A 56,333-nucleotide genomic window follows, 5' to 3' on the forward strand; every position below is an offset into this window, starting at 1 on the left:
AGAAAGCTGCACCGGCCAAAAAAGCCGTCGTGAAAAAGGCAGCCCCAGCGAAGAAGGCCGCTCCGGCCAAGAAAGCTGCACCGGCCAAAAAAGCCGTCGTGAAAAAGGCAGCCCCAGCGAAGAAGGCAGCCCCAGCGAAGAAGGCCGCTCCGGCCAAGAAAGCTGCACCGGCCAAAAAAGCCGTCGTGAAAAAGGCAGCCCCAGCGAAGAAGGCCGCTCCGGCCAAGAAAGCTGCACCGGCCAAAAAAGCCGTCGTGAAAAAGGCAGCCCCAGCAAAAAAAGCTGAGCCGGCCAAGAAGCCGGCAGCCCCTGCGGCACCAGCAGCTCAAACCAAGCTGAACCCTCAGGCTGCCTGGCCGTTCCCGACGTCCAGCAAGCCCTGAAGTCGTCCCTGCGATGACTTGACAAGCCCGGCGTGAAAGCGCCGGGCTTTTTCATTTGTGGTGCGCGGCGATCAGTCCACCAGCGTGTAGTTCTGTCCACCGCGGCTGGCGATCTTGGCTGCGCCGATGCGGTTGCCCAGCTCGGCACAGCGCGGCAGCGCCCAGCCTAGTGCCAGACCGTGCAGCAAGGCCGCACGGAAGGCGTCACCACACCCCGTGGGATCGAGCACCTCGGTCGCTTTCACACCGGGCACCAGGGTCTTGCCGCCCTGCTCCCAGACCTCGCACCCGTGCTCGCCGAGGGTGACGATCAATCCCTTGACCCGTGCCGCGATGGCCTCAAAGCTCAGACCGGTGCGGTCGCTGAGCATCTTGCCCTCGTAATCGTTCACGGTGACCCAGGTCGCGAGCTCGATGAACTGCGCCAGCTCTTCGCCATTGAACATGGGCAGACCCTGACCCGGATCGAACACAAACGGGATACCCGCGGCGTGCAGTTGCCGCGCGTGCTGCAACATGGCGTCGCGGCCATCGGGCGAGACGATGGCCAGCCGAATGCCCGCATCGGTCGGCACCGCGTTCGCATGGGCCTCGGACATCGCGCCCGGGTGAAAGGCCGTGATCTGGTTGTTGTCACGGTCGGTCATGATCATCGCCTGGGCGGTGTAGTTGTCCGAGGTCGTGCCGATGAAACGCGTGTCCACGCCCAGTCCTTGCATCCGACCGAGGTAGTCCTGCGCATCGTTGCCCACCATGGCCAGCGGCACAGCTGGCGAGCCCAGCTGCCTCAGGCCATAGGCGATGTTGCCAGCACAGCCACCGTATTCGCGCCGCAGCCCCGGTACCAGGAAGGAAACGTTCAGGATGTGCAGCTGGCTGGGCAGGATCTGCTCGGCAAAGCGGCCCTCAAACGTCATGATGGTGTCGAAGGCGAGCGAGCCGCAGATGAGGATGGACATGGTGGGAGTGGGGGGTCAGGGATAAAAAACGAGTGCACGGTAACCGGTCATGGCGCTCGCCCCGCCCTCGGCGAGCGAGAGACGCAGGCTGACCGCCTGCGTGCCCTGGGCGGGCAAGACCGCAGGCGCACCGGGCAACTCTTCCGCCAGAAAGACGCGGCGCGTTATGACGGCGTCGGCAGTGTCGGTGAGGCTGAGCTCCAGCGCCGGCATGGCCACCGGTGTTGAGGCGCTGTTCTTGAGCACCAGATCGAAAGAGTAGAAGTTGCCCAGCCGGCGGACCAGGGTCGAACTGTCGATCACCACCGCATCAATATTCCGTGGCGCCTGCAGCGCGCACCCCGAGGGTTTGCACAAGAGGTTCAGCAGGGGTACCAGAGAAGGTTGCCGGGCGGCGAGTTGATCGCGCTCCTGCACAGCCCACTGCGCGGCAAGCAACGCCGCCAAAGTCACCGCCAGCAACAGCAGCGCCGAGCGCATGCCCGGGGAACGCCAGAAGGCCTGTCGCCGGGCCTGCAGCACAAAACCGGGCTCGACTTCCTGCACCGCCGGATCGTCTTCCAGCGAGACCCTTTCGGGTTGGGGCGCAGGCGCAGACGGAGGAACAGGTGCAGGCGCAGGTGGTGGCGGTGCCGTTTTGACTTCGGCCTCAATGGCCTGGGAAGCGCCGGCCGCAGCGGCAGCGAACCGCTTCAGTTCCGCCTGAAAGTCCGCCCCGTCATCCCTGCTCGCCACCGCCGGCGACTCCGGCTGGTTGGCCAGATCCAGTTGGTCTTCGAAGTCCAGTGGCCCGGATTCAGCCAGCACTCGCACGGCCTCCAGCGGCGCGAAGGGCGACTCAAACGGTGGGTCGTCGGGCGCCTGCAGTGCCTGCCAGTCAGCAGCATCTTGTGCTTCCTGCTGCGGCGACCATTCTTCTGCGGGCGGCGCGAGAAGCCAGTCACCGTCGTCGATATCGGACGACGCCAACCACCCGTTTTGGGGCGTTTGACCGGACAGTTCGTTGGCATCCTCGATGACCGCGGCGCTGGGGTCCCAGACGCCCGTGGCTTGCGGGATGGCCTCCTCGATGGCGGGGGTCAACGACTCCTGGCTCGGGAGAGCGTTTGCCGTCCCCGATGGCACTGAGACTGGCGCCATGCCAGACGGGTGCCCTGCGGGTGATTCGAGTGCCGCTGCGGGGGCGGCCGCGGGTGCCGGCTGGGGTTCGGGTGCTGGCGCCTCCCAGGTCTGCAGGTACAGCGTGGCGTCGAACACATCGGCGCAATGGCCACAACGCACCCAGCCGTCGGAGATCTTCAACTGGTCGGGCACGACCTTGAACATCGTTCCGCAAGCCGGACAACGGGTGGTGAAACTCATGCCAAGATTATTGCAGGCCGGCAGTGCCCGACCGGCCCGCCGGCCACGACGCAGGCATCAGTCATTTCGACGCGTCAAGGTGTCAGGCCTTGACCGCGGTCATCAGGATCCAGCCATCCTCTTCGTCGCTGACAGACAAAGCCACCCAGGGGGCATAGGCCTCCCTCAGTTCATCGGCCTGCCGCGCCAGAATGCCGGCCAGCACCAGGTGTCCACCGGTGCGCACATGGCTGCAAAGCAGCGGCGCCAGCACCTTCAGTGGCGTGGCCAGGATGTTGGCCAGCACCAGGTCGTATTCGCCCAGTGCCCGGTCGGGCAGACCCGCATTCAGCTGGGCATGATTGGCCGCTGCGTTGAGCCGCGTGGCTTCGACCGCAGCGGGGTCGATGTCCACCGCGTCGATCTCGCGCGCCCCGTGCTTGGCCGCACCGATGGCCAGGATGCCCGAACCACAACCGTAGTCGAGCACCCGCTGCCCCTGCGCACCCTGTTGCGCTGTCCAGCGCAGACACATGCGCGTGGTCGGGTGGGTCCCGGTACCGAACGCCAGGCCCGGATCGAGCCGGATCACCTGCTGCGCCGCGGCGGGCGGTTCGTGCCAGCTCGGCACGATCCAGAAGGTGGGGGTGATCTCCACCGGGTCGAACTGCGACTGGGTCAGACGCACCCAATCCTGCTCGACCACGGCCTGCACACCCAGCACCTCACAGCCTTCAAAAAAGTCCTGCACGATCAACAACGCCGCCGCTTCGCGCGCTTCGGCTTCGGTCTGGAACAGCGCCACCACGCGCGAGCGGTTCCAGCCGGCCTTGGGCGCTGGCATGCCCGGCTCGCCAAACAGCGCCTGCTCGGACGGCGTCAGGGCATCGGCGTCCTCCACCGAGACGCTCAAGGCGTCCAGCGCCACCAACGCGTCGCTGACCATCTCTACCGCGGCTTCAGGGGCCAGCAAGACCAACTCATAAAGGGAGGACATGGGGTGAATTTCGAACAGTCAACGAAACCTCAACAAATGAGGAGAGACTTCCCGAACACACCGCGGAACCGGCTTTGCCGGGCCGCAGGTGTTTCCCCCTGAGGGGAAGGCGCCGAAGGCCCTTCGGGGGAGAGGCTTACCTCTCGCGCTGGGACAACCACTCTTCAAGGTAGTGGATGTTGGTGCCACCGGTCACAAAACTGGCGTCGACCATCAGCTCGCGGTGCAGCGGGATGTTGGTCTTGATGCCTTCGATCACGGTTTCCGCCAAGGCCGTGCGCATGCGCGCCAAGGCCTGCTCACGCGTGTCGCCGTGCACGATGATCTTGCCGATCATGGAGTCGTAGTTCGGCGGCACGAAGTAGTTGGCGTAGGCGTGCGAGTCGACACGCACCCCCGGCCCTCCGGGCATGTGCCAGGTGGTGATGCGGCCCGGCGAGGGCGTGAACTTGTAGGCGTCTTCGGCGTTGATCCGGACCTCGATGGCGTGGCCGCGCAACTGGATCTGGCGCTGTGTGAACGGCAGCTTCTCGCCAGCCGCCACCGCGATCTGGGTGCGCACGATGTCCACGCCCGTGATCCACTCGGTCACCGGGTGTTCCACCTGCACACGGGTGTTCATCTCGATGAAATAAAACTCGCCGTTTTCAAACAGGAACTCGAAGGTGCCCGCACCCCGGTAGCCGATCTTCTTGCAGGCGGCCGCGCAGCGCTCGCCAATCTTTTCGATCAGTCGACGGGGAATGCCAGGCGCCGGCGCTTCTTCGATCACCTTCTGGTGGCGCCGCTGCATGGAACAGTCGCGCTCGCCGAGATACACCGCGTTGCGGTGCGTGTCGGCCATCACCTGGATCTCGATGTGGCGCGGGTTCTGGAGAAACTTCTCCATGTACACCTCGGGATTGCCGAAAGCGGCCCCGGCCTCGGCCTTGGTCGTCTGCACCGCGTGCAGCAGCGCCGCCTCGGTGTGCACGACGCGCATGCCACGACCGCCACCACCACCCGCCGCCTTGATGATGACCGGGTAGCCCACGGCCTTGGCGGTGCGCTTGATGACGACCGGATCATCGGGCAAGGCGCCGTCCGAACCGGGCACGCAAGGCACGCCGGCGCGGATCATGGCCTGTTTGGCCGACACCTTGTCGCCCATCAGGCGAATCGACTCGGGTGACGGGCCGATGAAGGTGAACCCGCTCTGCTCGACCCGTTCGGCGAAATCGGCGTTCTCCGACAGGAATCCGTAGCCGGGGTGAATGGCTTCGGCGTCGGTCACTTCGGCCGCGGAGATGATGGCGGGCATGCTGAGATAGCTCTGCCCCGAAGCCGCCGGCCCGATACAGACCGACTCATCCGCCAGGCGCACATACTTGGCATCGCGATCGGCTTCGGAATAGACCATCACCGCCTTGATGCCCATCTCACGGCAAGCGCGCTGGACCCGCAGGGCAATTTCACCCCGGTTGGCGATCAGGATTTTTTTGAACATGGGCCGACCGCTTATTCGATGACAAACAGGGGCTGGCCGTATTCGACCGCCTGCCCGTTGTCCACCAGGATCTGCTTGACGGTGCCACTCTTGTCGGCCTCGATCTCGTTGAGGATCTTCATCGCCTCGACGATGCAGATGGTCTCGCCTTCCTTGATCGTGTCGCCGACTTCAACAAATGCCTTTGCGCCAGGGCTGGACGAGCGGTAGAAGGTGCCGACCATGGGCGATTTGACGGTGTGCCCGGCAGGCTCGGCCGACACGATGGCGGGTGCTGCCGCCACCTCGACCGCCGGCGTTGCTGCCACGGAGGGCGCCGGAACCGCCGGGGCCATGGTGTAGGTCACTGGGGCGTGCATCCCGACCGGCGCGCTCTTGACGATGCGTACCTTGCCTTCGGCCTCCGTGATTTCCAGCTCGGACACGTTCGACTCGGACACCAGGTCAATCAGTGTCTTCAGTTTTCTCAGATCCATGATTACTCCAACGAAAATCTGTCAAATCCAACCATTTGCACTCAAGTTCCTTGAACATGCATGCAGCTGGCCAAATGGGGTGCCGCAGTGTACACGAAGCGACACATTCCAGATCTCATGGAACGCAGGCACATGACACCATGAACAAACCGGAGAAAAGACCGTTTGGCTGCAATTAATGGGACTTTATCCCTTTTTCAGCCAGACTTGAGTTGTCATGACAAACGGCATGCGTGCCTGTTTTTGGAGCGGAAGTATCCCTGTCCCGCGCCATCTGTCAAGCCAGTTTCGCCCACAAATCCAGATCGGCCTGGCTGACTTTGCCCACTTTTTGATGCAGCACCACGCCCGATCGATCGAACACGACGGTGTAAGGCAGGCCACCACCGGGATTGCCCAGGACGCGGCTGAGCTCGGTGCCGGCAAAGCCAACCATGCCCACCGGAAACGCCAGCGGCAATTTCTGAAGGAAGCTGCGCACCGCAGGCAGCTGGTCGACGGCCAGTCCCACCACCTGCCATCCCCGCGCCTGGTGCTCGCGGTAGAACGCGTTCAGCATTGGCAATTCCTCGACGCAGGGCGGACACCAGGTGGCCCAGAAGTTCACCAGCAAAGGCTGACCGCGAAAGCGCTCCAGCGCCAGCGGCTGGCCGTCGGGGTCTTCAAAACGCGAAGCCCAGAACTCGGCCTCGGCGTCGGACAACACCGGCTGCGGCCGATGACGCCACAGCGCCAGCCCGGCCCCGGCGGCGCCTGCGGCCGCCGCCACGCCCAACATCCAGGCGGTCCGTCGATTCATGCTCATGCGGAATTTTCCTCGGTTCCCTGGGTCATCAGATCGCGCAAGGCCTGCGCGTCTCCGCGCGGCTTGCGGCCCTGTCCATCCGGTTTGAGCGCCCCACGCAGATCGTCCAGGTCGTGCACCAGAAGATGGATCAGCACCCATTGCCCCAGTTCCTCACAGCGCACGCGCAAGGTCAACACATCCACCGGCTCGCCGCGCCAGCCCATGACCGTGCCCGGGCGGTAATCCACCCGGCGATCGAGCAAGGCCCATTCGGCCGCCTTGGGATCGTCGCAGAACAGCTGGATATGGATGTCGCTGTGCCGGGTCGCGGTGCCGTGCCAGACAGCGCCGCTCAAATGCGGTCTGAAATCCGCCAGCCGGTCCAGCCAGACCAGGGCCTCCCGCCGCAACACCTGCAACTCGATCGCCTGGGTGTCGGCGCAAAAAATGGCGATGTGCTCGCGCACCGCTGCGTCCAGCGTCGCGTTGTCGGGCCAGAGCCCGCGCGATGACAAGCCAAGCTGCTTGCCGGCATGGCGCTTGGCCGTCGCGTATTCGAGCCCTTCTTCCACCACGAGGCGCGCAGCCACGGCGGCAATTTCTGCGGTGGGACCGGTCCGATCAACTTGCATCGGGACATTTTGCCTGCTGGCCCGCGCCCATGCCGCCAGGGACCGCTTTGGTCTGCCGGCCAGCAGGGTTGGTCCCCCCTAGAATCACACGATGCATATTCACATCCTGGGTATTTGTGGCACGTTCATGGGCGGTCTGGCCGCGCTCGCCCGCGAGGCCGGCCACCGCGTCACCGGTTGTGACGCCGGTGTCTACCCCCCCATGAGCGACCAGCTCCAGGCGCTGGGCATCGACCTGATCGAAGGCTTTGGTGCCGACCAGATGGCGCTGGCACCCGACATGTTCGTGGTCGGCAACGTGGTGAGCCGGGGACGACTGCCCGATGGGAGCCCGAAGTTCCCGCTGATGGAGGCCATCCTGGACGCTGGCGCTCCCTACACCAGCGGTCCGCAATGGCTGGCCGAACACGTGTTGCAAGGCCGCCATGTGCTGGCGGTGGCCGGCACCCACGGAAAGACCACCACCACGGCCATGCTGACCTGGATCCTGGAGGCCAACGGCCTGAACCCGGGCTTTCTGGTCGGTGGCGTGCCGATGAACTTCGGTGTATCTGCAAGACTGGGTGGCGGGGCGGCTGTGCGCTCTGCGCAGGTCAAGGAGGAGACCGCGCAGCGGGCAGGGGACACGGAGCAGAGCGCGCAACCGCCCCGCAACCCCCTCTTCGTCATTGAAGCCGACGAATACGACACCGCGTTCTTCGACAAACGCAGCAAGTTCGTGCACTACCGCCCGCGCACGGCCATCCTGAACAACCTTGAATTCGACCACGCGGACATCTTCGACGACCTCAAGGCCATCGAGCGCCAGTTCCACCACCTCGTGCGCACGGTGCCGGGCTCGGGCCGGGTGGTGGTCAATGGACTCGAAGAAAGCCTGGACCGGGTGCTGCACCAGGGCCTGTGGAGCGAGGTGCGCAGCTTCGGTGCCGCGGTCAGCGACTTCACTGCGGTTGGCGAACCCCATGCCTTTGATGTGCTGGAGCGGGGTCAGAACGTGGCCCGGGTGGAATGGGCGCTCACCGGCGTGCACAACCAGCTCAACGCACTCGCGGCCATCGCGGCGGCACAGCATGTGGGCGTTGACCCGGCCGCCGCAGCCGGCGCCCTGGGCCGGTTCGAGAATGTGCGCCGCCGCATGGAGGTGCGTGGCACCGTCGCCCGACCGGGCGGCACCATCACGGTGTACGACGATTTTGCCCACCACCCGACCGCCATTCGCACGACGCTGGACGGCCTGAGGCGGCGCCTGGATCAGAAGCTCACGTCGGGTGGTCGCATCCTCGCGGTGTTCGAACCGCGCAGCAACACCATGAAGCTGGGCACCATGAAGTCACAACTGCCCTGGAGCCTGCATTCGGCCGATCTGGCGTTTTGCCACGCCGGCGGCCTTGACTGGGATGCAGCGGAAGCCCTTCAACCCATGGGTGAACGCGCCCAGGTGGCCCGATCCATCGATGAACTGGTGGCTCAAGTGGTGGCCGCCGCACGCGACGGTGACCACGTGGTCTGCATGAGCAATGGTGGCTTTGGCGGCATCCACGCCCGCCTGCTGTCAGCCCTCGGGACGGCCTGAAACGGTGCGGTGCTTCAGTAGCCGAGCGACTGCGTCACCAGATCCACAGACACCACCGGCTTGGCCAGCGCGGCGCTGGTGGCACGGGCGAACGTCATGGCCCATTCGCTGTGGGCCGCTTCGCGAAAGCGCTCTTCACCCACGGCCTGCGCCACACACAACACCTTGTCGGCCGTCAGCACCTTGCCGGTCAGGCGGATCGGCTCACACCCCAGCGTGGTGAACTGTTCGTCGAGCCAGGATCGGGCCTGGTCGTGCGGCATGGGCTGCACCTCCTCCAGGTCAAAGCGGTAGGTGGATGTTTCACCCCAGGTCACGGTGACTTGGCTGCGCATACGGACAACTCCTCGGTGTGGATCTTGGTCAGATCTTGATTGTGCCTTGGCGCGCCGGGACTGACCAGCAACCGCCCCTGTCAGGAGCGCACCGGTGAAGGTGGCGACGCCTCCCCGGGTGCAACGGGCCCGGTCGAGACGCGCAAAGGCGAGTGCGGTGCATCGCGCAGAATGCTGGAGGGAGGCATCTGCTCGGTCAGTCCCACCCGCGAACGCAGGTCGCTCTCGTGATCGCCCTGGTCAAACTGCAGCGCCGTCATCGCGCGCCGCGCAGCGGGCTCGGCCCGGCGCGCGCTGTCGGCGTCCGTGGTCAGACCACCCGCGTGGTAGAGCACCGCCAGATGGTGCGCCAACTCGGACGCTTCGACGCCGGTGCGCTCGTGCAACTGGTCAAAGCAGGTTGGCGTCACCAGCAGCTCGCGCATGAGGAGCAGGTGCACCTCGTCAAACCAGCGCGCCGGGACATGCGGAACCCGCCGCAAATAGACCGTCTTTTCGCGGTATCGCTCCGGCAGCACATCCAGGCGCGTGCGCACGGCGTAGGTCCACATGACCCGGTGCAATGGCAACCGGATGAAGGACGAAGGAATCTCGCGCGACAACCCGGGGCGCTGCACCCACTCGGCCATGGCCAGATCCACCGGACGGGCCGGGATCAGCAAACCAGCCTGCCAGCGCTCGAAATCGATCACCGCCAGCAGCTTGCCTTCGTGCACGATGTGCACCACGCCTTTGTAGAGCCCGTTGCGCTTCACCACCTCGGCCCCGAGTGCAAACTGGCTGCGCAGCGGTCGCAGCCAGGCTTCAAAACGCTGCAGGCGCTGGCGCACGCTGAGTTCGTCGTCCGCCTCGAAAAACTCGGCCGACGCAAAACCCTCAGGCAAGGGCGTGGCGAAGGCGAGTGGCCGATCCACCTCGGCGCGGTTGAGCGTCAGGCGCTCGCCACTCCCCAACGGGTGGCGGATGACCACCTCGTCCCGACCCAGCACATCGACCGAAGCGCCATTGATCATCCAGGCGTCGGCCAGATGGGGGTCGCAGCTACGCCACTGCGGCCAGCCTTCATGCACCTGGGCGGCCCAGGCTTGCAGCCTCAGCCCCACCGGATCGGCAAACCCCAACAGTCCCAGACGCAATACCGGTTGCTCCACTCCAACTCCCGACAACTCTGGCCTCCCTGTCCGTGAAGCACGCGGGCGCCAGAAAGTTCTACCGCTTTTCCTATCGGCACGAAGGCCAGAATATCAAGGGTCCTGAACCGCGACAACGTGCCCTGGCGTGCAAACGTCACGGTTCTGCCCGATTCGATACAGGACTTGACCCATAAGGGGCAACACAGTCACACCCCCATCGGCATCAAGGCTTCAGCTGGCGCGCGCCCTGCACGGCCGCAGAGAGCACCTCCAGCGCCTCCAGCGAGTCGGACCAGCCCAGGCAGGCGTCGGTGATGCTCTGACCGTAGGCCAGCTTGCTGACATCATCTTTGCCGGGGGTGAATTTCTGTGCGCCCGCTTCAATATGGCTTTCGATCATCACGCCGAACACGCTGCGCGAGCCGCCTGCGATCTGTGCCGCGATATCGCGCGCCACATCGAGCTGCTTTTCGTGCTGTTTGCTGCTGTTGGCGTGGCTGCAGTCCACCATCAGGCGAGGAGCCAGTTTGGCGGCTTCGAGCTCCTTGACCGCAGCGGCCACGTGGCCAGCGTCGTAGTTCGGGGACTTGCCGCCGCGCAGGATCACGTGGCAGTCCTTGTTGCCGTTGGTCTGCACGATCGCGACCTGGCCGTTCTTGTGCACCGAGAGAAAGTGGTGACCACGCGCGGCGGCCTGGATGGCGTCGGTCGCGATGCGGATGTTGCCGTCGGTGCCGTTCTTGAAGCCGATCGGGGCCGACAGGCCCGAGGCCAGTTCGCGGTGCACCTGGCTCTCGGTGGTGCGCGCGCCGATGGCGCCCCAGCTGATGAGGTCACCGATGTACTGCGGCGAAATCACGTCCAGGAATTCGCTGCCGGCGGGCAGGCCCTGGCGGTTGATCTCGATCAGCAACTGGCGCGCGATGCGCAGGCCTTCGTCGATGCGGAAGCTCTGATCCAGGTAGGGGTCGTTGATCAGCCCCTTCCAGCCCACCGTGGTGCGTGGCTTTTCGAAATACACGCGCATCACGATCTCCAGCGTGTCGGCGTACTTCTCGCGCAGCGGCTTGAGGCGGCGCGCGTAGTCCAGCGCAGCAACCGGGTCGTGGATCGAGCACGGGCCGATCACCACCAGCAGGCGGTCGTCCTGCCCGTGCAGCATGTTGTGAATGGACTTGCGCGTCTGGCTGATGAGGGCTTCCACCGGCGTGCCGCCGATGGGGAAAAAACGGATCAGGTGTTCGGGAGGCGGGAGCACGGTGATGTCCTTGATGCGTTCGTCGTCGGTCTGACTGGTCTTGTCGGCGGGACGCGAATGCCAGGCATCGGCTCTGGCGGGTGTGGCTTTGGCGGTCATCAGGGAGCTCCTCGTTGGGGGTTGCGGAGAAAACGGAAGAAGAAAAACGGGGCCAAAAAAAACCGCCGGGCTTGTGGCTCCGGCGGTTTTTACGAGATTCGGTGATGCGCTTACAGCTTCGCCTCTCGTCCGCCGGGGACTGAGAACCAAAAATAAAAGCCGAAAGCGAAGCGCTGTTGCATAAGTTTGGAATGTAGCACAGGCGGCATGACACGCGTCTTACACATCGCCGCCTTCAGGCCCAGACGACGCCATTCAGCGCCCAACCCATCAACGCACTGACCACGATGACGCGGATCACACCCTGCTGGAATCTGATCAGCGCCAACGCAGCCACCGCCACCAGAACCAGCGCCACCCAGTCCGGTCGCATCCAGCCGTTCGCAGCGGTGCCCGCCGGATAGGCCACATGGACCAGGAAGAACAGCGCCAGGCTGGCGATCACACCCACCACGGCCGCGGTGATCGCGGTCAGCGGCGCGGTGAAATGCAGCCTACCGTGCGTGCGCTCCACCAGCGGGCCACCCGCCAGGATGAAGACGAACGAAGGCAGAAAGGTGAACCATGTGACCACCACCGCGGCCAGCGCTGCGCCGAGGAACAGCGTGTCCGGCCCCAGCACCTGCTGACCCCAGCCGCCCAGAAAGCCCACGAAGGCCACCACCATGATGAGCGGCCCCGGCGTGGTTTCGCCCAGCGCCAGACCGTCGATCATCTGCGGCCCGAGCAACCAGCCGTGCTCCACCACCGCTCCCTGGTACACATAAGGCAACACCGCATAGGCGCCGCCGAAGGTCAGCAGCGCTGCCTTGGTGAAAAACCAGCCCATGGCAGCCAACGTGCCGCTCCAGCCTTGCCAGGCCACCAGCACGCTCATCGGCAGCGTCCACAGAGCCGCCCCCGTCAGCAGCACGCGGACCAGCCGCGCGCGGCTGAAGCGCGCATGGGCGGGCGTGGGCGTGTGGTCGTCGATGACCGCCGGCACGTGGACGCCACCGGTCACGGCGGCGGTGTGCCCGCTGCCGGCGCGCGCAAACTGCGCCGGCGCCCAGCGCCCACCCAGCCAGCCCAACGCCAGCGCCGCCAGCACCACGGCTGGAAAGGGCACAGAAAACACCGCGATGGCCACAAAACTGCCCACCGCAATGGCCCACAGCAGCGGCGCACGCCGGGGATGCCGCAGCGTCTTGCCGCCCATGCGGTGGACCGCCTGCAGCACCAGCGCCGCCACCGCCGGCTTGATGCCGTAGAGCAGGCCCGCCACCCAGGCCACCTGGCCATACACCACATAGACCCAGCTCAGGCCGATCAGGATCAGCAGTGAGGGCAACACGAACAGCGCTCCGGCCACCACACCACCCCAGCTGCGGTGCAGCAACCAGCCGATGTAGGTGGCCAGCTGTTGCGCCTCCGGCCCGGGCAGCAACATGCAATAGTTGAGCGCATGCAGGAAACGCTGCTCGCTGATCCAGCGCTTTTCCTCCACCAGCTCGCGGTGCATGACGGCGATCTGCCCTGCCGGCCCGCCAAAACTGATGAAGCCCAGCTTGAACCAGAAGCGCAAGGCCTCCCGGAAATTCACGGTGCGCGCGGTGTTCATGCCGGTCTCCAGTTGTGGGTTTCAGCGTTGCCGCCCAGCTGATCGCAGCACCAGGCGTAGAGCGCGTCGTACACCGGCATCATGGCCGCCAGCAGGGCGTGGTCGTTGTCGGCGTGGCGGCGCGACATGCCCAGCGACACCGCCAGCAAGCCCGCGGCGGGAGCGGCCAGGTCCAGCCGGTCGGTGTCGGCCCCGCGCACGATGTGGGCCAGGCGTTGAAGCGCCGGCAGCTCCAGACCCCATGCGCTCATCAGACTGTCGAAGCTGCAACGTTCGCCCTCGTGCGAAATGGGCGCACCGGGCAGGTCGAAGGCGATGGCGTTCAGGCGCCCGGCCTGCTCCAGCACCTCGCCCGTGGGTACAAACAAGAACTCGGCCTCGCGGTCAATGAAGCGGCGCACCAGCCAGGGGCAGGCGATGCGGTCGATCTTGGGGCGCTCGCGCGTGATCCAGCGCGAACGGCCAACGCCGGTGACACCCAGATCCGGGCGCTGGCGCAGCCGCGGTGCTGGCGTGGCCCGCCAGCTGGTCAGCAGGTCGAGGGCATCCACCCCGGGCTCTCCGCCTTCGATGCCTCCCAGCAGGTAGCGTGCGTCCCAGCCCGCAGCGCGCAACCGCGCCGCGGCGCTCTGGCTGACTTCGTGGCCGTACACGCAATACAGCACCACGGCCTGTGGCGTTCTGTGCCGCATCCAGTCGACCAGCGCATCCGGTGCCACATGCTGGGACAGCGGCAGCCGGTAAAGGCTCTGTGCGAAGCGTTCCGGGCGCCGCACGTCGAGGATCAAGGGGGTGTCGGGTTGCCCGAGAAGCGCCGCAAGCGCGGCAGGGCTGACAGCGTGCGAGGGATTTGTGTCGACGGTTTCCATGGATGGCACTCCACATCAGGTGGTGGCCAGCACTTGGACGAAAACCGTCTATTCCGCAAGGAACTCGGGAGGCTGTTTTCCCGATGACCGGATGTTATCAAAACGGCCTTAGCGGGACAACCCGGCTGAGGGGGAAAACCCGTCCGACGCCGCAGCTTCAGGCGGTGCCGCCGACCGTCAACCCGTCGATGCGCAAGGTGGGCTGGCCCACGCCCACTGGCACGCTTTGGCCTTCCTTGCCGCAGGTGCCCACGCCGCTGTCCAGCCGCATGTCGTTGCCGATCATGCTGATCTTCTTGAGCGATTCGGGACCGCTGCCGACCAGCGTGGCGCCCTTGACCGGGTACTGGATCTGGCCGTTTTCCACCCAATAGGCCTGGCTGGCGGAGAACACGAACTTGCCGCTGGTGATGTCGACCTGACCACCGCCGAAGTTGGTGGCGTACAGGCCCTTCTTGATGCTGGCCACGATTTCTTCCGGGCTCTTGTCGCCACCCAGCATGTAGGTGTTGGTCATGCGCGGCATGGGCACGTGGGCGTAGCTTTCGCGCCGGCCGTTGCCGGTGGGCTTCAGGCCCATCAGGCGCGCGTTCATCGCGTCCTGGATGTAGCCGCGCAGGATGCCGTCTTCGATCAGCACGTTTTTCTGCGTCGGACAACCTTCATCGTCCACGTTGAGCGAGCCGCGGCGGTCGGCCATGGTGCCGTCGTCGAGCACGGTCACGCCCTTGGCTGCCACGCGCTGGCCGACTCGCCCAGCAAACGCGCTGGAGCCCTTGCGGTTGAAGTCGCCTTCGAGCCCGTGGCCCACCGCCTCGTGCAGCAGCACGCCCGGCCAGCCCGAACCCAGCACCACGGTCATTTCACCCGCGGGCGCGGGCCGCGCATCGAGGTTGGTGAGCGCTGCGTCCACGGCTTCGTCCACGTAAGACTGAACCATGGCGTCGTCAAAATACGCCAGACCGAAGCGTCCACCACCACCCGAAGATCCCACTTCGCGTCGGCCCTTTTGTTCCGCGATCACCGTGACCGACAGGCGAATCAGCGGGCGCACGTCGGCGGCCATGGTGCCGTCGGCACGCGCCACCAGCACGACGTCGTGCTCGGCCGCCAGGCCCGCCATGACCTGCACCACGCGCGGGTCCTTGGCCTTGGCGAGTTTTTCAACCTTCTCCAGCAGCGCAACCTTGGCGGTGCTGTCAAGCGTGCCGATCGGATCCAGGCCGGGGTAGAGCGAACGCGATTTCGCGACCTTGGTGGCCGGCGTGCGCACCTTGCGGTCCTGACCCTGGGCGGTGATCGTGCGCACGGTGTGTGCCGCATCCAGCAAAGAGGCCCAGGAGAGATCGTCCGAATACGCGAAAGCGGTCTTTTCACCACTGACGGCGCGCACGCCCACGCCCTGGTCGATGCTGAAGCTGCCGGTCTTGACGATGCCCTCTTCCAGGCTCCAGCCCTCGCTGCGCGTGGTCTGGAAATAGAGGTCGGCGTCGTCCGCGCCACGCGACATGATTTCACCCAATGCACGTTGCAGATGGGAGGGGGTCAGGCCAAAGGGATCGAGCAGGAGGCTCTGGGCGCTGGACAAACGGGCCAAGGTGGGTTCGCGTGCAATCATGGGGCCATTGTAAGAAGGACAGCGTTCGCGCGCTGACGGCGTGGTCTTGCCAGGCGCAGCACGCCTCAGGATCGCGCGCCGCGCAGGAGCTGCAGCAGCGCCGCGTCGTCCAGATCGGCCATGTCGGCGGCATGCGCCTGCTCGAACACACCGGCCACACGCGCGCCCAGCGGCCCGGCAAATCCGGCCGCGCGCGCGGCCTGCACCGCCAGCCGGGTGTCTTTTTCCAGCAGGGTCACGTGGGCACGCGGCGCCAGGTCGCCCGCGATGGCGCGGCGCATGCGGTCCGAGCCGATCCAGCTCTGGCCGCTGGATTGTTCGATCACGTCCAGCGTCGTCGACAAGTCCAGCCCCAGGCGTTCGGCCAGCGCGAGCACCTCGGCGGCGCCCACCAGGTTGATGCCGGCGAGCAGGTTGTTGACCAGCTTGGTGCGGGCGCCATCGCCCACGCGCTCGCTGATGCGAAACACCTTGGACGAAAGGGCGGCAAACAGCGGCGCGTGGCGCTCCAGCACCCCATCGGACGCAGCAACGATCAGGCTCATGCGGCCGTCGCGCGCCCGCGCCGGGCCACCGGACATGGGCGCATCGATGCAGTCCAACCCCTGGGCCAGCAGCGCCCCGGCCAGCGCTTCGGTATCTTGGGGCGCGATGGTCGGGCACAGCATCACGGCCTGGCCGCTGTGCAGGGAAGCAGCGGCGCCGCCCACACCGAAGAGCACCTCATGCGACTGCGCCGCATCCACCACGCAGACGATCAACACGCCATCGGCCACCAGCGCACGGGCCGCCGTTTCGGGTGTGTCGGCGAGGCAGGCGCCGGCTTCCAGCGCCTGTTGCTGGCGCACAGGGTCGACGTCGCACACCACCACCGACCAGCCCAGTTCACACAGGCGCGCGACCATGGCGCCACCCATGTTCCCGGCACCCACGATCGCCACCCGGCAAGCGGGCAGGTGCATGGAAACGTCTTCACCCGCTGCCGACGGGGTGCGAACCCCTCCGGGCGGCCGCAAGGGGCTCATGACTGCATCAGACGTTTGGACTTGGCCACCGACATCAGAATGCCCAGACAGACGCCGAGCGTCACCATCGCAGTGCCACCGTAACTGATGAACGGCAAAGGCACCCCCACCACCGGCAGGATGCCGCTCACCATGCCCATGTTGACGAAGGCGTAGACGAAGAAATTGGCGGTCATGGCAGCGGCCACCAGGCGAGAGAACAGGGTTGGCGCCTCCATCGCGATGATCAGCCCGCGGATCAGCAGGAAGAGGAACGCCGCCATCAGCGCCAGCGTGCCCACCAGACCGAATTCCTCGGAAAACGCCGCGAAGATGAAGTCGGTGGTGCGCTCGGGAATGAACTCCAGATGGGTCTGCGTGCCCTGCATGAAGCCCTTGCCCCAGACGCCGCCGGAGCCGATGGCGATCATGCCCTGGATGATGTGGAAGCCTTTGCCCAGCGGATCCTTGAACGGATCGAGGAGCGTGCACACGCGCTGGCGCTGGTATTCGTGCAGGACGCGCCAGTCCACATCGGGCGCGCACCACTGGGGTTCCATCGCGATCAGCGTGACCACCCCCGCCAGTCCCAGCAGCACCGGCGGAATGATCAGCTTCCAGCTCAGCCCCGCAAAGAAGATGACCGCCAGGCCAGAGGCCATCACCAGCAGGGTGGTGCCCAGGTCGGGCTGTTTGAGGATGAGCGCCGCCGGTATCGCCAGCAACAAGCCCGCCACCGCAAAATCCAGCGGCTTGAGCTGGCCCTCGCGGCGCTGGAACCACCAAGCCAGCATCAGGGGCATGGCCACCTTCATGAGTTCACTGGGCTGGATCACCACGCCCACATTGAGCCAGCGCTGTGCCCCCTTTTTCTGGATGCCAAACAGGAACACCGCCAGCAGCAAGGCCACCCCAACCACATACATCGGGACCGCCAGCGCCATCAGGCGCTGCGGCGACACCTGTGACACGACAAAAAGCACGCCGGCCGCGAGCATCATGTTGCGGCCGTGGCTGACGAAGCGCGAGCCGTGATCGAACCCCACCGAATACATGGTCATCAGGCCCGCGCACGCGAGCAGCAGGATGGCAAAAACCAGCGGACCATCAAACCCCTGAAAGATCGGGGCGATGCGCTGCAGCAGGGTGGGTTTGTCAAAGACGACGGCCATGGGCACCGATTATCCTTCGGCAATGAACCCCGTCACCACCCCGCCGCCAGAGACCACCCACCTGCTCTACCTGCACGGCTTCCGCTCGTCACCCCGATCGGTGAAAGCGCAAAAGGTGGCCGCGCGGGTGCACACCCGACACCCGAACGTCACCTGGTGGTGCCCGCAACTGCCACCCTCGCCCGCCGCCGCTGCCACCTTGATCCGGCAAGGCACCGCCGCCTGGCCGCGCGGACAGATGGCCGTGGTGGGCTCGTCATTGGGCGGCTTTTACGCCCGCTGGCTGGCCCTTCAGACCGGCTGCCGCGCGGTGCTGCTCAACCCCGCCGTGCACCCGTCGCGCGATCTGGCGACATACATCGGGGAACAGACGGCCTGGCACGATCCGCAGGAGCGCTTCTTTTTCGAACCCGCCTTCGTGGACGAGCTGCGTGCGCTGGAGGAAGACATCCAGCGCCTGGCGCCACAGCAACCAGCGACGCCGCAGCACCAGTTCGCCATCGTGGCGCAGGGCGACGAGGTGCTGGACTGGCGGGAAATGATGGCTTTCTGTGCCGGCGGCGCGTTGCGTCTGCTGCCCGGCAGCGACCACGCCATCAGTGACTTTGACGACCACATCGGCGCCATCTTTGAGTTTCTGGACCTCCAGCGCTGAGCCCGCCAGGCCAAAACCGCCCGCATGGGACAATCCGGCCCATGCACATTCTGTTCGACGACGCCGGCAAACTGATGACCGGCCGCCTCCTGTCCGAAGCCGAAAGTTCCCTGCAGGTGGAGCTGGATTCGGGCAAACGGGTCAAAGTCAAGTCCGCCAACGCGCTGCTGCGCTTTGACAAGCCCGCCCCCGCCCAGCTGATGCCCGCGGCCACCGCGCTGGCCGAGACCATGGAGCTGGAGCTGGCCTACGAATTCGCCCCGGAAGGCGAGTTCGGGTTTGCCGAACTGGCGCAGGAGTATTTCAGCGCCAGCGCCGGCACCGAACAACAGGTGGCGGCCCTGCTCTGCCTGCAAGGCGCCCCGCACTACTTCCGGCGCGCCGGCAAGGGCCGCTACAAGAAAGCACCGCCCGAGATACTGGCGCAGGCGCTCGCCGGCATCGAAAAAAAGAAGCAGATACAGGCCCAGATCGAAGCCTGGGCGGCCGAGCTGGCCAGCGGGCAGTGTCCCGAGCCGGTGCGCCAGCAGCTCTACAAGATCCTGTTCAAGCCGGACAAGAACGCGCCCGAATACAAGGCCGTGGTGGAAGCGGCGCGCAACAGCCACACGGCACCGCTCACCCTGCTGCAGAACGCCGGCGCCATCGCCAGCGCCTACCAGTTCCACTGGCAGCGCTTCCTGTTCGACCAGTTCCCCAAGGGCACGGGGTTCCCGGCGCTCCTGGCCCCCGCCATCGCCGACGAGCTGCCACTGGCCAGCGTGCAGGCCTTCTCCATCGACGATTCGCACACCACCGAAATCGACGACGCGCTGTCGCTGCAGGGTCTGGGCAGCGGCACGGTCACGCTCGGCATCCACATCGCGGCGCCCGGCCTCGCGGTGCTGCCCGACAGCCCCATCGACCAGGTGGCACGCAACCGCCTGTCCACGGTCTACATGCCGGGCCACAAGATCACCATGCTGCCCGACGAGGTGGTGCAGGCCTACACGCTGATGGCCGGGCGGAACTGCCCCGCCGTCTCGCTCTACGTCAGCTTCGACGAGGCCACGCTGGAGCCCAAGGACAGCCGCACCGTGCTGGAGCGTGTGCCGATCGCGCACAACCTGCGCCACGACCAGCTCGACACCGTGATCACCGAAGACTGGCTGACCGGCCAGGCGCCGGCCAGCGCAGCGATCGCCGAAGCTCATATTGAAGAGTTGCAGCCGCAGCTGGCCTTCATCTTCCGCCTCGCGCGCCACCTGAAGGCGCAGCGCGAGGTGGTGCGTGGCAAACCGGAAAACTTCAACCGGCCGGACTACACCTTCCGCCTTGAAGGAGTCACGGGCAGCGAGCCCGTGGGCGATGAAACCGTGGTGATCGGCACACGCCAGCGTGGCGCGCCGCTCGACCTGATGGTGGCCGAGGCCATGATCCTGGCCAACAGCACCTGGGGTAACTGGCTCGCCGACTGCGGCGTGCCCGGCATCTACCGCAGCCAGGCCAGCCTGGCGCCCGGCGTGAAAGTGCGCATGGGCACCAAGGCGCAGCCGCACGCGGGCATCGGCGTCAAGAGCTACGCCTGGAGCACCTCGCCCCTGCGCCGTTACGTGGACATGGTCAACCAGTGGCAGATCATTGCCTGCGCGCGCCACGGCAAGACCGCCGCGCTCGCCGCGCCGTTCAAGCCCAAAGACGCCAACCTGTTTGCCATCATCAGCGGCTTCGACGCCGCCTACACCGCCTACAACGGCTTCCAGAACGGCATGGAACGCTACTGGACGCTCAAACACCTGCAGCAGGCCGGCATCTCCGAACTCACCGCCACGCTGTTCAAGGACAACCTGGTGCGAGCCGACAGCCTGCCGCTGGTCTTGCCGGTCATGGGCGCCGAAGGCCTGCCGCGCGGCGCGCATGTGCGCGTGCGGCTGGGCGCCATCGATCACATCACGCTGGACGTGCACGGCACCGTCATCGAGCGACTCGACCTGCCGGTCGACAGCGTGGATGACGGCAGCGAGTCAGAGGACGGTGAAGACGACGAACTGGCCGCACCGCTGGCGCTGGCCATTGACGTCGACGAGGCGCAGGCCGATGCCCCGGAAACCGCCGCCGAAACAGCGGCCGAGGCGCCCGGGCTGTGAGCCACCAGCACCGATAATGCTCGCGTGAAACCGGTCCTGGCCTTCCTCAAACAACTGAGCACCCTGCAGCTGGCGTTGGGGGTGTCGGTCGCCGTGCACGCCGCGCTGCTGACGGTGCGTTTTGTCGATCCCGAGAACTTCAACCGCGTGTTCCAGGACACGCCGCTCGAAGTCATTCTGGTCAATGCCAAGAGCGACGAGCGTCCCGAGAAGGCCAAGGCCATTGCGCAGGCTTCGCTGGCCGGTGGCGGCGAGAGGGAAAAGGGGCGTGCCACTTCACCCCTGCCACCCAACCCCACGGTCCGCATCGGCGACACCCCCGAAGAAGACGAGCGCATGATCGAAGCGCTCAAGGAACAGCAAAAGCAGATCCTGGCCCAGGTGCGCAAGCAACTGGCCAACATGCCACCGCCGGACCTGCAGGCCGTCAACCCCAGCCAGGAGGCCGTTGAGCGCGAACGCAAGCGCCGGGCGCTGGTGAAGGTGCTGGCCGAGATCGAGAAGCGCATCAACGAAGAAAACGCCCGACCGCGCAAGCGCTACATCAGCCCGGCCACGCGCGAAGAGGTCTACGCGATCTACTACGACGAACTGCGCCGCAAGATCGAAGACCGGGGGACCACCAACTTCCCCGAGGCCGCCGGTCGCAAGCTCTATGGTGAGCTCACCATGGTCATCACGGTGAACCACACCGGCGCCGTGCTGGGCACCGAGGTGGTGCAGACCTCGGGCAACACCACGCTGGACCGGCGTGCCCAGGCGATCGTGCGCGGCCTCGGCTTTGGCCGCTTCAACGACGCCATGCGCCAGCGGGCCGACCAGATCGTGGTGGTGTCGCGGTTCCGTTTCACCCGCGACGCCACGTTGCAGACACAAATGTCCAGCCAGTGATGAAATCGATCGGTCGATGGCTGTTGTGGGTGGTGCTGGCTGGCCTGGCCTTGCAGCTGTTTTTTGTCTTGCGTGTCGCGCTCATGGTGGTGATCGACCCGCAAAGCACCGCCTTCATGCGCTCCGAGGCCTGGCGGGTCGCGGGCCAGAGCCTCAGGTCCGACAAGGACTGGCGCTGGTCTGCCCAATGGGTGGACTACGACGAGATCAGCCCGCACCTCAAGCGCGCCGTGATGGCGTCCGAGGATGCTGGCTTTGCCGAGCACGACGGCGTGGACTGGAGCGCGATCGAAGCAGCCTGGGTCAAGAACGAACGGCGCCAGGAGCTGGTCGAGAAGCGGACCGCACAGCTCGAACGCAAGCTCGCCAAAAAGCCCGAAGCGGCCGAAGCCGCCATCAAGGCGATCAAGCCGCCCAAGGTGATCGGCGGCTCCACCATCACCCAGCAACTGGCCAAGAACCTGCTGCTCTCGGGTGAACGCAACCTGCTGCGCAAGGGCCAGGAGCTGATGCTCGCGCTCACGCTGGACGCGTTGCTCAGCAAGCAGCGCATTCTTGAGATCTACCTCAACAGCGTGGAGTGGGGTGAAGGCGTGTTCGGCGCCGAAGCCGCCGCCCAGCGCTATTTCAAGAAGCCCGCCGCCAAGCTGAGCGCCTACGAGGCGGCCCGACTGGCCGTGATGCTGCCCAGCCCCAAGTTCTTCGAAACCCGGCAGGGCTCGGCCTACCTCGCCCGCCGCACCGGCACCATCGTGGCGCGCATGGGCGCTGTGCAGGCGCCGTGAGGAAGCGCTCATGAACTGGCGCGCCCAGGCCATGAGCACCCTCCTGCTTGGCCTGGTGCGCCTGCTCACCGGCGCCCAGGCCCGCTGGTACGGTTGCCCGCCCAAGGCAGAGCAGCGCATCTATTTCGCCAACCACCAGAGCCACGCCGATTTGGTGCTGATCTGGGCGGCCCTGCCCCAGGAGCTGCGCAGCATCACACGCCCCATTGCAGCGCGCGACTACTGGACGGCATCGAATTTCAAGCGCTGGATCACCACCGAGGTGTTCAACGCGGTCTATGTCGAGCGCGAAAAGAAGGGCGATGAGGATCCGTTGCAACCCCTCATCGATGCCCTGGAGAGTGGCGACTCGCTGATCCTCTTTCCCGAAGGCACCCGCGGTCACGCGGAAGATCCCCAGGTCTTCAAGTCGGGGATCTACAACCTGGCCCGGCGCTTCCCCCAGGTGGTGCTGGTGCCCGCCTGGATCCACAACGTGCAACGGGTGATGCCCAAGGGCGAGGTGATTCCGGTGCCGGTGCTGTGCTCGGTGACGTTCGGGGAGCCGGTGGCGCTGGGTGCCGACGAAGCGCGCGCCGACTTCCTGCAACGCGCACGCAGCGCCGTCATGGCCTTGCGGGAGGTCTGATGGGGTCCTTCCTGCGCAACCTCTCCCCCGAGCAACAGGTCAGCCTGATGTTTGTCCTGCTGTTTGGCCTGCTGCTGATCGCCAGCGGCATGGGCGTCCTGCTCTCCTTGCGCGAACGCCAGCACGCCGACGACCACACCGGTGATCGCGCCCAGCGGCTGCACGACTACCAGGCCCTGCTGCGCAACTCGTGGCTGATGACGCTGGTGTTCTGGGTCGGCTGGGCCGCGGGCGAGAGCGTGGCCATCGTGCTGTTCGGCCTGGTCTCGTTTTTCATCTTGCGCGAATTCATCAGCCTCTCACCCACCCGGCGCGGCGACCACCGCAGCCTCGTGCTGGCGTTTTTCATCGTGCTGCCGCTGCAGTACGCCCTGGTCTGGAACCAGCACTTCAACCTGTTCACGGTGTTCATCCCGGTCTATGTGTTCCTGGCCATCCCCGTGGTGAGCGCGCTGGGCAACGACCCGCAACGCTTTCTGGAACGCAACGCCAAGTTGCAGTGGGGCATCATGGTCTGCATCTACGGCATGAGCCATGTACCGGCGCTGCTGTTGCTGAACTTCCCGCGCTTTGCCGGCAAGACCGCGTTCCTCGTGCTCTTCCTGGTGCTGGTGGTGCAGACCTGCATGCTGGTCCAGCACCTCATGGCCCGGCGCTTGCGCGACCCGGTGGCACCGGCCATCAGCGCCAGTTTTCACTGGCGCAGCTGGCTGGCGGGTCTGGCCGCCGGTGGTCTGCTCGGCGTCGCCCTGGCCGGACTCACGCCCTTCAAGCCGCTGCAGGCCCTGGCGATGGCGCTGGTGGCGTGTGTGGCCGGCTCGTTCGGACATCTGGTCATGAAAGCCATCAAACGCGACCGCGGCGTGACCCACTGGGGTTCGGCCGGCCGCTCGGTCACAGGGGCCAGCGGCCTGCTCGACCGGGTGGACGCGCTGTGTTTCGCCGCACCGGTGTTTTTCCACTCCGTGCGCTGGACCTTCAACCTCTGAACGCTGAAACGGCCCCCCATGCGCATCCTCGGCATCGACCCCGGCCTGCAGTGCACCGGCTTTGGCGTCATCGACACCGAGGGCGCCGCACTGCATTACGTGGCCAGCGGCACCATCCAGACCAGTCCGAAAAACGGCGCCTTGCTGCCCGAGCGGCTGAAGATCCTGTTTGACGGCATCAGCGAGGTGGTGAAGCGCTACCAGCCCGAAGCCTCGGTCTGCGAGATCGTGTTCGTCAACGTCAACCCGCAGGCCACGCTGCTGCTGGGGCAGGCCCGTGGTTGCTGCCTCACGGCACTGGTGGCCAACGGACTGCCGGTGGCCGAATACACCGCCCTGCAGCTGAAGAAAGCGGTGGTCGGTTATGGCCGCGCCGACAAGGCGCAGATGCAGGAAATGGTCAAACGCCTGCTGCAGTTGCCCGGCCTCCCTGGCAAGGACGCGGCCGACGCCCTGGGCCTGGCCATCACCCATGCGCAGGTCAGCCGCACGATGCAGGCCATCAACAAGGTGTCCCCCTTGCAGGCACGTACCCATGCGGCCTACAAAGGCGGCCGGAACTACTGAAAACAGCCGACAGGCCATCAGCGGCCTGATGGTGCGTGGTTGTTACGAACCGTACATGGACGTAACAACAGTATCTGCACCCTCCGGAGCATCCCCCATTTGAGGGATGAAAACAACAGCTTCATTGGGGTTTTCCCCCTGAAGACCCCTTTTGTACAAATTGATAAATATCAATGACAACGGGACCAACCGTTGCAACTGCGCACAAATGACCACGGCCTGGGTAGGCACATTAGCGGCCAAGGCTTCGATGCAATTTCCGTCGGGCCCCGGAGCCCGTTTCTGTCGGGACAGCCCTTGACCCTTCACCCGGATACCTCAAATGGAACTTGAATTTTCACGAATGGCCCTCGTCTACGCCCACCTGATCGCCTGTTGCGCGGCCATCGGGTTGATCCTCATGAGCGACATTGCCATGGTCAAACAGCTCATTTCAGGCGACCCCCACGAACGCATGGACCCGAAACACCTGCAGGATTTGCAGAACACCGTGGCACTGGCCCTTGCCGCACTCTGGGCCACCGGCGCCGGCATCATTGCGCTGGACACATCGGTCAAGGGCCTGGAGTACTTCGCCAACCCCAAGCTGCAGGCCAAGATCACCGTCGTCGCCCTGCTGACACTCAATGGCGTTCTGCTGCACCACCGCGTCCTGCCGCTGATGAAGAGGGCCGGCACCCTGCTGAACATGTCGTTCTCGCAGCGCAGCTTCGCGGTGTTTGCGGGTTCGGTGTCGGCGGTGTCATGGTTCTACGCCGCCTTGCTGGGCGTTGGCCGTCCGCTGTCGTGGAAATACCCGCTGACCCAGATCCTCGCCGCCTATCCGGTGCTGATCGCCAGTGGTTTTGCCGCGCTGATGCTGATGGTGGCCTGGGCGCAGTACCGCACCAGCGGTGAGTCCCGTTCGTTCGAAGGCACCCGCTTCGTCGGCGCCCACTGAAACCGGCTCCACACCTGAAAGCCAAAGGCCATCCTTCGGGATGGCCTTTGGCTTTTCAGCACATCAGAGAAGGCGCTCCAACACCAGCACACCAAAAAAGCCCAGCGCCGCGATGACCGTCCATTTCAGGATCACGATCCCGTACTGGCGAAACCTCGCCTGTCCCGTGCCGATGTAGAAGGCGAACGACACGCCGGCCGCCAGCAGGAGCATGAAGATGGTCCAGCGAAACAGCAGCATGGCTTGTTTTTCGGAGAAGCCCAGGGCGCCGGCTGGCGCTTACCAGGCAGGCGCGAGTTGCGCGAAGCCGGTGGGCGCTTCACGCGCCTGCTCAAAGCTCACGATCTCGTACGCATCGGGCCGGGCCAGCAGCGCACGCAGCAGCTGGTTGTTCATGGCGTGGCCCGAGCGGAAGGCGCTGTAGGCGGCCAGCAGCGGCTTGCCGATGATGTAGAGGTCCCCGATGGCGTCGAGAATCTTGTGCTTGACGAACTCATCCTGGTAGCGCAGACCGTCGGCGTTGAGCACCTTCACATCGTCCATGACGATGGCGTTGTCCAGGCCACCGCCCAGCGCCAGACCATGGGAACGCATCATCTCCACGTCGCGCGTAAAGCCGAAGGTGCGGGCCCGGGCGATCTCGCGCGCGTAACGGCCGCTGCCCATGTCGAACTCGACCCGCTGGCCGCTGGAATTCACCGCCGGGTGGTTGAACTCGATTTCGAAGCTCAGCTTGTAGCCGTGGTACGGGTCCAGCCGCGCCCACTTGAGGTTGCTGCCCTCCCCTTCGCGCACCTCCACGGGTTTGCTCACCCGGATGAAGCGCTTGGGCGCCTTCTGCGTCACGATGCCCGCGCTCTGCAGCAGGTAGACAAACGAGGCCGAAGAACCGTCCAGGATCGGCACCTCTTCGGCCGTGATGTCCACATACAGGTTGTCCAGCCCCAGGCCCGCGGCGGCGCTCATCAGGTGCTCGATGGTGGCCACCTTGGCCCCGCCGTTGGCGATGGTCGAAGCCATGCGCGTGTCGGAGACGGCATCGGCGTTGACCGGAATCTCCACCGGCTCGGGCAGGTCGACGCGGCGAAACACGATGCCCGTGTCGGGCGCGGCCGGGCGCAGCGTCAGCTCCACCCGCTGGCCGCTGTGGAGGCCGACACCGACCGCTTTGGTCAGAGATTTCAGGGTGCGTTGTGCAAGCATCCGGTGATTTTAAGTTTTGCGGCGCCAGTGCGCTTTGAGGAATCGTGATGACCGCGATAGGCGGGCTTCTCTTCTTTTCTCCGGCTGCACCGGTCAACGGCGACCGGGGTGCCCGGCTCCGCGGGTGTCCCCCGGGTCGGCTTCGCCGCCCCTCCTCCTTTACCCCGCTGCGTCGGACACACCGATCACCGCTGACCTACGAGGTGCAAGAACCAAGGGCAGCGCAAGCACTTCCATGGCTCGCGAGCGTCGGGCGTTTTGCGCAGCGGGGTAAAGGAGGAGACGGCACCAGCCGTCGGGGGACACCCGCGGAGCAGAGCGCCCGGCGTCCGCGAGCCCGCGAGGTGCAGGCACGAAACACGCCAGGCAAAAAACCTGACAAACGTCAGTCAGCTTGTTTGCGCAGGAAAGCAGGAATCTCGAAATCGTCCATGCCGCCGGATGCCAGTGCATCCACCTTGGCCGCGGCCTGCGTGCGGTTGGTGCGCCAGACACTCGGCACCGCCATGGAGTTGTAGTCCGGCTGCGCAGCACCCGGGCCACCCACGGCGGCGTTCACCGTCGGGATGTTGAACGGCACGTTGTCGGTGCCGGTGCGCAGCACCTGCAGCGGCGGCGCGGTGCGGCGGGCGCCCTGGCGCGACAGGCCCGTGGCCACGACGGTGACGCGCATCTCGTCGCCCAGGCTGTCGTCGTAGGCCGCGCCGTAGATCACGTGCGCGTCCGGCGAAGCGTAGGCGCGGATGGTGTTCATCGCCAGCTTGGACTCTGACAGCTTGAGCGAACCCTTGGCCGCCGTGACCAGCACCAGCACGCCCTTGGCGCCCGACAGGTCGATGCCTTCGAGCAGCGGGCAGGCCACGGCCTCTTCGGCAGCGATGCGGGCGCGGTCCGGGCCGGCGGCAACCGCCGTGCCCATCATGGCCTTGCCGGGCTCGCCCATCACGGTGCGCACGTCTTCGAAGTCGACGTTGACGTTGCCGTACTCGTTGATGATCTCGGCGATGCCGCCGACGGCGTTCTTCAGCACGTCGTTGGCGTGGGCAAAGGCTTCGTCCTGCGTCACGTCGTCGCCCAGCACTTCGAGCAGCTTCTCGTTCAGTATCACGATCAGCGAGTCCACGTTGGCTTCGAGCTCGGCCAGGCCGCTGTCGGCGTTGGTCATGCGGCGGCCACCTTCCCAGTCGAACGGCTTGGTGACCACGCCCACGGTGAGGATGCCCATTTCCTTGGCCACGCGCGCGATCACGGGCGCAGCGCCGGTGCCGGTGCCGCCGCCCATGCCGGCGGTGATGAACAGCATGTGCGCGCCCTCGATGGCGGAGCGGATCTCCTCGATCGCCAGCTCGGCCGCATCACGGCCCTTTTCCGGCTTGCTGCCGGCGCCCAGGCCGCTGGTGCCGAGCTGGATGGTGCGGCTGGTGGCGCTGCGGGCCAGGGCTTGCGCGTCGGTGTTGGCGCAGATGAATTCCACTCCCTGCACGCCGCGGGTGATCATGTGTTCCACGGCGTTGCCGCCGCCACCGCCCACGCCGATGACCTTGATCTGGGTGCCCTGGTTGAACTCTTCCACTTCAATCATTTCGATGCTCATTTTTCTCTCCTGTTGTTGCCCTGAACCTGCGGTACCGGGCGTTGTTTCAATAAAAAATCGTTGTGTTCATCAAGGGAGTGGCCGCTGCGCGGCCCAGGCATCACCCAGGCGGCCCGGTGCATGCCGTACATCGGTGCACCGGGTAGTGGCCCGCGGCGCCATGGCGCGCGGGGATGACAGGGGATCCGAACAAACCGCTCATCGAGTGTGTGTGATTCATGATCAGAAAGTCCCCACAAACCAGTTTTTCATGCGTTCCAGCGCGCCCTGCATGGAGCCCGCCTTTTGCGCCACCTTGTGTCCGCGCACGCGCGCCAGACGCGCTTCTTCCAGCAGGCCCATGACCGTGGCCGCCCGAGGCTGGGCGACCATGTCGGAGAGCGCGCTCGCGTAGTGCGGGATGCCGCGGCGCACCGGCTTCAGGAAGATGTCTTCGCCCAGTTCGACCATGCCGTGCATGACGGCGCTGCCGCCCGTGAGCACGATGCCCGAAGACAGGACTTCCTCGAACCCGGAGTCGCGCACCACCTGCTGCACCAGCGCAAAGATCTCTTCCACCCGCGGCTCGATCACGCCGGCCAGCGCCTGGCGGCCGAGCAGACGCGGACCGCGGTCGCCCAGACCGGGCACCTCGACCTGGGTGTCGGGGTCGGCCAGCAACTGCTTGGCGCATCCGTATTCGACCTTGATGTCTTCGGCGTCCTTGGTGGGCGTGCGCAGCGCCATGGCGATGTCGCTGGTGATGAGGTCGCCCGCGATCGGGATCACCGCGGTGTGGCGGATCGCGCCGCCCGCGAAGATGGCCACGTCGGTGGTGCCGGCGCCGATGTCGACCAAGGCCACGCCGAGTTCCTTCTCGTCATCGGTCAGCACCGCCTGGCTGGACGCCAGCGGGTTGAGCATCAGCTGATCCACCTCCAGCCCGCAGCGGCGCACGCACTTGATGATGTTTTCGGCCGCGCTCTGCGCGCCGGTGACGATGTGCACCTTGGCTTCGAGCCGGATGCCGCTCATGCCGATCGGCTCTTTCACTTCCTGCCCGTCGATCACGAATTCCTGCGGCTCCACCAGCAGCAGGCGCTGGTCGGTCGAGATGTTGATCGCCTTGGCGGTTTCGATCACGCGCGCCACGTCGGCCGGCGTGACCTCGCGGTCCTTGATGGCCACCATGCCGCTGGAGTTGATGCCGCGGATGTGGCTGCCGGTGATGCCGGTGTAGACGCGGGCGATGCGGCAGTCGGCCATCAGCTCGGCCTCTTTCAGGGCCTGCTGGATGCTCTGCACCGTGGCGTCGATGTTGACCACCACGCCGCGCTTCAGGCCGTGGCTGGCCGACACCCCCAGGCCCGCGAGCTTGAGTTCGCCGTTGGCCTGGACCTCGGCCACCACCACCATGATTTTGGCGGTGCCGATGTCGAGTCCAACCACCAGATCTTTGTATTCCTTGGCCATGATGATTTCTTGATTACCGGGTGTTGTTCGCGGGTTTCGCGTCTTCTTCGTTGACGGTGGTGACGCCGCGCATGCGCAGGGCGTAACCATTGGGGTAGCGCAGGTCGACGGACTGCACCGCACCGGGGTAGCGTTCGGCGAGCTGGCTCACGGTGGCGGTGAAGCGGCGCGCACGCGCCAGCAGTTCCTCGGGAGAGCCGCGCCCCAGTTCCATGCGGGCGCCGTTGTCCAGCGTCGCGCGCCAGCTGCCGCGTTCGCTGAGTTCGAGCCGTTCGATGCCGAGGTCCAGCCGCTCCAGCTCGGCATCGAGCAACTGGTACAGGGCCCAGACTTCGGCCACCCGCGCGGTCGGTCCGGCCAGCTCGGGCAGGCCGTCGCCGTCGTCCGGACTGGCATCAAAGATCTCTCCCAGGTGGTTGACCAGCTGACCGCCGCCGGCCTGCCCCCACCAGGCCACCGCCCGGTGTTCTTCGAGCGTGACGCGCAGGCGGTTGGGAAACTCACGCTGCACCAGCGCATGCCGCACCCAGGGCACGGCCTCGAACATCTGCCGCACCGGCTGCAGGTCCATGGCCAGCAGGCCACCCGACAGCCGGCTCCGCATCTGGGTCGCCAGCTGGGCGCGCAGGCCCACCGCGTTCTGGTGGTCCACCTCGCCGTGCACCGCGATCGCCCGCACCGCCCAGACCGGATGGCGCAGCACCCAGTTGGCCAACGCGCCCAGGCACAGCACGGCAAACACCATCACCAGGGCGTGGGTCACCATGGTCATGAGCTTGACGTCCAGGGGCAGGTCGGTCTGGGCCATGGCGGGTCTTTCAGCCTTGTCCGTGTGCCGGGTTGTCCAGCGCCGCAGTGGCCAGCAGCGTCAGGCACAGGTCTTCGTAGGACAGCCCGGTGGCGCGCGCCGACATCGGCACCAGCGAATGCCCGGTCATGCCCGGCGAGGTGTTGATCTCCAGCAGGTACGGCTTGCGCGTCCGGGCGTCGATCATCACGTCGGCCCGGGCCCAGCCGCGGCAGTCCAGCGTCCGGAAGGCCTTGAGCACCAGCGCCTGGATGGCGACCTCTTCGCCTTCGGGCAGGCCGCAGGGCACGAGGTATTTCGTGTCGTCGGTGAAGTACTTGTGCTGGTAGTCGTAGTTGCCGTCGGGCGCCACGATGCGGATCACCGGCAGCGCGCGGGCCTCGGCGCCCGTGCCGAGCACCGGGATGGTGACTTCGTCGCCGGCGATGAACTGTTCGCACATCACCATCGGGTCCTGGCCCGAAGCCAGCGCGTAGGCGGCGTCGCATTCCGCCAGCGTCAGGACCTTGCTCAGGCCAATGGTGGAACCCTCGCGCACCGGCTTCACGATCATGGGTGAGCCCAGGGCCGCGAAGGCGGCGCGTGTTTCTTCGGCGCTGTGCACCTGGCGCCAGGCCGGCGTGGACAGGCCTTCGGCCAGCCAGATGCGCTTGGTCATGAGCTTGTCCATGGCCACCGCCGAAGCCATCACGCCCGGGCCGGTGTAGGGAATGCCCAGCAGCTCCAGCGCGCCCTGCACCGTGCCGTCTTCGCCGAAGCGGCCGTGCAGAGCGATGAAGCAACGCGCAAACCCTTCGCGCTTGAGATCACCCAGATCGCGTTCGGCCGGATCGAAGGCGTGCGCGTCCACGCCCTTGGACTTCAGCGCGGCCAGCACGCCCGTGCCCGACATGAGCGACACCTCGCGCTCGGCCGAGCGCCCTCCCATGAGCACGGCCACCTTGCCCAGTGCCTTGACGTCGATGTTCACGGTCTTCACCCCTGCGTTCATGTCCTGTCCTTCTGCGCCAGCTCAACCACCTGTCCGGCCACCGCCCCAATGGAGCCCGCGCCCATGCAGAGCACCACGTCGCCATCGCGCGCGTTGTCCAGCACGGCCTGCGGCATGGCGGCGATGTCGTCCACAAACACCGGCTCCAGCTTGCCCGCCACCCGCAGCGCACGCGCCAGCGAACGACCGTCGGCCGCCACGATGGGCGCCTCGCCCGCGGCGTACACCTCGGCCAGCAGCACCGCGTCGGCCTGGTTGATCACTTTCACGAAATCTTCGAAACAGTCGCGCGTGCGGCTGTAGCGGTGCGGCTGGAAGGCCAGCACCAGACGGCGGTCCGGGAAGGCGCCACGCGCCGCGGACAACGTGGCCGCCATCTCCACCGGGTGGTGGCCGTAGTCGTCCACCAGGGTGCAGCTGCCACCCGAGGGCAGGGCCGCTTCGCCGTAGCGCTGGAAACGCCGGCCCACGCCCTTGAAATCGGCCAGCGCCTGCTGCACCGCCGCGTCATCGACCCCCAGCTCGACCGCGATACCGATCGCGGCCAGCGCGTTGAGCACGTTGTGGTTCCCGGGCAGGTTGAGCACCACGTCCAGGTCGGGCATCTGAATGCCGTTCTTGCGCTGCACGGTGAAGTGCATCTGACCACCCACCGCACGCACGTTCACCGCACGCACCTGGGCGTCTTCCGAGAAACCGTAGCTGGTGATGGGGCGCGCGATCTGCGGCAGGATCTCGCGGATCGACGGATCGTCCACGCACACCACGGCGGTGCCGTAGAACGGCATCTTGTGCAGGAACTCGATGAACGCGCCCTTGAGCCGGCCGAAGTCGTGGCCATAGGTGTCCATGTGGTCGGCGTCGATGTTGGTGACGACCGAGAGCACCGGCAGCAGGTTCAGGAACGAGGCGTCGGACTCGTCGGCCTCGACCACGATGTATTCGCCCGAACCCAGTTGCGCGTTGGCGCCCGCGCTGTTGAGGCGGCCACCGATCACGAAGGTCGGGTCCAGGTTCGCGGCGGCGAGCACGCTGGCCACCAGGCTGGTGGTGGTGGTCTTGCCGTGCGTGCCGGCGATCGCCACGCCTTTTTTCATGCGCATCAGCTCGGCCAGCATCACGGCGCGTGGCACCACCGGCACCAGCTTGGCGTGCGCGGCGATCACCTCGGGGTTGTCGTCTTTCACCGCGGTGGAGGTGACGATGGCGTCGGCCCCACCGATGTGGGCCGCATCGTGGCCGATGAACACCTCGGCGCCCAGCGCCACCAGCCGGCGCGTGACCGTGCTCTCGCCCAGGTCGCTGCCGGAGATGCGGTAACCCTGGTTGAGCAGCACCTCGGCGATGCCGCTCATGCCGCTGCCGCCGATGCCGACGAAATGAATATGGCGAATGGCGTGTTTCATGACGGTTGTACTTTCGCGAGTTGCTCGCAGGCGGACACCACGGCCGCCACGGCTTCTGTCTTTTCCATCTGCTTGGCCTTGCCGGCCATCTCCATCAGTTGTTCGCGCTGCAGCGTCTGCAGCTTCATCGCCAGCGAGGCCGGCGTGAGTTCGGTCTGCTGCACCAGCCAAGCGCCGCCAGCATCCGTCAGGAAGCGGGCGTTGGTGGTCTGGTGGTCGTCCACCGCGTGCGGGAACGGCACGAACAGCGCCGCCGCGCCCACGGCGGCGATCTCTGTGACGGTGCTGGCGCCAGCCCGGCAGACGATCAGGTCGGCGTCGGCAAAAGCCTGTGCCGTGTCATCGATGAAGGGCGTGAGTTCGGCCAGCACACCGGCCGCCGTGTAGTTGGCGCGCAGCGCCTCGATCTGCTTTTCGCCGCTCTGGTGGATGACCTGCGGACGCTGCGCCGATGGAATGAGCGCGAGGGCCTGCGGCACCGTGTCGTTGAGGGCCTTGGCGCCCAGGCTGCCACCCACCACCAGCAGGCGCAGCGGGCCGCTGCGCCCGGCAAAACGCTCGGCGGGCGCCGGCTGGCGCAGGAATTCGGCGCGCAGCGGGTTGCCCACCCATTCGGCTTTCTTGAAGACGTTGGGGAAAGCGGTGAACACCCGGTCAGCGATGCCGGTGAGCACCTTGTTGGCCATGCCGGCCACCGAGTTCTGCTCGTGCAGCACCAGCGGCTTGCCCAGCAGCGTGCCCATCATGCCGCCGGGGAAGGTGATGTAGCCGCCCAGGCCGACCAGCACGTCGGGCTGGACGCGGCGAACCACCTGCAGCGCCTGCCAGAAAGCGCGCAGCAGGCGCAGCGGCAGCAGGAACAGCGTCTTCACGCCTTTGCCGCGCACGCCGCCGAAATCGACCAGCTCCAGCGGGAAGCCGCGCGGCGGCACCAGCCGGCTCTCCATGCTGCCCGGGGCGCCCAGCCAGTGCACGCGCCAGCCGCGCTCACGCAAGGCTTCGGCCACGGCCAGACCGGGGAAGATGTGACCGCCGGTGCCGCCGGCCATGATGAGGGCGCAAGGAGTCTTGCTCATGACCGCCCACCTTTCATGAGCTGGCGGTTTTCATAGTCCACCCGCAGCACGATGGCCAAGGCGGTGAGTTCGAGCAGGATGGCAGACCCGCCGTAGCTCATCAGCGGCAAAGTCAGGCCCTTGGTCGGCAGGGCACCGAGGTTCACGCCGATGTTGATGAAGGCCTGGAAACCCATCCACAGGCCCACGCCTTGCGCAACGAGGCCGGCGAACACCTGGTCGAGCGCGATGGCCTGGCGGCCGATGTGCATGATGCGGCGCGTGAGCCAGAGGAACAGGCTGATCACGACCAACACCCCGATCAGGCCGAACTCTTCGCCGATCACCGCAAGCAGGAAGTCGGTGTGGGCCTCGGGCAGCCAGTGCAGCTTCTCGACACTGCCGCCCAGACCGACGCCAAAGATCTCGCCGCGCCCGAAGGCGATCAGCGAGTGCGAGAGCTGGTAACCCTTGCCCAGCGCATGCTCCATGCTCCAGGGGTCGAGGTAGGCAAACACCCGCTGACGCCGGAACTCACTGGTCATGACCATGACCGCGAACGCGCCCACCACCACCAGCGCCATCAGGGCGAACATGCGCGCGTTGACGCCGCCGAGGAACAGGATGCCCATGGCGATGACCACGATCACCATGAAGGCGCCCATGTCGGGCTCGGCCAGCAACAGCATGCCGACCACGCCCACGGCCACCGCCATCGGCGCCACGGCGCGGAAGAAGCGCTCCTTGACCTCCATCTTGCGCACCATGTAGTCGGCGGCGTAGAGCAGCACCGCGAGCTTGGCCAGCTCGGAGGGCTGGAAGTTCATGATGCCCAGCGGGATCCAGCGCCGGGCGCCGTTCACACCCTTGCCGATGACGGGGATCAGCACCAGCACCAGCAGCAGCAGCGCCACGGCGAACAGCCAGGGTGCGAGCTTTTCCCAGGTGCGCAGCGGGAACTGGAACGCCATCAGCGCGGTCACGAGGCCGATGAGGATGGAGAAGCCGTGGCGCACCACGAAGTGCGTGTGCGCGTAGTTGGCGAAGCGCGGGTTGTCGGGCAAGGCGATCGAGGCCGAATACACCATCACCAGCCCCCAGGCCATCAGCGCCACCGCAACCCAGAGCAGCGGCTGATCGAACCCGAGTTCACGCACCGGACCCTGGCGCATGCCCGCGTAAGTGCGGTTGGACAGACGCACCGGGAGACCATCGCCGCCCGCCGGACCCAGACCCACCAGACGCGGCAGCAGACCGCCCATGGCGGCGCGCAGGCGGTTCAAGGTGTTGTGCAGGCGATGGCTCACAACCCGCCCTCCAGTTCCACGCCCTGTTCATGGGCCAGCTCGGTCACCGCCTCGACGAAGACCGCGGCGCGGTGCTTGTAATCCTTGAACATGTCCAGGCTGGCGCAGGCGGGTGACAGCAGCACCGCATCGCCCGACAACGCCTGCTGCGCCGCCAGCGCGACGGCCCCGGGCAGACTGCTGGCGTCCAGAAGAGGGATACCGGCGTCCTCGACGACTTGCGCCACCTGGGCACGGATGGCAGCCGCGTCGCGGCCGATCAGCAGCACGGCACGCGCGTGGCGCGCCAGCGGCCCGGCCAATGGGGCAAAGTCCTGGCCCTTGCCGTCACCGCCCAGGATCACGACCAGGCGCCGGTCGGCACCCAGACCATTGATGGCGGCCAGCGTCGCGCCCACGTTGGTGCCCTTGCTGTCGTCGAAGTACTCGACCCCGTTGATGATGGCCACCGGCTCCACGCGGTGCGGCTCGCCGCGGTACTCGCGCAGGCCGTGCAGCATCGGACCCAGTGGCGCGCCGGTGGAGGTGGCCAGCGCGAGCGCGGCCAGCGCGTTGGCCGCGTTGTGGCGGCCACGGATGCGCAGGGCATCCACCGGCATCAGGCGCTGGAAGTAGATCTCATCGTCCTCGTCCGCCGCACGACCGCGTTTGCGCGTTTCGTCCAGCGCGAGAGCGCGCACCAGCCAGGTCATGCCGTTGACCGACTCGATGCCCCAGTCGCCCGGGCGCGTGGGCGTCTCCAGGCCGAAGGTGGCGTAAGGCCGGGCCGGCTGCTGCCGGTTGCGGCCGCCGACCTTCACGGTGACGTTGCCCGGTTTCATGGCCATGACCTGGGCGTCGTCGCGGTTCAGCAGCATCAGCGCCCGCGCGCCGTACACCGCGGCCTTGGCCTGCGCATAGGCGACCAACGAACCGTGCCAGTCCAGGTGGTCTTCGGTGATGTTGAGCACGGTGGCTGCCGTGGGCACACTGTCCCAGGCGCCCCCGGCGGTGCCGTCGAGCTGGAAGCTGGAGAGTTCCAGCACCCAGACCACGGGCAGGTGCGGGGGCGCCGGCGGCTCGATGGGTGGCGGCACCAGCATCAACGGTGCGTCGTCGTCTTCGCCCGGAACCGACAAGGGCTCTTCTGCGTCAGCGGGCAACAATTCGTCCTGGTTTTCCAGAACGGGCCGGGCGCCGTCTTCGGCGGGTGCTGGCTCGGAAACGTCCCCGGCAGGCGACAGCGCCAACGGTTCGGCGGCGGACTGTGCGTCCAGCCTGTCCTGCTCGGCCTGCTGTGCCGCTTCGGCTTCCGCCCGCTCGGCGGCCTCGGCCTGCGCTTCGGCGTCCAGCGCCGCGCCCAGCACGTCCAGCAGCGCCGGGCCGATGTTGCCGGCCACAGCGACGTTCAGGCCACAGCGCTGCAGCAGCAGGCCGGTGAGCGAGGTCACGGTGGTCTTGCCGTTGGTGCCGGTGATGGCCAGCACCTGGGGTTTGTAGGGCAGGCGCTCGCGCGCCGACAGGTCCTGCAGCGCCTGTGCAAACAGGTCGAGCTCGCCAACGAATGCGGTACCGTGTTGCTGCGCCCAGGCGCGTGCCGGTGCCAGCTGTTCGGGCGGCAGGCCGGGGCTGCGCGCGATCACGTTCCAGGGCTGGCGCACCAGCAGGCTGTCGTCAAAGGCACCTGCCACAAAGGCCGCCTGAGGGCACTCGGCGCGCAAGGCCGCCAACGAAGGCGGGTTCTCGCGCGTGTCGGCCACCGTCACCACCGCCCCGTGGCGCACGCACCAGCGCGCCATCGCCAGGCCGGAAATACCCAGACCGAGGATGAGAACGTGTTGGTCTTTGAGCGCGTTCATCGGAGTTTCAAAGTCGACAAACCGACCAGGCACAGCAGCATGGTGATGATCCAGAAACGGACCACGACCTGCGTCTCCTTCCAGCCCTTTTTCTCGAAGTGGTGGTGCAGCGGCGCCATCTGGAACAGGCGGCGGCCCTGGCCGAAGCGGCGCTTGGTGTACTTGAAATAGCTCACCTGCAGCATCACCGACAGCGCCTCCACCACAAAGATGCCGCCCATGATGGCCAGCACGATTTCCTGGCGCACGATGACGGCGATGGTGCCCAGCGCGCCACCCAGCGCGAGCGCGCCCACGTCGCCCATGAAGACCTGTGCGGGGTGGGTGTTGAACCACAGGAAGGCCAGACCGGCACCGGCCATGGCGGCGCAGAAAATCAGCAGTTCACCCGCCCCGGGAATGTGCGGCAGCAGCAGGTAGCGCGAGAACACGGCGCTGCCGGTCACGTAGGCGAACACGCCGAGCGCCGATCCCACCATCACCACCGGCATGATCGCCAGACCGTCCAGCCCGTCGGTGAGGTTCACCGCGTTGCTCGACCCCACGATCACCAGGTAGGTCATGACCACGAAGCCGAACACGCCCAGCGGGTAGGCCACTTCCTTGAAGAAGGGCACCATCAGGCCTGCACGCGGCGGCAGTTCGAGCGTGAAGCCCGAGGCCACCCAGTTGAAGAACAGCTGCAGCACGCGCAGGTTGCTGGTCTCTGCCACGCTGAAGGCCAGGTAGAACGCGGCCACCAGACCGATCACCGACTGCCAGAAATACTTCTCGCGCGAGCGCATGCCCTCGGGGTCCTTGTGGACCACCTTGCGCCAGTCGTCCACCCAGCCGATGGCGCCGAAGCCCAGCGTGACCAGCAGCACGATCCAGGTGAAGCGGTTGGACCAGTCGAACCACAGCAGCGTGGACAGGGCGATCGCAAACAGGATCAGCACACCGCCCATGGTCGGGGTGCCGCCCTTGCTGATGTGGCTCTGCATGGCGTATTCGCGGATCGGCTGACCGATCTTGAGCGCAGCCAGACGGCGGATGAAAAACGGACCCGCCACCAGACCGACGATGAGCGCGGTGAGCGCGGCCATCACGGCGCGGAAGGTCAGGTACTGAAAGACCCGCAGGAACCCGAATTCGGGTCCGAGGCTCTGCAGCCATTGGGTCAGGCTAAGCAGCATGGGTGGAATCCTTTTGTTCTTGTTGCGCGGGCGCGGTCAGGGCCAACAGGCCCTGCACCACGCGCTCCATGCGCATGAATCGAGAGCCCTTCACCAGCACGCTGCGCACCGCGGGCGCAGGCGTGGCCGCGACCAGGGCGCTCGCATGCACGGCCAGTGCGGGCACGTCGCTCCAGTGGGTGGGGGCGTTTTCGCCGGCGGCGTTCAGGGCGGTGACGGCCTGCTGCATCCAGTCGCCCGCGCAGTGAACGGCCTCGATGCCACTGGCCTGCGCCAGGCGCAACACTTCGAGATGAAAGGCGAGGCCCTGTTCACCCACCTCGCCCATGTCGCCCAGCACCAGCAGGCGCGGGCCGGGCAGTTCGGCCAGCACCTGGATGGCTGCGACCACGGAATCGGGGTTGGCGTTGTAGGTGTCGTCGATCAGGGTGACATGGCGGTCCGGCAGCGCCAGCGAGAGCGCGCGCGAGCGGCCACCCACAGGTTCGAATGCGTCCAGCCCGCGTCCGATGTCGGCGAGCGACACCCCCGCCGCCAGCGCACAGGCCGCCGCCGCCAGCGCATTGCGCACGTTGTGCCGGCCGGCGATGCGCAGGCGGCAAGCCTGCTCGCCCGACGGCGTGGTGAAGCGCAATGCCCAGGCACCGTCCAACCAGTCGGTGCTGAGCGCGCGCACATCGGCGGCCGCATCGCTGTCGCTGAAGGTCAGCACGCGCTGCCCCGCGGCCAGTTCGCGCCAGACCCAGGTGTATTCGTCGTCGCTGGGGAACACGGCCACACCACCACTGCGCAGGGCCGTGATCACCTGCCCGTTTTCGCGCGCCACGGCTTCGACCGTTCCCATGAACTCCTGGTGCTCGCGCTGGGCGTTGTTGACCAGGGCCACCGTGGGCTGGGTCAGCGCGGCCAGGTAGGCGATTTCGCCCGGGTGGTTCATGCCCAGTTCGATCACAGCCAGCCGGTGCGTCTCGCGCAGGCGCAGCAGCGTGAGCGGCACGCCGATGTCGTTGTTCAGGTTGCCTTGCGTGGCGTGGGCGGCATCGCCAGCCGCGGCGCGCAGGATGGCCGCGACCATCTGCGTCACCGTGGTCTTGCCGTTGCTGCCGGTCACGGCGATCAGCGGCAGGCTGAACTGCTCGCGCCACAGACGGGCCAGCTCGCCCAGCGCCAGGCGCGTATCGGGCACCTCGACGCCCGGCAGGCCGGCAGCCGCCAGGCCACTGTGAGCGATAGCGGCCACGGCACCGGCAGCGCGCGCCTGCGGCAGGAAGTCGTGCGCATCGAAGCGCTCGCCTTTGAGGGCCACAAACAGGTCCCCCGGCTGCAGGCTGCGGGTGTCGGTGTGCACGCGCAGGACGGCCGCACCGTGCGCTCCCACGGCACGGGCGCCACCGAGTTGCAGCATCAGCTGGTTCAAGTTCTTCATGCGGAAGCTCCCGGCGCTGCGGCGCGCTGGACAAGCGCCTCGCGCGCCTGCACCAGATCGGAGAACGGCTTTTTCACACCCATCACGTCCTGGTAGTCCTCGTGGCCCTTGCCCGCGATCAGCACCACATCGACCGCAGCGGCGCGCTGCACCGCCAGCATGATGGCCGCGGCCCGGTCGGCTTCGACCAGCGCTTTTCCGGGTTCGGACAGTCCGGCCACCATCTGTTTCAGGATGACCAGCGGGTCTTCGGTACGGGGGTTGTCGCTGGTCAACACCACGTGTTGCGCCTCGCGCTCGGCCACGGCGGCCATGAGCGGGCGCTTGCCGGCATCGCGGTCGCCACCGCAACCCGCCACCGCCCAGAGGGCACCGCCGCGCTGCAGCGCCAGCGGCTGCAACGCCTGCAAGGCTTTTTCCAGCGCATCCGGTGTGTGGGCGTAGTCCACCAGCACCAGCGGCTGGCCCGCTGCGACCGCCACCTGCTCCATGCGGCCAGGCACCGGCGTGAGCGCGTCACAGGCACGCACCGCGTCGGCCAGCGACACACCGAGCGCGCGGGCGGAGGCCAGCACACCCAGCAGGTTGGACACGTTGTACAGGCCGACCAGCGGCAGGCTCAAACCATGGGACTCGACCACATCACCCGTTGCGTCACGCTCGCCCACGGTCAAGCGCATGCCGTGGTCGGTGAACCCGATGTCGCGCGCGAAGACCCGCGGAACGTCTGAACCGCCCACGGCCTCGATGCCCACCGTCCAGAGATCCAGACCCCTGCCCCGCAGCAAGGATGCCAGCCGGACGCCCTGTGGATCGTCGAGGTTCAGCACCGCATGGGCCAGACCCGGCCAGTCGAACAGGGCGGCCTTGGCGGCCCAGTAGTCGGCCATGCTGCCGTGGAAGTCCAGGTGGTCCTGCGTGAAATTGGTAAAGACTGCGACGCGGATCTGGGTGGCGTTGAGACGCCCCTCGATCAGTCCGATGGACGAGGCTTCGATGGCGCAGGCTTGCAGTCCCGCGTCCACCATGCCCCGCAGGCGCGCCTGCAGCAGCACCGGGTCGGGCGTGGTCAGACCGGTGGGCACCAGGGCGTGGCCCTCGTCCCCCGCCAGCGGCGGCTGGCCAATGCCCAGGGTACCCACCACCGCGCAAGGGCGGCCCACCGCCGACAGCAGCTGGGCCATCCACCAGGCGCTGGAGGTCTTGCCGTTGGTGCCGGTGAAAGCCACCACGTCGAGCCCCACGCTGGGCTCGCCATAAAACGCGCTCGCGATCGGGCCCGCCTGCGCCTTGAGCCCGGGCACCGCCGCCACACGCTCGTCATCGAATTCGAAGGCTTCCACGCCTTCGCGCTCGACCAGCACCGCCGCCGCCCCCGCCTGCAGCGCACCCGCCACATAACGGCGCCCGTCGGTGGCGGCACCGGGCCAGGCCACGAAGCCATCGCCCGGCTGCACACGGCGGCTGTCGCAATCCAGATGCCCGCGCACGCGCTCGCGCAGCCAACCGGCCACGGCCTGGGGATGCTGGATCGTCTGCATCAGAACGACTCCTCCACGATCTCGGTCACGATCTGCGGCTTGACGTTCATGTCGGGCTGCACGCCCAGGATGCGCAGGGTCTGCTGCACGGTTTCGCTGAACACCGGGGCGGCCACCAGGCCGCCGTAGTACTGTCCGTTGCTGGGCTCGTCCACCATCACCGCCACCACGATGCGCGGCGCTTCCACCGGCGCCAGACCGACAAAGAAGCTGCGGTACTTCTTGGCCGCATAGCCCTTGCCTTCCTGCTTGTGGGCCGTGCCGGTCTTGCCGCCCACCGAATAGCCCATGGTCTGGGCCTGGGGCGCCGTGCCACCGGGACCGGTGGCCATTTCCAGCATCTTGCGCACGGCCACCGTGTTTTTTTCGCTGAACACCCGCACACCGGTGGCCGGTGTCTCGGCCTTGAGCAGCGTGACCGGGATCAGCTCGCCATCGCGCGCGAAGATGGTGTAGGCCTGCGCCAGCTGGAACAACGACACGGAGAGCCCGTAGCCGTAGCTCATGGTCGCCTGCTCGATCGGGCGCCAGGTCTTGTAGGGGCGCAGGCGTCCACTCACCGCGCCGGGGAAGGGCACATGGGGTTTCTGGCCGAAACCCGCTTGGGCAAAGATTTCCCACATCTCGCGCGGATGCATCTGCATGGCCATCTTGACCGTGCCCACATTGCTCGATTTCTGGATGATCTCGTTGACCGTCAGGATGCCGTGCGGGTGGGCGTCGCCGATGCTGGAGCCCCCGATCATGATGCGGCCGGGCGCGGTCTGGATCTGCGTCTCCGGTCGGACCAGCCCCTTGTCCAGCGCCAACCCGGCGATGAAAGGCTTCATCGTGGAGCCGGGTTCAAAGCTGTCGGTCAGCACGCGGTTGCGCAACTGTTCGCCGCTGAGCCTGGCGCGCCGGTTCGGGTCGTAGCTCGGGTAGTTCGCCAGCGCCAGGATCTCACCGGTCTGGGTGTCCAGCACCACCACGCTGCCGGCCTTGGCCTTGTGCGCGAGCACCGCGTCACGCAGCTTCTGGTAAGCGAAATACTGCACCTTGCTGTCGATGGAGAGCTGCAGGTCGGGACCGTCCACCGGTGGGACCACATCGCGCACGTCTTCGACCACGCGGCCCAGGCGGTCCTTGATCACCCGGCGCGAACCGTTGCGGCCCGACAGCTGCTTGTTGAAGGCCAGCTCCACGCCCTCCTGCCCCCGGTCTTCCACGTTGGTGAAACCCACCACATGGGCCGCGGCCTCGCCTTCGGGGTACTGGCGCTTGTACTCGCGGGTCTGGTAAATGCCCTTGATGCCCAGCGCGGCGATTTCCTTGGCCAGGGGCTCGTCCACCTGGCGCTGGACCCAGACAAAAGTCTTGTCCTCGTTGGCCAGCTTTTTCTTCAGCTCGGAAAAGGGCAGACCCAGCAGCTTGGCCAGGGTCTTGAGCTTCGGGTCGGCCTTGTCCACGTCCTCGGGAATGGCCCAGAGGCTCTGCGCCACCACGCTGGTCGCCAGGATCAGGCCGTTGCGGTCGAGCACGCGGCCCCGGTTGGCCGGCAGCTCCAGGGTGCGTGCGAACCGCACCTCACCCTGGCGCTGGAAAAAGTCGTTGCCGAACACCTGCACATACGCCGCGCGAGCACCAAGACCGACGAACGCCAAAGCCAGTGCCGCAACGATGAATTTGCTGCGCCAGACCGGTGTCTTGCTCGCCAGCAGGGGACTGGCGCTGTAGTTGATGCTGCGGCTGCCGCGCGGGCTCATGGCCGACCCTCCTGCCCTGCCGCGACCGCGGGGGCCTCATGCAAGCTCACGTACTCCGTGATGCCGGGATTGACCGGCCGCATCTTCAGCTGCCGTGTGGCGATCTGCTGCACGCGCGCCGATGTGGCCTGTGCCTGCTTCTGCACACGCAGCTGCTCGTGGTCGGCTTCGAGCCGGCGCGACTGCGACTGGGCCCGGTCCACCGCGGTGTAGAGCCGGCGAAATTCGTACTGGGTGTGCACCAGATAAAAGGCGCTCACCATCACCGCGGCCAGCAGCATGAGGTTGAGGCGGATCATGAACGGCCCCTCTCGCTCATACCGGCGCCTCCGTGCGCTCGGCCACGCGCATCACGGCGCTGCGCGAACGCGGGTTGCCCTGCACCTCGGCGGCCGAAGGCATCACGCGGCGCACCCGGACCAGCTGCATCTCGGCCGGCTCGGCGAAGGGCACGCGGCGGTCCACCACGGCGCGCGAGTGGCGTGCCATGAACTGCTTGACCATGCGGTCTTCCAGCGAATGGAAGCTGATCACGACCAGTTGACCTCCGGGACGCAAGACATGCAGGCTGGCCTCTAGCGCTTGTTGCAGCTCTTCAAGCTCGGCGTTGATGAAAATCCGAAAAGCCTGAAATGTGCGCGTTGCAGGGTCCTTGCCCGGCTCGCGGGTTTTGACCGCGCCAGCCACGACTTCGGCCAGCTCGCGGGTGGTTCGAAGAGGGCCCCGTTCCTGTCGGCGACGATCAATCGCCTTTGCAACCTGTTGAGCAAACCGTTCTTCGCCATATTCACGTATCACCTCCGCGAGGGTGGAGACTTCGGCCGTTTCCAGCCACTGAGCCACGCTCTGGCCGCGCGTGGTGTCCATGCGCATGTCCAGAGGTCCATCGTGACGAAAAGAAAAACCCCTTTCGGGGTCGTCGATCTGGGGCGAACTCACGCCCAGATCCATCAGCACCCCGTCTGCCGTGCTGGCCCCCAGTTCGCCCAGATGGCAGAAACCCTGGTGCCGGATGGAAAAGCGGCCATCGCTGGCCGCCAGTTCCTGCGCAGCCGCCACGGCTTGCGGGTCCTTGTCGAACGCCGTGAGGCGCCCGCTCGCGGACAGCTTCTCCAGGATCAGGCGCGAGTGCCCACCCCGCCCGAAAGTGGCGTCGACATAGTGGCCGTCCGGCTGGATGCCCAAGGCGTCGACAGCCTCGTGCAGCAGAACCGTCTGGTGTTGCCATGCGTCTTGAACCATGGGGCCTCAGAACGAGAAATCCTTGAGCACATCGGGCATCTCGGCCTGCATCGCTTCGGCCTCCTTGGCGGCGTAGGTCGGGGCATCCCACAGTTCCAGGTAGGAACCCATGCCCAGCAACACGGCGTCTTTGGCAATGCCGGCGGCGGCACGCAGTTCGGGCGAAACCAGCACGCGACCCGACGCATCCATCTCGACGTCCATCGCGTTGCCCAGGAAAATGCGCCGCCACCATTGCGCATCCATGGGCAAGGCGGCGATGCGGGCACGGAACTTTTCCCACTCGTCGCGAGGGAATACCATCAGGCACCCGTGTGGGTGCTTGGTGATCGTGAGTTGACCAGCGGCCGTTCCCAGGGCGTCACGGTGCCGGGTCGGCATGGAGAGCCGACCCTTGGCATCGAGACTGAGAGAGGAAGCACCCTGGAACACCGTGATCAGCCCTTGGAAAACACTTTTCACCACTTAATTGCACTTTTTTCCACTTTATCAGGAATTCAAGCGCATGCAAGCCGGCGGCTGAAAAATTTCTCCAATAAAATCAAGCACTTAGAACACATTTTGAAGCATTTATTGCTCAAAAATGCAGCAAAAGCAAGCACTTACGAGCGCCTCTGCATGTGATGCTTGAAAGCCCTGTTACACCCAGGGATTCCCGACGGACGGAATGGGCGGCGCGAGGCGGGCCCGGCGCCGTGGGTCGGGCGCTCACCGCCCACAAGAAGAAAACCGCGGTCGCCGGGCGGGCGAACGCGGTTTCGCGGGGTCCGTGGACCTCATACGGTTTTGCATTCAGGCGCAGAACCAGGCCGGAGCCGCAGACAGTGCTGCAGCACGGCAAGGCGAAACCGTATCAGAGGATGTAGCGGGACAAGTCCTCATTGCGGCTGAGCTCGCCCAGGCGACCGTCCACGTAGGCCGCATCCACCTGGACCGTCTGCCCCTGCAGCCCGGTGGCACCAAAACTCACTTCGTCCAGCAGGTGCTCCATCACCGTGGCCAGACGGCGCGCGCCGATGTTCTCGGTGCGCTCGTTCACGTCGCAGGCGATCTGCGCCAGGCGGCGGATGCCTTCGGGCATGAACTCCAGCGTCACGCCCTCCGTGGCCAGCAAGGCCTGGTACTGGCGCACCAGCGAGGCATGGGTCTGGGTCAGGATGGCTTCAAAATCGTCCACCGACAGCGACTGCAGTTCGACCCGGATCGGAAAACGCCCCTGCAACTCGGGAATCAGGTCGCTCGGCTTGGACAGGTGGAACGCGCCGCTGGCGATGAACAGGATGTGATCGGTCTTGATCATGCCGTATTTGGTGGACACGGTCGTGCCCTCCACCAGCGGCAGCAGGTCGCGCTGCACGCCCTGGCGCGACACCTCGGCGCCACCCGCATCGCTGCGCGAAGTCACCTTGTCGATCTCGTCAATGAAGACGATGCCGTTCTGCTCGGCATTCTGCAGCGCGCGCGTCTTGATCTCTTCCTCGTTGACCAGCTTGCCCGCTTCTTCGTCAATGAGAAGCTTCATCGCTTCGGCGATCTTGAGTTTGCGCGAGCGGCGCTTGTCCTGCCCCATCTGGCTGAACATGCCGCGCAACTGCTCGGCCATGTCTTCCATGCCGGCGGGACCCATGATCTCCATCGTGGGGCGAGGCTCCGCCAGCTCGATCTCGATCTCCCGGTCATCGAGCTGTCCTTCGCGCAGTTTCTTGCGAAAGCTCTGCCGTGCGGTGCTTTCGGGAACGACCACCGGTTCGGCACCCGTGCTGCGCGGTGGCGGCAACAGGGCATCAAGGATGCGTTCCTCGGCCGCGTCTTCGGCACGCACGCGCTGGCTGCGCATCTCGACTTCACGGGTCTGCTTGACCGCGATCTCGGCCAGGTCGCGGATGATGGCGTCCACGTCCTTGCCCACATAGCCCACTTCGGTGAACTTGGTGGCTTCGACCTTGATGAAGGGCGCGTCGGCGAGCCGGGCCAGCCGGCGCGCGATCTCGGTCTTGCCGACACCGGTGGGGCCGATCATCAGGATGTTCTTGGGCGTGATCTCGGGCCGCAGCTTCTCGTCCACCTGCTGGCGGCGCCAGCGGTTGCGCAGCGCGATGGCCACGGCGCGCTTGGCGCCTTTCTGGCCGATGATGAAACGGTCGAGTTCGGAGACGATCTCCTGGGGAGTCATTGAAGACATGTGTTCGCTCAATCCAGGGTTTCGATCGTGTGGTTCATGTTGGTGTAGATGCAGATCTCGCCCGCGATGGCAAGCGATTGCCGCACCACCTCTTCGGCACTCAGGGCCGTGTGCTGCGTCAGGGCGCGGGCAGCGGCCTGGGCGTAGGCGCCCCCCGAACCGATGGCAACAACCCCGTGTTCCGGCTCCAGCACGTCGCCATTGCCGGTGATGATCAACGCGGCACTGTGATCGGCCACGGCCAGCATGGCTTCCAGCCGGCGCAACACGCGGTCGGTGCGCCAGTCGCGCGTCAACTCGATGGCTGCGCGCACCAGGTGACCCTGGTGTTTTTCGAGTTTGGCCTCAAAACGTTCAAACAGCGTGAAGGCGTCCGCCGTGGCACCGGCAAACCCGGCCAGCACCTTGTCGTGGTAGAGCTTGCGCACCTTGCGCGCGGTGCCCTTGACCACGATGTGGCCCAAGGTGACCTGGCCATCACCACCGATGGCGACCTGCACGCCTTCAGGCGTTTCGCGACGTACGCAGACGATGGTGGTTCCGTGAAATGATTCCATAGGGGATAGTAGATTGGGATGATCGGATTGATCTCAAGTGCATCAGAAAGTCGACATGCCCCAGCAAGGGCACAGCGGAACCTGCTCCGCCGGGCCGCCAGTGCCGCCCCTTGAAGGGGGTTGCGCGCAGCGCGGCGGGGGTGAGTCAGACCCCTGCGGCGCGGGAGGTCAGTCGTTCCGCACCACCACTTTGGCGTATTCGGTGATACCGATGACGTGGAAAAAGGCGGACACCAGGCGGTGAGCGTCCACGAACTGGATCATGCGGCCTTCGGCATGGTGGCCCGAAACCCAGTTGAGCAAGGTGCCTGCCGCGGAAAAATCCACTCGGATCAGGTTGCGACAGGAAATGATGAGCACATCGGCGCCCTGCAACCGTTGCTCCAGGGTTTCCAGCGTGGCCTGGGGATCGCCCCGGATCTCGCCCGACAGCTCCACCAGACCGAGCTGATTCAGCCCGGAGCTCAGACTCTCCATCACGGAGTCCCCCGGGAACACCGACGGCACCTGTTCCAGCACCACCTCGCCCAGCACGGACGAGCCATTCTCCGGAGATCCGCCCGACAAGGCACGGAAATGGCAACGCGGCGTCTCCCACCCTGGCGGAGACACCTCGTAGGTGACGCAGAAGTCCAGTGCGGTCAACTCAAATTCGTCCGGTCGGTTCATGACCCGCAACACGGCCATGCGCAACTCCCACCAGAGCTGCTCCACATCGCGCCGGCCTGAGGGCGTCATGGACTTGAGCAGATCGCGCAGCGTGCTCGACCCCATGAAGCACAGCTCCACGTCCTGATCACCCCACAGGGTGAAGATACCCAGCAGCGCACGGGCCGCCTTGACATCGATCGCCTCCAGCGGCTCCCAGTCCAGTACCCAGGGCTGGTTGGCCCGCAACAGCACGTTCTGCAAGGTGCCCACCGCGTGCGCATCAAGTTCGGGCTCGCTCGCCCAGACCGCGCGGCCATTGGTCACCGACGGTTTGTAGGCCTTGCCGGTCATGGCCGACACCGCCCCAAGCATGTCCTCCCACTGCGGCGCAGAACGACCAAAACGGTTCACGAAATCCAGCGCCTGGCTCTCGAACGGCGCCAGTTGGCCTGTGGCCCGGTAGAGGTCGAACAGGGCCAGCCAGTTGTCGAGGCGGTCTTCGCCACCCTGGGCCTCCCCCAGTGTGTCCAGCAAGCCTTGTTCGGCCCCTGCATCGTCGCCGTTGGCAAAACGGATGGCGGCTTCTTCCACCTCCGGATCCTGGGCGATTTCGTGAACGTCCAGCGCAAAGAAGTGCGAAGCGGAAAAGGCCGGGCCCGATCCACCCAGCTCACCACGCAGCGTGGGAGCCATCAGGCCGGTGCGCGCGGCGGCTGCCGCGGGTGCCGGCGCTGGCGTGTTCTCCGATGGCACACTGTCCTGCCGAGGCGCCTGTCCGGTGTGCGCGGCCGTCGTGCCGCCCACGCCGGGTGCGGGGGGCGGTGGCGGTGCCGGTGACATGGTGACCGAATCAACCAGGGGGGAGGCTTCGGTCTCGTTGTACTGCGCAGCGCGGCGCCGGGCCTGGGGGTCGACCGGAGCTTCGGTCTTCTTGGAAGAACCCTTGCGATCGAGCGGTGTGCCCCCGGTACTGTGTGCGCCCGAATTCAGGCTGGAACTGGTGGTCAGGGAGTCAGGCCCCTTGGTTTTCCACCATTGCATCGACATCTGGGCCTCGATCTCGTCGATCTTCTTGAGCGTCATCGCCCTGTCGTCCGGCTTGGACGGCAGGCTGCTCTGGAAGAACGAGGGTCGCACCCCCTGCCCGCCGTCAACGGGACCTTCCCGGCTGCGGATCTTGCGCAGCATATCGAACTCGCGCTTGCGCACGAAGTCGTTGCGCCGCTTGCGCTCGATCATTTCCTTCAGGGCCGCTTTGCTGTACTCGCTCTCGCGGTCCACACTGCGGGTGTCCAGATCCGACCAGCTCGTGGTCGGATGGCGAACGAACTTCACCACCTTGGACAGGAAGCCGCCGTTGGAGTCGTCCTTGGACATGAAAGCTCAGCGCCGAGGGGTTGTTGGTGTTGTCGTGTTTCCGGACCGGGGATCAATCCCCGAACATCTTCTGCTTGAGTTCACGGCGCTGCTGGGCTTCAAGCGACAGGCTGGCGGTGGGGCGGGCCATCAACCGTGCCACGCCGATGGCTTCACCGGTTTCCTCGCAATAGCCATAGTCGCCCGCGTCGATGCGGGCAATCGCCTGCTCGATCTTCTTGAGCAGCTTGCGTTCGCGGTCACGGGTCCGAAGTTCCAGCGCGTGCTCTTCTTCGATGGTGGCGCGGTCCGCCGGGTCGGGAACGACCACGGTGTCTTCCCGCAGGTGTTCGGTGGTTTCGCCAGCGTTGGCCAGCATGTCGGCCTTCAGGAGCGACAGCTTGCGGCGGAAGAACGCCAGCTGCACCTCGTTCATGTACTCGTCGTCGGGCATGGCCTGCACGTCCGGGTCGGTCAGCTGCTCAACCGGCAGGTTCTTCCAGTTGTTGACCCGCTTGGGGTCTTTCTGGATGGAGGATGGCACGGGAGGGGTCATTACGCGTTCGTTCATGGTGGAGAAGGTCGCCTTGACGGCATCGGGTGCGTGGGTGGGAACCACCGCGGCCTGCGTCATCTGCTCCATCATCACCTTTTTGGCCGCGCGCTTGCCCAGAGGGCGAGGCGTTGATTCGACCACAACAGGCGCGGGAGCGGGAGGGGGGCGCTTGGCAACAGGCGCCGACGCCACCGTGGCGACGGGCCGGGTGGGCTTGGATGGGACGGTTGCCGCAGAGGTGGCGACCGCCTTGGTTTCTGGCCGGCCTTTCGCAGCCGGTGTCACCTTGGTCGGCGTTTTCGCCGCCATGGATGTCTTGGCTGCCGCGCTCGCGCGGGCGTCCACGGCCTTGGGAGCAACTTTGCCCGCCGTTTTGGCAGCAGGCGCCTTCTTGGCGGGCGCAGCCTTCTTGGCGACCGGCTTGCTGACCACCGAAGGCGCACGCCCTGACTTCACAGCGGTTTTGGGAGGGGTTTTGGTCACGGCCTTGGCGGGCGCTTTCGGCACGGATTTTGATGGCACGGCTGGCTTCTTCTTGGTCGACACCGGCGATACCTGCCCCTTGGCCGCCTTGGTCGCGGTTGGGGTGGTTTTCGCTGTCCTGGTAGCCGGGGCTTTCACAAGGGGTCTCCTCTCAGTGCCTGTCAATGCCTGGACTCGGGGCTGTGCGCTGCCGCCAACCAGTGGCTGCGGCGCGTCACCATACGCCGGCTGCGCCGGCTGCTTTGTTGTTATACCCCGTTTGCGGTCCGACGCCGGACCGCGCTCGGCCCGCAGGCTTGAAGCAGACCTGGCCGGACGTTGGGCGCCCGACTTGGGGCGCGATTGTAACGATGACGACGTAGTGGGCACTGACATGGCATCCGATCGGAAGCCAAGGCGTTGGAGAAGCGAGACAAACAGCACGTTCAGGGCGGATTCTGGGGGTGGAAACGGGTGATCTCCGGCTCACACCAGCGACTGGTCCAATCCTTGAACCAGGATGTCCCGCGGCAGATCGAGTCCGATGAACACCATCTTGCTCACCCTTGGCTCCCCCTCGGCCCAGGCCGGTCCGAGGTCGCTGCCCATGAGCTGGTGCACGCCCTGGAAGATCACCTTGCGGTCGGTGCCCTGCATGTCGAGCACGCCCTTGTAGCGCAGCATGCGCGGACCGTACACCTGCACGATGGCACCCAGGAAATCTTCCAGCTTGGCCGGGTTGAAGGGCCGGGTGGTGCGGTAAACGAAGCTTTTCACATCGTCGTCGTGATGGTGGTGGTGACCGTGGCCTTCGTGACCGTGCTGGTGCGAGGGGTGGTCGCAGGCTTCGCCATGCTCGTGATCGTGGTGCTCATGCCCATGGTCGTGCTCGTCTTCGACCTTGAGGAAGTCCGGGTCGATGTCGAGCTTGGCGTTCAGGTTGAAACCGCGCAGGTCGAACACCTCGTTCAGCGCCACCTCGCCGAAATGCACCGGGCGCATGGGCGCGCGCGGGTTCATGTGTTTCAGGCGGTGAATCAGCGCGTCCAGCTCATCCTTGTCCACCAGATCGGCCTTGCTGATGAATATCTGGTCGGCAAAGCCCACCTGGCGGCGCGCTTCCTGGCGGTCGTTGAGCTGCTGGGCGGCGTGTTTGGCATCCACCAGGGTCAGGATGGAGTCGAGCAGGTACTGCTCGGCGACCTCGTCGTCCATGAAGAAGGTCTGTGCCACCGGGCCGGGGTCGGCCAGGCCGGTGGTCTCGATCACGACGCGGTCGAACTGCAGTTCACCCTTGCGCTTCTTCTCGGCCAGGTCCTGCAGCGTCGCGCGCAGGTCGTCGCGGATGGTGCAGCAGATGCAGCCGTTGCTCATCTGGATGATGTTTTCCTGCGTGTCGGCGACCAGGATCTCGTTGTCGATGTTTTCTTCGCCGAACTCGTTCTCGATCACAGCGATCTTCTGGCCGTGCGCCTCGGTCAGCACGCGCTTGAGCAGCGTGGTTTTGCCCGAACCAAGAAAGCCGGTGAGGATGGTGGCGGGGATCAGGGACATGGCGGGAAAAACTCCGGCAACGGGGGAACGGGAACGCGACAGCGGGGGAGTGTATGCGACCTGTTGGTTCTACGCCTTTTTCATCACCACCAAGCCCTTGAGGTATTCGCCTTCGGGGAAGTTGATCGTCATCGGATGGTCACAAGCCCCGCCCAGGCGCTGCAGGATGGCGCCGTCCACACCAGCGTCCAGCCCGGCCGAGGCCACGATCTTGTGGAACAGTTCCACGCCGATGCCGCCGGAACAGGAAAAGGTGAACAACACGCCGCCCGGGGTCAGCAGCTTGAAGGCCTGGCGGTTGAGGTCTTTGTAGGCGCGGGCCGCGCGCTCGGCGTGGGCCGCCGTGGGCGCGAACTTGGGCGGGTCGAGCACGATGGCGTCGAAACTGCGGCCTTCGGCCACGAACTGGCGCAACGAGGTGTTGACGTCGGCATCCATGAAACTGGCCTGGGCCGGATTCAGCCCGTTGAGCAGCAGGTTGGCGCGCGCCTGCTCCAGCGCCGGGCCGGACGAGTCGATGCTGGTCACGTGCCCTGCCCCGCCCGCCAGCGCGGCCACGCTGAAGCCGCCGGTGTAGCTGAAGCAATTGAGCACCTGGGCAAACCCCAGGCGTTTCGTGTACTCGCACAGCGCCAGGCGGCTGTCGCGCTGGTCGAGGTAGTAGCCGGTCTTGTGGCCCTGAGCGATGTCCAGGCCCAGGCGCCAGCCGTGTTCCTGCAGCTCCAACGCCGTCTCGCCGCTGCCGCGCAGCCAGCCGGTGGCATCGGGCAGGCCTTCGAGCTTGCGGCTGCTGGTGTCGGAACGTTCGTACAGGCGCGGACAGCCGGTGAGTCCGATCAGCGCGTCGGCGATGACCGCCTTCCAGCGCTCCACGCCACAGGCGGTGAACTGCGCCACCAGCGTGTCGCCGTAGCGGTCCACGATCAGGCCAGGCAGGCCGTCGGACTCGCCGTGCACCAGTCGGATGCCGTTGCTCTGGATTCCCAGACGCGTGCGCAGGGCGATAGCACGCGCCAGCGTGTCGCTGAAGAAAGTGGCGTCGATGCGTTGCGCCTCGTCAAAACTCCAGGCGCGCACGCGAATGCGCGAGCTCGGCGAGAACGCACCCCAGGCGAGGAACTGCCCCTCGTGGCCCTCAACGCGCACGGTCTCCCCGGCATCGCCGCCACCGCGGGCGACCGCGCCGTCAAACACCCAAGGGTGGCGGCGTTGCAGCGAGCGCTCTTTCCCGGGCTTGAGTCGAATTATTTTCATGTGGCCTATTGTCCCCCCCCCGCGCCGCCTGCGGCGTCACCCCCCAGGGGGCGGCACTGGCCGTCCGGCAAAGCCGGCCCGGCGGTGCCCTGGGTTCAACGCCCCCTCAGACCATCCAACACATCTCCGGCGCGATGTGCTCTACGCCAGGATGCGGTGGAACCGGCTTTGCCGGGCCACTCGCATCGCCCCCTTGAGGGGGTGACGCGCCGCTGGGCGCGGCGCGGGGGTGGGTCAATTCACGGCCGCAGATAGACAAAACCTTCGCGTGCCTGCAGTCGGGCAACTTCGGCCACACCCGACGGCACGATCTTGGCTTCCATCGCGACCTTGCCGGGATCGATCTTGCGCGAGACCAGTGTGTTGTTGCAGACGCGGAACTCCACACCCTTGGCCGCCAGTTCGCCGATGGCGCCGGAAAAGGGCTGCTCCATCTGGTTGGTGGCGCCGTCCAGCAGGAAGTCAATGCCCAGGCCATGGGCCACGACCACGATCTTGGCCTTGGGGTCGGCCGCCAGGTGGTTGCGGATGTTGTTGATGGCGCGCGAGGCCTGGGGAATACCCTCGCTCATGTGGTAGACGGTCTTGATGACGTCGTCGGCCGCCTGCGCCGACAGCGAGGTGGCCATGAGTCCCGCGAGCAGCAGCGACTTGAGGGCAATGAGAAACTTGAGCATGGTGGTCTCCAAGGATTAAAAAGCAATTGCTTATAGAGCGATTGTCGGGGCTGGGCCGGCAAATCCAACAGGGATAACCCGACCCCATCACCCGGGCATCCAGGTCCGGCACTGCTGGCCGGTCAACGCCCGGGCTTGCGCGCTGGCGCCACCTCCACCGCGGGCGTGCGTGCGGGGCCATCACCGCCCGCATCACCGGCACGCGTCAGCGCCCGCGGGTGGGCCGCATCGTAGACCTGCGCCAAGTGCTGGAAATCAAGCCGGGTGTAGACCTGCGTGGTGCTGATGCTGGCATGCCCCAGCAGTTCCTGCACCGCACGCAGGTCGCCACTGGACTGCAGCACGTGGCTGGCGAACGAATGGCGCAGCATGTGCGGGTGCACCGGCGTGGCCAGGCCCGCCAGCAGCGAGCGGCGCTTGAGCCGCACGCGGATGTGTTGCGGCGTGAGGCGCTGGCCGCGGCTGCCGATGAACAGCGCCGGGTCGTCCTTCGCCCAGTCGCCGCGCAAGGCCATCCACTGATCCAGCGCGGCCAGCGCGGCGCGTCCCACCGGCACGCTGCGGCGTTTGGAACCCTTGCCCAGCACGTGCGCCTCACCGGCCTGTGCGTCGATCCAGCCGCGTGCACTGCTGCTGGCGGTCGCGTCCAGCCCCACCAGCTCACCGATGCGCAGACCGCAGCCGTAAAGCAGCTCGGTGATGCAGCGGTCACGCGCTTCCAGCCGCGGGTCGTCGGCCTCTTTCTCGTAGGAGGCGAGCTGCACCGATTCGTCCACGCCCAGTGCCTTGGGCAGCGGCTTACCCGCCTTGGGGGCACGCACGTCCTGCACCGGGTTGTGGTCGATCAGGCCCTGGTGGCCGAGCCAGACATAGAGGCCGCGCCAGCCCGAGAGGATGAGTGCAATGCCGCGCGCGCTGCGCCCGCCGCTGTGCATCTGTGCCACCCAGCGGCGGATGTGGGCGTTCTGCACCTGGCGCAGTGCCACGCCTGCGAGCTGCGCCTGCTGCACCAGTTTTTCCAGATCGAGGGTGTAGAGCGCCAACGTGCGCTCCGCGAGGCGCTTCTCCACCCGCACATGGGTCAGGTAGGCCCGCACAAGGGCGGCGTCATCGTCGTTGTTGGTGGCGTTCATGTGTGCGATCAGACGGCCGCCGGGCCGCCCCAAGGCAGACCTGCTCCCTCGGGGGACAGCTCACGACAGGAAGTGACCCGCGTGGGGGTCATGTCCTCAGACCGCGGCAGCCGGGGCCACCGGACGCAGGCGCGAGAGCGCTGCGCTGGTGAGTTCGCCAATGCGCTCCAGGAAATCGGTGCCCATGTCGGCCGAAAAGCGCTGGGCGTCCGACGAGGCCAGCACCAGCAGGCCAAAGGCCTGGGGCGCGATCCCGGCGCGCAGGGGAATCAAGGCCAGCGAGGCCGCGGCCGCCGGATCGCCCAGCCACTGCGCGGCCTCCAGCCCCGGGTTGGCGCCGCAGTAAGGCAGTGTGAGCGACGAGGCGAACGCCATCACGTCTTCGCTGGCACCCTGGGCATAGGGCTCGGCCGCGAACTCGGGCGCAACGCCCCAGACCTTGATGGCCACCTGCGGTACCAGGAACTGGTCGGCAATGCCACGCGCCGCAACGGCGGGCAGATCGTTGGCCAGGCGCGTGAGCAGCAGCTCGCGCGTCCAACGCTGCAGCTTGTCGGCAATGGTCGTGTTCTCCTGGCCGTGGCGGATCATTTCAGCGGCCTTGAGCTCCAGCCCCTTGATCTTCTCGCGCAGCATCTCGGCCTGCCGCTCCTGCAGGCTGACGGCGCGCTTGCCATGCGGACTGGTGAGCTGCACCGTCCCGAGCACATCGGCGTGGCGCTCAAAGAAATCCGGCGTGTTGGCCAGGTAGTTGGCAATGTCGTCTTCGGTGATCGGGGGGATGGTCTGATGGGTCATGGTGGTTCGGTTCGCTGAGGTTCAGGCGAGGTCGGGTACGTCGATCTCACCTTCGAAGACGGTGGTGGCGGGGCCGGTCATGAACACCGGGGCGTCGTGCGCCGGGGTGTCCTGCCACTGAATGGTGAGCACGCCGCCGTGCGTTTGCACATGGACTGTCGAATCCAGCAGGCCCAGGCGGATGCCGGCCACGACGGCGGCGCAGGCGCCGGTGCCGCAGGCCAGCGTCTCGCCTGCGCCGCGCTCAAACACGCGAAGGCGCACCTGGCCACGGTTGACGATCTGCAGGAAGCCAGCGTTCACGCGAGCCGGGAAGCGCGGGTGCCATTCAATCTGCGGACCCTGGCTCAGCACGGGCGCGGTGTCCACATCGTCCACCAGCTGCACCGCGTGCGGGTTGCCCATGGAGAGCACACACACCAGCGCCTCGCCGCCACCGGGCAAGGCCAGTGGCCAGCGATCGAAATTCCCCATGGCCTGGGCCTGCAGACCGCTCGCATCAAAAGGCACGCGCTCCAGCACAAACACCGGCGCGCCCATGTCGACCGTGACGCGGCCGTCATCGTTCAGCGCCAGGCTGATCTCGCCGTGCTTCACTTTCACACGCACCGGGTTGGCGGTGGTCAGACCCTTGTCGTGCACGTAGCGCACGAAGCAACGCGCGCCATTGCCGCAGTGTTCGACCTCGCCGCCGTCGGCGTTGTGGATCACGTATTCGAAGTCGAGACCGCTCCCGGGCGATGGCCGCACGCTCAGGATCTGGTCAGCGCCGACACCGAAATGCCGGTCGGCCAGCCAGCGGTATTGCGCGTGGCTCAGGCCGAGGCGCCCGCGCGTCTCGTCGAGCACGACGAAATCGTTGCCCGCGCCCTGCATTTTGGTGAACCGGATGTGCATGGGCGGATTATCCGTCCATAGCGGTGCGCACCGGCAGGCCGCATCGCCGCAGCGTGGTGCGCTTCACGCCGGTGCACACGCACCGCGACGGCCCTTCAACCCTCTCGAAAACCATTTTGCGCACAAAGTCTGTGCTGTTTTGTATGCAATCAGGTGCACATTGCATACAA

General features: G+C 66.2%; 53 protein-coding genes. 11 read left to right on the forward strand and 42 right to left on the reverse strand.

Going from position 1 to position 56,333, the window contains the following annotated elements; genetic code table 11:
* Window positions 1-383: histone (locus ACN5W5_RS11255; protein ID WP_420048604.1), on the forward strand; the 383-nt coding region annotated here is incomplete at its 5' end.
* A 71-nt stretch (window positions 384-454) separates the two neighbouring features.
* Here the strand turns inward: ACN5W5_RS11255 and ACN5W5_RS11260 are convergent.
* From ACN5W5_RS11260 to ACN5W5_RS11290, 7 genes are all read right to left on the reverse strand, one after another.
* Window positions 455-1,342, reverse strand: a complete 888-nt coding sequence (locus ACN5W5_RS11260; RefSeq protein ID WP_420048605.1) for a carbohydrate kinase family protein — start codon at window positions 1,340-1,342, stop codon at window positions 455-457.
* Between the two features lie 15 nt (window positions 1,343-1,357).
* Window positions 1,358-2,704 carry a DUF3426 domain-containing protein gene (locus ACN5W5_RS11265; RefSeq protein ID WP_420048606.1) on the reverse strand — a complete coding sequence of 449 codons (1,347 nt, stop codon included), beginning with the start codon at window positions 2,702-2,704 and terminating at the stop codon, window positions 1,358-1,360.
* An 82-nt stretch (window positions 2,705-2,786) separates the two neighbouring features.
* Window positions 2,787-3,680 (reverse strand): 50S ribosomal protein L11 methyltransferase, encoded by an 894-nt coding sequence (gene prmA, locus ACN5W5_RS11270; RefSeq protein WP_420048607.1) that lies wholly within the window; start codon window positions 3,678-3,680, stop codon window positions 2,787-2,789.
* Between the two features lie 136 nt (window positions 3,681-3,816).
* Entirely contained in the window at window positions 3,817-5,166 is a 1,350-nt protein-coding gene (gene accC, locus ACN5W5_RS11275; RefSeq protein ID WP_420048608.1) for an acetyl-CoA carboxylase biotin carboxylase subunit, read from the reverse strand.
* Between the two features lie 11 nt (window positions 5,167-5,177).
* Complete coding sequence (accB, locus tag ACN5W5_RS11280; RefSeq protein WP_177132082.1) at window positions 5,178-5,642, reverse strand: acetyl-CoA carboxylase biotin carboxyl carrier protein; 465 nt, start codon at window positions 5,640-5,642, stop codon at window positions 5,178-5,180.
* Window positions 5,643-5,919: 277 nt separating this feature from the next.
* Entirely contained in the window at window positions 5,920-6,447 is a 528-nt protein-coding gene (locus tag ACN5W5_RS11285; protein ID WP_420048609.1) for a TlpA disulfide reductase family protein, read from the reverse strand.
* Window positions 6,444-7,061, reverse strand: coding sequence for a hypothetical protein (locus tag ACN5W5_RS11290; RefSeq protein ID WP_210824010.1), 618 nt, complete (start codon window positions 7,059-7,061; stop codon window positions 6,444-6,446). Before ACN5W5_RS11290 ends, ACN5W5_RS11285 begins: the two co-directional genes overlap by 4 nt.
* A gap of 91 nt (window positions 7,062-7,152) precedes the next feature.
* Here ACN5W5_RS11290 and mpl point away from each other — a divergent pair, with 91 nt between their 5' ends.
* Window positions 7,153-8,634: a UDP-N-acetylmuramate:L-alanyl-gamma-D-glutamyl-meso-diaminopimelate ligase gene (mpl, locus tag ACN5W5_RS11295; protein ID WP_420048610.1), complete on the forward strand. Its 1,482-nt coding sequence runs from the start codon at window positions 7,153-7,155 to the stop codon at window positions 8,632-8,634.
* A 14-nt stretch (window positions 8,635-8,648) separates the two neighbouring features.
* On the opposite strand, the gene ACN5W5_RS11300 is transcribed toward mpl, so the two are convergent.
* From ACN5W5_RS11300 to rodA, 8 genes are all read right to left on the reverse strand, one after another.
* On the reverse strand, window positions 8,649-8,969 hold the full coding sequence (locus ACN5W5_RS11300) for a hypothetical protein (RefSeq protein WP_420048611.1): 321 nt from the start codon (window positions 8,967-8,969) through the stop codon (window positions 8,649-8,651).
* A gap of 80 nt (window positions 8,970-9,049) precedes the next feature.
* Entirely contained in the window at window positions 9,050-10,105 is a 1,056-nt protein-coding gene (locus ACN5W5_RS11305; protein ID WP_420048612.1) for a hypothetical protein, read from the reverse strand.
* 220 nt (window positions 10,106-10,325) lie between these two features.
* Window positions 10,326-11,459 carry a 3-deoxy-7-phosphoheptulonate synthase gene (locus ACN5W5_RS11310; RefSeq protein ID WP_420048613.1) on the reverse strand — a complete coding sequence of 378 codons (1,134 nt, stop codon included), beginning with the start codon at window positions 11,457-11,459 and terminating at the stop codon, window positions 10,326-10,328.
* 235 nt (window positions 11,460-11,694) lie between these two features.
* Window positions 11,695-13,059, reverse strand: coding sequence for a chromate efflux transporter (gene chrA / locus ACN5W5_RS11315; RefSeq protein ID WP_420048614.1), 1,365 nt, complete (start codon window positions 13,057-13,059; stop codon window positions 11,695-11,697).
* A complete protein-coding gene (locus tag ACN5W5_RS11320; RefSeq protein ID WP_420048615.1) occupies window positions 13,056-13,928 on the reverse strand; it encodes a chromate resistance protein ChrB domain-containing protein in 873 nt (290 codons plus the stop codon). Before ACN5W5_RS11320 ends, chrA begins: the two co-directional genes overlap by 4 nt.
* Before the next feature lie 157 nt (window positions 13,929-14,085).
* On the reverse strand, window positions 14,086-15,546 hold the full coding sequence (gene tldD / locus ACN5W5_RS11325) for a metalloprotease TldD (RefSeq protein WP_177132109.1): 1,461 nt from the start codon (window positions 15,544-15,546) through the stop codon (window positions 14,086-14,088).
* A gap of 65 nt (window positions 15,547-15,611) precedes the next feature.
* On the reverse strand, window positions 15,612-16,508 hold the full coding sequence (locus ACN5W5_RS11330) for an NAD(P)-dependent oxidoreductase (RefSeq protein ID WP_420048616.1): 897 nt from the start codon (window positions 16,506-16,508) through the stop codon (window positions 15,612-15,614).
* A gap of 59 nt (window positions 16,509-16,567) precedes the next feature.
* Window positions 16,568-17,722, reverse strand: a complete 1,155-nt coding sequence (gene rodA / locus ACN5W5_RS11335; protein WP_420048617.1) for a rod shape-determining protein RodA — start codon at window positions 17,720-17,722, stop codon at window positions 16,568-16,570.
* On the opposite strand from rodA, the gene ACN5W5_RS11340 reads away from it, so the two are divergent.
* From ACN5W5_RS11340 to ACN5W5_RS11375, 8 genes are all read left to right on the forward strand, one after another.
* Complete coding sequence (locus ACN5W5_RS11340; protein WP_420048618.1) at window positions 17,721-18,377, forward strand: YqiA/YcfP family alpha/beta fold hydrolase; 657 nt, start codon at window positions 17,721-17,723, stop codon at window positions 18,375-18,377. The two genes, rodA and ACN5W5_RS11340, sit on opposite strands and share 2 nt — an antisense overlap.
* A 41-nt stretch (window positions 18,378-18,418) precedes the next feature.
* Window positions 18,419-20,503 (forward strand): ribonuclease catalytic domain-containing protein, encoded by a 2,085-nt coding sequence (locus tag ACN5W5_RS11345; protein ID WP_420048619.1) that lies wholly within the window; start codon window positions 18,419-18,421, stop codon window positions 20,501-20,503.
* Window positions 20,504-20,527: 24 nt separating this feature from the next.
* Window positions 20,528-21,394, forward strand: a complete 867-nt coding sequence (locus tag ACN5W5_RS11350; RefSeq protein WP_420048620.1) for an energy transducer TonB — start codon at window positions 20,528-20,530, stop codon at window positions 21,392-21,394.
* The gene (locus ACN5W5_RS11355) at window positions 21,394-22,179 is read left to right on the forward strand and encodes a transglycosylase domain-containing protein (protein ID WP_420048621.1); all 786 of its coding nucleotides are present in this window, start codon (window positions 21,394-21,396) and stop codon (window positions 22,177-22,179) included. Before ACN5W5_RS11350 ends, ACN5W5_RS11355 begins: the two co-directional genes overlap by 1 nt.
* Window positions 22,180-22,189: 10 nt before the next feature.
* On the forward strand, window positions 22,190-22,807 hold the full coding sequence (locus ACN5W5_RS11360; protein WP_420048622.1) for a lysophospholipid acyltransferase family protein: 618 nt from the start codon (window positions 22,190-22,192) through the stop codon (window positions 22,805-22,807).
* Window positions 22,807-23,796, forward strand: a complete 990-nt coding sequence (locus tag ACN5W5_RS11365; protein WP_420048623.1) for a phosphatidate cytidylyltransferase — start codon at window positions 22,807-22,809, stop codon at window positions 23,794-23,796. The genes ACN5W5_RS11360 and ACN5W5_RS11365 overlap by 1 nt, the downstream gene beginning before the upstream one ends.
* A gap of 18 nt (window positions 23,797-23,814) precedes the next feature.
* Window positions 23,815-24,363 (forward strand): crossover junction endodeoxyribonuclease RuvC, encoded by a 549-nt coding sequence (ruvC, locus tag ACN5W5_RS11370; protein WP_420048624.1) that lies wholly within the window; start codon window positions 23,815-23,817, stop codon window positions 24,361-24,363.
* A 343-nt stretch (window positions 24,364-24,706) separates the two neighbouring features.
* Window positions 24,707-25,303, forward strand: a complete 597-nt coding sequence (locus ACN5W5_RS11375; protein ID WP_420048625.1) for a hypothetical protein — start codon at window positions 24,707-24,709, stop codon at window positions 25,301-25,303.
* Window positions 25,304-25,366: 63 nt separating this feature from the next.
* Here ACN5W5_RS11375 and ACN5W5_RS11380 read toward each other — a convergent pair whose 3' ends face one another.
* From ACN5W5_RS11380 to mraZ, 17 genes are all read right to left on the reverse strand, one after another.
* Window positions 25,367-25,543 (reverse strand): hypothetical protein, encoded by a 177-nt coding sequence (locus tag ACN5W5_RS11380; protein ID WP_177132140.1) that lies wholly within the window; start codon window positions 25,541-25,543, stop codon window positions 25,367-25,369.
* Between the two features lie 39 nt (window positions 25,544-25,582).
* Window positions 25,583-26,506, reverse strand: a complete 924-nt coding sequence (gene lpxC, locus ACN5W5_RS11385; RefSeq protein WP_420048626.1) for a UDP-3-O-acyl-N-acetylglucosamine deacetylase — start codon at window positions 26,504-26,506, stop codon at window positions 25,583-25,585.
* A 385-nt stretch (window positions 26,507-26,891) separates the two neighbouring features.
* On the reverse strand, window positions 26,892-28,100 hold the full coding sequence (gene ftsZ, locus ACN5W5_RS11390) for a cell division protein FtsZ (protein ID WP_420048627.1): 1,209 nt from the start codon (window positions 28,098-28,100) through the stop codon (window positions 26,892-26,894).
* Window positions 28,101-28,322: 222 nt separating this feature from the next.
* Window positions 28,323-29,552, reverse strand: coding sequence for a cell division protein FtsA (gene ftsA, locus ACN5W5_RS11395; protein WP_177132150.1), 1,230 nt, complete (start codon window positions 29,550-29,552; stop codon window positions 28,323-28,325).
* 13 nt (window positions 29,553-29,565) lie between these two features.
* On the reverse strand, window positions 29,566-30,360 hold the full coding sequence (locus ACN5W5_RS11400; protein ID WP_420048628.1) for a cell division protein FtsQ/DivIB: 795 nt from the start codon (window positions 30,358-30,360) through the stop codon (window positions 29,566-29,568).
* Between the two features lie 10 nt (window positions 30,361-30,370).
* Window positions 30,371-31,351 carry a D-alanine--D-alanine ligase gene (locus tag ACN5W5_RS11405; protein WP_420048629.1) on the reverse strand — a complete coding sequence of 327 codons (981 nt, stop codon included), beginning with the start codon at window positions 31,349-31,351 and terminating at the stop codon, window positions 30,371-30,373.
* Window positions 31,348-32,757: a UDP-N-acetylmuramate--L-alanine ligase gene (gene murC, locus ACN5W5_RS11410; protein ID WP_420048630.1), complete on the reverse strand. Its 1,410-nt coding sequence runs from the start codon at window positions 32,755-32,757 to the stop codon at window positions 31,348-31,350. Before murC ends, ACN5W5_RS11405 begins: the two co-directional genes overlap by 4 nt.
* Window positions 32,754-33,833: an undecaprenyldiphospho-muramoylpentapeptide beta-N-acetylglucosaminyltransferase gene (gene murG, locus ACN5W5_RS11415; protein WP_420048631.1), complete on the reverse strand. Its 1,080-nt coding sequence runs from the start codon at window positions 33,831-33,833 to the stop codon at window positions 32,754-32,756. Before murG ends, murC begins: the two co-directional genes overlap by 4 nt.
* Window positions 33,830-35,074 (reverse strand): putative lipid II flippase FtsW, encoded by a 1,245-nt coding sequence (gene ftsW / locus ACN5W5_RS11420; RefSeq protein ID WP_420048743.1) that lies wholly within the window; start codon window positions 35,072-35,074, stop codon window positions 33,830-33,832. The genes murG and ftsW overlap by 4 nt, the downstream gene beginning before the upstream one ends.
* A 41-nt stretch (window positions 35,075-35,115) precedes the next feature.
* Entirely contained in the window at window positions 35,116-36,957 is a 1,842-nt protein-coding gene (gene murD / locus ACN5W5_RS11425) for a UDP-N-acetylmuramoyl-L-alanine--D-glutamate ligase (RefSeq protein ID WP_420048632.1), read from the reverse strand.
* On the reverse strand, window positions 36,954-38,132 hold the full coding sequence (gene mraY, locus ACN5W5_RS11430; protein ID WP_210823846.1) for a phospho-N-acetylmuramoyl-pentapeptide-transferase: 1,179 nt from the start codon (window positions 38,130-38,132) through the stop codon (window positions 36,954-36,956). Before mraY ends, murD begins: the two co-directional genes overlap by 4 nt.
* A complete protein-coding gene (locus tag ACN5W5_RS11435) occupies window positions 38,122-39,558 on the reverse strand; it encodes a UDP-N-acetylmuramoyl-tripeptide--D-alanyl-D-alanine ligase (protein WP_420048633.1) in 1,437 nt (478 codons plus the stop codon). Before ACN5W5_RS11435 ends, mraY begins: the two co-directional genes overlap by 11 nt.
* On the reverse strand, window positions 39,555-41,099 hold the full coding sequence (locus ACN5W5_RS11440) for a UDP-N-acetylmuramoyl-L-alanyl-D-glutamate--2,6-diaminopimelate ligase (RefSeq protein WP_420048634.1): 1,545 nt from the start codon (window positions 41,097-41,099) through the stop codon (window positions 39,555-39,557). The genes ACN5W5_RS11435 and ACN5W5_RS11440 overlap by 4 nt, the downstream gene beginning before the upstream one ends.
* Entirely contained in the window at window positions 41,099-42,844 is a 1,746-nt protein-coding gene (locus tag ACN5W5_RS11445) for a peptidoglycan D,D-transpeptidase FtsI family protein (RefSeq protein WP_420048635.1), read from the reverse strand. The genes ACN5W5_RS11440 and ACN5W5_RS11445 overlap by 1 nt, the downstream gene beginning before the upstream one ends.
* Window positions 42,841-43,143, reverse strand: a complete 303-nt coding sequence (gene ftsL / locus ACN5W5_RS11450; RefSeq protein ID WP_290970153.1) for a cell division protein FtsL — start codon at window positions 43,141-43,143, stop codon at window positions 42,841-42,843. Before ftsL ends, ACN5W5_RS11445 begins: the two co-directional genes overlap by 4 nt.
* 16 nt (window positions 43,144-43,159) lie before the next feature.
* On the reverse strand, window positions 43,160-44,086 hold the full coding sequence (gene rsmH, locus ACN5W5_RS11455; RefSeq protein ID WP_420048636.1) for a 16S rRNA (cytosine(1402)-N(4))-methyltransferase RsmH: 927 nt from the start codon (window positions 44,084-44,086) through the stop codon (window positions 43,160-43,162).
* Window positions 44,087-44,092: 6 nt separating this feature from the next.
* Entirely contained in the window at window positions 44,093-44,518 is a 426-nt protein-coding gene (mraZ, locus tag ACN5W5_RS11460; RefSeq protein ID WP_177132753.1) for a division/cell wall cluster transcriptional repressor MraZ, read from the reverse strand.
* Between mraZ and ACN5W5_RS11465 the strand changes: the two genes are divergently transcribed.
* Window positions 44,399-44,710 (forward strand): hypothetical protein, encoded by a 312-nt coding sequence (locus tag ACN5W5_RS11465; protein WP_420048746.1) that lies wholly within the window; start codon window positions 44,399-44,401, stop codon window positions 44,708-44,710. The genes mraZ and ACN5W5_RS11465 overlap by 120 nt on opposite strands.
* 229 nt (window positions 44,711-44,939) lie before the next feature.
* Here the strand turns inward: ACN5W5_RS11465 and hslU are convergent, their stop codons facing one another.
* The 10 genes from hslU to dapF all read right to left on the reverse strand — a co-directional run bounded on the left by hslU (window position 44,940) and on the right by dapF (window position 56,163).
* Window positions 44,940-46,268: an ATP-dependent protease ATPase subunit HslU gene (hslU, locus tag ACN5W5_RS11470; protein WP_420048637.1), complete on the reverse strand. Its 1,329-nt coding sequence runs from the start codon at window positions 46,266-46,268 to the stop codon at window positions 44,940-44,942.
* 8 nt (window positions 46,269-46,276) lie between these two features.
* Window positions 46,277-46,825 carry an ATP-dependent protease subunit HslV gene (gene hslV, locus ACN5W5_RS11475; RefSeq protein WP_177132194.1) on the reverse strand — a complete coding sequence of 183 codons (549 nt, stop codon included), beginning with the start codon at window positions 46,823-46,825 and terminating at the stop codon, window positions 46,277-46,279.
* Window positions 46,826-46,993: 168 nt separating this feature from the next.
* Window positions 46,994-48,853: an STAS domain-containing protein gene (locus ACN5W5_RS11480; RefSeq protein ID WP_420048638.1), complete on the reverse strand. Its 1,860-nt coding sequence runs from the start codon at window positions 48,851-48,853 to the stop codon at window positions 46,994-46,996.
* A 52-nt stretch (window positions 48,854-48,905) separates the two neighbouring features.
* Entirely contained in the window at window positions 48,906-50,294 is a 1,389-nt protein-coding gene (gene dksA, locus ACN5W5_RS11485) for an RNA polymerase-binding protein DksA (RefSeq protein ID WP_420048639.1), read from the reverse strand.
* 42 nt (window positions 50,295-50,336) lie between these two features.
* The gene (locus ACN5W5_RS11490) at window positions 50,337-51,404 is read right to left on the reverse strand and encodes a CobW family GTP-binding protein (protein ID WP_420048640.1); all 1,068 of its coding nucleotides are present in this window, start codon (window positions 51,402-51,404) and stop codon (window positions 50,337-50,339) included.
* Between the two features lie 69 nt (window positions 51,405-51,473).
* On the reverse strand, window positions 51,474-52,658 hold the full coding sequence (locus tag ACN5W5_RS11495) for a class I SAM-dependent rRNA methyltransferase (RefSeq protein WP_420048641.1): 1,185 nt from the start codon (window positions 52,656-52,658) through the stop codon (window positions 51,474-51,476).
* Window positions 52,659-52,897: 239 nt separating this feature from the next.
* The gene (locus ACN5W5_RS11500) at window positions 52,898-53,335 is read right to left on the reverse strand and encodes a DsrE family protein (protein WP_420048642.1); all 438 of its coding nucleotides are present in this window, start codon (window positions 53,333-53,335) and stop codon (window positions 52,898-52,900) included.
* A gap of 122 nt (window positions 53,336-53,457) precedes the next feature.
* Window positions 53,458-54,468, reverse strand: coding sequence for a tyrosine recombinase XerC (locus ACN5W5_RS11505; RefSeq protein ID WP_420048643.1), 1,011 nt, complete (start codon window positions 54,466-54,468; stop codon window positions 53,458-53,460).
* 96 nt (window positions 54,469-54,564) lie between these two features.
* Complete coding sequence (locus tag ACN5W5_RS11510) at window positions 54,565-55,266, reverse strand: DUF484 family protein (protein ID WP_420048644.1); 702 nt, start codon at window positions 55,264-55,266, stop codon at window positions 54,565-54,567.
* A 21-nt stretch (window positions 55,267-55,287) separates the two neighbouring features.
* On the reverse strand, window positions 55,288-56,163 hold the full coding sequence (dapF, locus tag ACN5W5_RS11515; RefSeq protein ID WP_420048645.1) for a diaminopimelate epimerase: 876 nt from the start codon (window positions 56,161-56,163) through the stop codon (window positions 55,288-55,290).
* Window positions 56,164-56,333: the final 170 nt, after the last annotated feature.

It is taken from the genome of Hydrogenophaga sp. ZJX-1 (genome assembly GCF_048590325.1).
Taxonomy (GTDB): Bacteria; Pseudomonadota; Gammaproteobacteria; order Burkholderiales; family Burkholderiaceae_C; genus Hydrogenophaga.

Bases quoted from the DNA above. Each gene is read 5' to 3' on its own strand.
- ACN5W5_RS11260 (WP_420048605.1), bottom strand. From the start codon at position 1,342: ATGTCCATCCTCATCTGCGGCTCGCTCGCCTTCGACACCATCATGACG.
- ACN5W5_RS11265 (WP_420048606.1), bottom strand. From the start codon at position 2,704: ATGAGTTTCACCACCCGTTGTCCGGCTTGCGGAACGATGTTCAAGGTC.
- prmA (WP_420048607.1), bottom strand. From the start codon at position 3,680: ATGTCCTCCCTTTATGAGTTGGTCTTGCTGGCCCCTGAAGCCGCGGTA.
- accC (WP_420048608.1), bottom strand. From the start codon at position 5,166: ATGTTCAAAAAAATCCTGATCGCCAACCGGGGTGAAATTGCCCTGCGG.
- accB (WP_177132082.1), bottom strand. From the start codon at position 5,642: ATGGATCTGAGAAAACTGAAGACACTGATTGACCTGGTGTCCGAGTCG.
- ACN5W5_RS11285 (WP_420048609.1), bottom strand. From the start codon at position 6,447: ATGAGCATGAATCGACGGACCGCCTGGATGTTGGGCGTGGCGGCGGCC.
- ACN5W5_RS11290 (WP_210824010.1), bottom strand. From the start codon at position 7,061: ATGCAAGTTGATCGGACCGGTCCCACCGCAGAAATTGCCGCCGTGGCT.
- mpl (WP_420048610.1), top strand. From the start codon at position 7,153: ATGCATATTCACATCCTGGGTATTTGTGGCACGTTCATGGGCGGTCTG.
- ACN5W5_RS11300 (WP_420048611.1), bottom strand. From the start codon at position 8,969: ATGCGCAGCCAAGTCACCGTGACCTGGGGTGAAACATCCACCTACCGC.
- ACN5W5_RS11310 (WP_420048613.1), bottom strand. From the start codon at position 11,459: ATGACCGCCAAAGCCACACCCGCCAGAGCCGATGCCTGGCATTCGCGT.
- chrA (WP_420048614.1), bottom strand. From the start codon at position 13,059: ATGAACACCGCGCGCACCGTGAATTTCCGGGAGGCCTTGCGCTTCTGG.
- ACN5W5_RS11320 (WP_420048615.1), bottom strand. From the start codon at position 13,928: ATGGAAACCGTCGACACAAATCCCTCGCACGCTGTCAGCCCTGCCGCG.
- tldD (WP_177132109.1), bottom strand. From the start codon at position 15,546: ATGATTGCACGCGAACCCACCTTGGCCCGTTTGTCCAGCGCCCAGAGC.
- ACN5W5_RS11330 (WP_420048616.1), bottom strand. From the start codon at position 16,508: ATGCACCTGCCCGCTTGCCGGGTGGCGATCGTGGGTGCCGGGAACATG.
- ACN5W5_RS11340 (WP_420048618.1), top strand. From the start codon at position 17,721: ATGGGCACCGATTATCCTTCGGCAATGAACCCCGTCACCACCCCGCCG.
- rodA (WP_420048617.1), bottom strand. From the start codon at position 17,722: ATGGCCGTCGTCTTTGACAAACCCACCCTGCTGCAGCGCATCGCCCCG.
- ACN5W5_RS11345 (WP_420048619.1), top strand. From the start codon at position 18,419: ATGCACATTCTGTTCGACGACGCCGGCAAACTGATGACCGGCCGCCTC.
- ACN5W5_RS11355 (WP_420048621.1), top strand. From the start codon at position 21,394: ATGAAATCGATCGGTCGATGGCTGTTGTGGGTGGTGCTGGCTGGCCTG.
- ACN5W5_RS11360 (WP_420048622.1), top strand. From the start codon at position 22,190: ATGAACTGGCGCGCCCAGGCCATGAGCACCCTCCTGCTTGGCCTGGTG.
- ACN5W5_RS11365 (WP_420048623.1), top strand. From the start codon at position 22,807: ATGGGGTCCTTCCTGCGCAACCTCTCCCCCGAGCAACAGGTCAGCCTG.
- ruvC (WP_420048624.1), top strand. From the start codon at position 23,815: ATGCGCATCCTCGGCATCGACCCCGGCCTGCAGTGCACCGGCTTTGGC.
- ACN5W5_RS11375 (WP_420048625.1), top strand. From the start codon at position 24,707: ATGGCCCTCGTCTACGCCCACCTGATCGCCTGTTGCGCGGCCATCGGG.
- ACN5W5_RS11380 (WP_177132140.1), bottom strand. From the start codon at position 25,543: ATGCTGCTGTTTCGCTGGACCATCTTCATGCTCCTGCTGGCGGCCGGC.
- lpxC (WP_420048626.1), bottom strand. From the start codon at position 26,506: ATGCTTGCACAACGCACCCTGAAATCTCTGACCAAAGCGGTCGGTGTC.
- ftsZ (WP_420048627.1), bottom strand. From the start codon at position 28,100: ATGAGCATCGAAATGATTGAAGTGGAAGAGTTCAACCAGGGCACCCAG.
- ftsA (WP_177132150.1), bottom strand. From the start codon at position 29,552: ATGGCCAAGGAATACAAAGATCTGGTGGTTGGACTCGACATCGGCACC.
- ACN5W5_RS11400 (WP_420048628.1), bottom strand. From the start codon at position 30,360: ATGGCCCAGACCGACCTGCCCCTGGACGTCAAGCTCATGACCATGGTG.
- ACN5W5_RS11405 (WP_420048629.1), bottom strand. From the start codon at position 31,351: ATGAACGCAGGGGTGAAGACCGTGAACATCGACGTCAAGGCACTGGGC.
- murC (WP_420048630.1), bottom strand. From the start codon at position 32,757: ATGAAACACGCCATTCGCCATATTCATTTCGTCGGCATCGGCGGCAGC.
- murG (WP_420048631.1), bottom strand. From the start codon at position 33,833: ATGAGCAAGACTCCTTGCGCCCTCATCATGGCCGGCGGCACCGGCGGT.
- ftsW (WP_420048743.1), bottom strand. From the start codon at position 35,074: ATGGGCGGTCTGCTGCCGCGTCTGGTGGGTCTGGGTCCGGCGGGCGGC.
- murD (WP_420048632.1), bottom strand. From the start codon at position 36,957: ATGAACGCGCTCAAAGACCAACACGTTCTCATCCTCGGTCTGGGTATT.
- mraY (WP_210823846.1), bottom strand. From the start codon at position 38,132: ATGCTGCTTAGCCTGACCCAATGGCTGCAGAGCCTCGGACCCGAATTC.
- ACN5W5_RS11435 (WP_420048633.1), bottom strand. From the start codon at position 39,558: ATGAAGAACTTGAACCAGCTGATGCTGCAACTCGGTGGCGCCCGTGCC.
- ACN5W5_RS11440 (WP_420048634.1), bottom strand. From the start codon at position 41,099: ATGCAGACGATCCAGCATCCCCAGGCCGTGGCCGGTTGGCTGCGCGAG.
- ACN5W5_RS11445 (WP_420048635.1), bottom strand. From the start codon at position 42,844: ATGAGCCCGCGCGGCAGCCGCAGCATCAACTACAGCGCCAGTCCCCTG.
- ftsL (WP_290970153.1), bottom strand. From the start codon at position 43,143: ATGATCCGCCTCAACCTCATGCTGCTGGCCGCGGTGATGGTGAGCGCC.
- rsmH (WP_420048636.1), bottom strand. From the start codon at position 44,086: ATGGTTCAAGACGCATGGCAACACCAGACGGTTCTGCTGCACGAGGCT.
- hslU (WP_420048637.1), bottom strand. From the start codon at position 46,268: ATGTCTTCAATGACTCCCCAGGAGATCGTCTCCGAACTCGACCGTTTC.
- hslV (WP_177132194.1), bottom strand. From the start codon at position 46,825: ATGGAATCATTTCACGGAACCACCATCGTCTGCGTACGTCGCGAAACG.
- ACN5W5_RS11480 (WP_420048638.1), bottom strand. From the start codon at position 48,853: ATGTCCAAGGACGACTCCAACGGCGGCTTCCTGTCCAAGGTGGTGAAG.
- ACN5W5_RS11490 (WP_420048640.1), bottom strand. From the start codon at position 51,404: ATGTCCCTGATCCCCGCCACCATCCTCACCGGCTTTCTTGGTTCGGGC.
- ACN5W5_RS11495 (WP_420048641.1), bottom strand. From the start codon at position 52,658: ATGAAAATAATTCGACTCAAGCCCGGGAAAGAGCGCTCGCTGCAACGC.
- ACN5W5_RS11500 (WP_420048642.1), bottom strand. From the start codon at position 53,335: ATGCTCAAGTTTCTCATTGCCCTCAAGTCGCTGCTGCTCGCGGGACTC.
- ACN5W5_RS11505 (WP_420048643.1), bottom strand. From the start codon at position 54,468: ATGAACGCCACCAACAACGACGATGACGCCGCCCTTGTGCGGGCCTAC.
- ACN5W5_RS11510 (WP_420048644.1), bottom strand. From the start codon at position 55,266: ATGACCCATCAGACCATCCCCCCGATCACCGAAGACGACATTGCCAAC.
- dapF (WP_420048645.1), bottom strand. From the start codon at position 56,163: ATGCACATCCGGTTCACCAAAATGCAGGGCGCGGGCAACGATTTCGTC.